Annotated in this window: 47 protein-coding genes and 2 pseudogenes; 13 read left to right on the top strand and 36 right to left on the bottom strand. The window is 70.9% G+C overall.

The annotated features are described in order from the left end of the window. Positions 1 to 124: 124 nt before the first annotated feature. The 3 genes and pseudogenes from D9T14_RS11050 to D9T14_RS11040 form a co-directional block, all read right to left on the bottom strand. Positions 125 to 391: pseudogene (locus D9T14_RS11050) on the bottom strand (transposase family protein); the annotation flags it as partial. Between the two features lie 596 nt (positions 392 to 987). Continuing rightward, a complete protein-coding gene (locus tag D9T14_RS11045) occupies positions 988 to 1,230 on the bottom strand; it encodes a hypothetical protein (protein ID WP_119162579.1) in 243 nt (80 codons plus the stop codon). Positions 1,231 to 1,241: 11 nt separating this feature from the next. Then, positions 1,242 to 1,445: a hypothetical protein gene (locus tag D9T14_RS11040; protein WP_119162578.1), complete on the bottom strand. Its 204-nt coding sequence runs from the start codon at positions 1,443 to 1,445 to the stop codon at positions 1,242 to 1,244. 133 nt (positions 1,446 to 1,578) lie between these two features. Here D9T14_RS11040 and D9T14_RS11035 point away from each other — a divergent pair, with 133 nt between their 5' ends. The 4 genes from D9T14_RS11035 to D9T14_RS11020 all read left to right on the top strand — a co-directional run bounded on the left by D9T14_RS11035 (position 1,579) and on the right by D9T14_RS11020 (position 5,435). Continuing rightward, entirely contained in the window at positions 1,579 to 2,328 is a 750-nt protein-coding gene (locus D9T14_RS11035; protein WP_119162577.1) for a cobalt-precorrin-6A reductase, read from the top strand. Positions 2,329 to 2,534: 206 nt separating this feature from the next. Next, positions 2,535 to 3,131 (top strand): precorrin-6Y C5,15-methyltransferase (decarboxylating) subunit CbiT, encoded by a 597-nt coding sequence (cbiT, locus tag D9T14_RS11030; protein WP_119162576.1) that lies wholly within the window; start codon positions 2,535 to 2,537, stop codon positions 3,129 to 3,131. Positions 3,132 to 3,393: 262 nt separating this feature from the next. Further along, the gene (locus D9T14_RS11025; RefSeq protein WP_119162575.1) at positions 3,394 to 4,044 is read left to right on the top strand and encodes a precorrin-8X methylmutase; all 651 of its coding nucleotides are present in this window, start codon (positions 3,394 to 3,396) and stop codon (positions 4,042 to 4,044) included. Further along, positions 4,044 to 5,435, top strand: coding sequence for a cobalt-precorrin-5B (C(1))-methyltransferase (locus D9T14_RS11020; RefSeq protein ID WP_119162574.1), 1,392 nt, complete (start codon positions 4,044 to 4,046; stop codon positions 5,433 to 5,435). Before D9T14_RS11025 ends, D9T14_RS11020 begins: the two co-directional genes overlap by 1 nt. A gap of 247 nt (positions 5,436 to 5,682) precedes the next feature. Here the strand turns inward: D9T14_RS11020 and D9T14_RS11015 are convergent, their stop codons facing one another. The 14 genes and pseudogenes from D9T14_RS11015 to clpS all read right to left on the bottom strand — a co-directional run bounded on the left by D9T14_RS11015 (position 5,683) and on the right by clpS (position 18,843). Further along, positions 5,683 to 5,997 carry a helix-turn-helix domain-containing protein gene (locus tag D9T14_RS11015; protein ID WP_232012489.1) on the bottom strand — a complete coding sequence of 105 codons (315 nt, stop codon included), beginning with the start codon at positions 5,995 to 5,997 and terminating at the stop codon, positions 5,683 to 5,685. Then, positions 5,994 to 6,356, bottom strand: coding sequence for a type II toxin-antitoxin system RelE/ParE family toxin (locus tag D9T14_RS14495; RefSeq protein WP_374955806.1), 363 nt, complete (start codon positions 6,354 to 6,356; stop codon positions 5,994 to 5,996). The genes D9T14_RS11015 and D9T14_RS14495 overlap by 4 nt, the downstream gene beginning before the upstream one ends. A gap of 152 nt (positions 6,357 to 6,508) precedes the next feature. Beyond that, positions 6,509 to 7,750, bottom strand: coding sequence for a siroheme synthase domain-containing protein (locus D9T14_RS11005; RefSeq protein WP_374955804.1), 1,242 nt, complete (start codon positions 7,748 to 7,750; stop codon positions 6,509 to 6,511). Between the two features lie 2 nt (positions 7,751 to 7,752). Beyond that, positions 7,753 to 10,296 carry a precorrin-3B C(17)-methyltransferase gene (cobJ, locus tag D9T14_RS11000; RefSeq protein ID WP_119162572.1) on the bottom strand — a complete coding sequence of 848 codons (2,544 nt, stop codon included), beginning with the start codon at positions 10,294 to 10,296 and terminating at the stop codon, positions 7,753 to 7,755. Beyond that, on the bottom strand, positions 10,293 to 11,276 hold the full coding sequence (gene cobM / locus D9T14_RS10995) for a precorrin-4 C(11)-methyltransferase (protein WP_119162571.1): 984 nt from the start codon (positions 11,274 to 11,276) through the stop codon (positions 10,293 to 10,295). The genes cobJ and cobM overlap by 4 nt, the downstream gene beginning before the upstream one ends. Then, positions 11,273 to 12,055, bottom strand: a complete 783-nt coding sequence (cobI, locus tag D9T14_RS10990) for a precorrin-2 C(20)-methyltransferase (RefSeq protein WP_119162570.1) — start codon at positions 12,053 to 12,055, stop codon at positions 11,273 to 11,275. Before cobI ends, cobM begins: the two co-directional genes overlap by 4 nt. A gap of 320 nt (positions 12,056 to 12,375) precedes the next feature. Next, a complete protein-coding gene (locus D9T14_RS10985; RefSeq protein WP_119162569.1) occupies positions 12,376 to 13,803 on the bottom strand; it encodes a DNA polymerase IV in 1,428 nt (475 codons plus the stop codon). 2 nt (positions 13,804 to 13,805) lie between these two features. Further along, entirely contained in the window at positions 13,806 to 14,354 is a 549-nt protein-coding gene (locus D9T14_RS10980; protein ID WP_232012488.1) for a dihydrofolate reductase, read from the bottom strand. Continuing rightward, positions 14,351 to 15,163 (bottom strand): thymidylate synthase, encoded by an 813-nt coding sequence (locus D9T14_RS10975; RefSeq protein ID WP_119162568.1) that lies wholly within the window; start codon positions 15,161 to 15,163, stop codon positions 14,351 to 14,353. Before D9T14_RS10975 ends, D9T14_RS10980 begins: the two co-directional genes overlap by 4 nt. A 365-nt stretch (positions 15,164 to 15,528) precedes the next feature. Next, positions 15,529 to 16,149, bottom strand: a pseudogene (locus D9T14_RS10970) (non-canonical purine NTP pyrophosphatase); the annotation flags it as partial. After that, positions 16,146 to 16,904 carry a ribonuclease PH gene (gene rph, locus D9T14_RS10965; protein WP_269471261.1) on the bottom strand — a complete coding sequence of 253 codons (759 nt, stop codon included), beginning with the start codon at positions 16,902 to 16,904 and terminating at the stop codon, positions 16,146 to 16,148. The pseudogene D9T14_RS10970 and the gene rph, both read right to left, overlap by 4 nt. A gap of 118 nt (positions 16,905 to 17,022) precedes the next feature. Further along, positions 17,023 to 17,859, bottom strand: a complete 837-nt coding sequence (gene murI, locus D9T14_RS10960; RefSeq protein WP_374955805.1) for a glutamate racemase — start codon at positions 17,857 to 17,859, stop codon at positions 17,023 to 17,025. 87 nt (positions 17,860 to 17,946) lie between these two features. Then, complete coding sequence (locus tag D9T14_RS10955) at positions 17,947 to 18,534, bottom strand: DUF2017 domain-containing protein (RefSeq protein WP_119162566.1); 588 nt, start codon at positions 18,532 to 18,534, stop codon at positions 17,947 to 17,949. Continuing rightward, a complete protein-coding gene (clpS, locus tag D9T14_RS10950; protein WP_119162565.1) occupies positions 18,535 to 18,843 on the bottom strand; it encodes an ATP-dependent Clp protease adapter ClpS in 309 nt (102 codons plus the stop codon). 363 nt (positions 18,844 to 19,206) lie between these two features. Between clpS and D9T14_RS10945 the strand changes: the two genes are divergently transcribed. The 5 genes from D9T14_RS10945 to D9T14_RS10925 all read left to right on the top strand — a co-directional run bounded on the left by D9T14_RS10945 (position 19,207) and on the right by D9T14_RS10925 (position 24,708). Then, positions 19,207 to 20,562: a nicotinate phosphoribosyltransferase gene (locus tag D9T14_RS10945; RefSeq protein WP_119162564.1), complete on the top strand. Its 1,356-nt coding sequence runs from the start codon at positions 19,207 to 19,209 to the stop codon at positions 20,560 to 20,562. Between the two features lie 35 nt (positions 20,563 to 20,597). Further along, entirely contained in the window at positions 20,598 to 20,834 is a 237-nt protein-coding gene (locus D9T14_RS10940) for a CopG family transcriptional regulator (RefSeq protein ID WP_119162563.1), read from the top strand. A gap of 158 nt (positions 20,835 to 20,992) precedes the next feature. Beyond that, complete coding sequence (locus D9T14_RS10935) at positions 20,993 to 22,000, top strand: 1,4-dihydroxy-2-naphthoyl-CoA synthase (protein ID WP_119162583.1); 1,008 nt, start codon at positions 20,993 to 20,995, stop codon at positions 21,998 to 22,000. Next, positions 22,000 to 23,232: an AMP-binding protein gene (locus tag D9T14_RS10930; RefSeq protein ID WP_119162562.1), complete on the top strand. Its 1,233-nt coding sequence runs from the start codon at positions 22,000 to 22,002 to the stop codon at positions 23,230 to 23,232. Before D9T14_RS10935 ends, D9T14_RS10930 begins: the two co-directional genes overlap by 1 nt. A 240-nt stretch (positions 23,233 to 23,472) precedes the next feature. Beyond that, complete coding sequence (locus D9T14_RS10925; RefSeq protein WP_119162561.1) at positions 23,473 to 24,708, top strand: isochorismate synthase; 1,236 nt, start codon at positions 23,473 to 23,475, stop codon at positions 24,706 to 24,708. A 4-nt stretch (positions 24,709 to 24,712) separates the two neighbouring features. Here the strand turns inward: D9T14_RS10925 and menD are convergent, their stop codons facing one another. The 5 genes from menD to D9T14_RS10900 all read right to left on the bottom strand — a co-directional run bounded on the left by menD (position 24,713) and on the right by D9T14_RS10900 (position 32,159). Continuing rightward, positions 24,713 to 26,305 (bottom strand): 2-succinyl-5-enolpyruvyl-6-hydroxy-3-cyclohexene-1-carboxylic-acid synthase, encoded by a 1,593-nt coding sequence (menD, locus tag D9T14_RS10920; protein ID WP_119162560.1) that lies wholly within the window; start codon positions 26,303 to 26,305, stop codon positions 24,713 to 24,715. Further along, positions 26,302 to 27,300: an o-succinylbenzoate synthase gene (locus D9T14_RS10915; protein WP_232012529.1), complete on the bottom strand. Its 999-nt coding sequence runs from the start codon at positions 27,298 to 27,300 to the stop codon at positions 26,302 to 26,304. The genes menD and D9T14_RS10915 overlap by 4 nt, the downstream gene beginning before the upstream one ends. 17 nt (positions 27,301 to 27,317) lie before the next feature. Further along, on the bottom strand, positions 27,318 to 29,555 hold the full coding sequence (malQ, locus tag D9T14_RS10910) for a 4-alpha-glucanotransferase (protein ID WP_119162559.1): 2,238 nt from the start codon (positions 29,553 to 29,555) through the stop codon (positions 27,318 to 27,320). Positions 29,556 to 29,652: 97 nt separating this feature from the next. Next, positions 29,653 to 30,678 (bottom strand): RDD family protein, encoded by a 1,026-nt coding sequence (locus D9T14_RS10905; protein ID WP_119162558.1) that lies wholly within the window; start codon positions 30,676 to 30,678, stop codon positions 29,653 to 29,655. A gap of 83 nt (positions 30,679 to 30,761) precedes the next feature. Continuing rightward, positions 30,762 to 32,159: an MFS transporter gene (locus tag D9T14_RS10900; RefSeq protein ID WP_119162557.1), complete on the bottom strand. Its 1,398-nt coding sequence runs from the start codon at positions 32,157 to 32,159 to the stop codon at positions 30,762 to 30,764. A 115-nt stretch (positions 32,160 to 32,274) separates the two neighbouring features. Between D9T14_RS10900 and D9T14_RS10895 the strand changes: the two genes are divergently transcribed. Further along, on the top strand, positions 32,275 to 32,538 hold the full coding sequence (locus D9T14_RS10895; protein WP_119162581.1) for a DUF3039 domain-containing protein: 264 nt from the start codon (positions 32,275 to 32,277) through the stop codon (positions 32,536 to 32,538). 84 nt (positions 32,539 to 32,622) lie between these two features. On the opposite strand, the gene D9T14_RS10890 is transcribed toward D9T14_RS10895, so the two are convergent. From D9T14_RS10890 to D9T14_RS10870, 5 genes are all read right to left on the bottom strand, one after another. Further along, positions 32,623 to 33,585: a cation diffusion facilitator family transporter gene (locus tag D9T14_RS10890; RefSeq protein WP_119162556.1), complete on the bottom strand. Its 963-nt coding sequence runs from the start codon at positions 33,583 to 33,585 to the stop codon at positions 32,623 to 32,625. Positions 33,586 to 33,687: 102 nt separating this feature from the next. Continuing rightward, positions 33,688 to 34,701: an SIS domain-containing protein gene (locus tag D9T14_RS10885; protein ID WP_119162555.1), complete on the bottom strand. Its 1,014-nt coding sequence runs from the start codon at positions 34,699 to 34,701 to the stop codon at positions 33,688 to 33,690. 5 nt (positions 34,702 to 34,706) lie between these two features. Then, positions 34,707 to 34,907 carry a Trm112 family protein gene (locus D9T14_RS10880; protein WP_119162554.1) on the bottom strand — a complete coding sequence of 67 codons (201 nt, stop codon included), beginning with the start codon at positions 34,905 to 34,907 and terminating at the stop codon, positions 34,707 to 34,709. Between the two features lie 174 nt (positions 34,908 to 35,081). Further along, positions 35,082 to 35,909 carry an HAD-IIB family hydrolase gene (locus D9T14_RS10875; RefSeq protein WP_119162553.1) on the bottom strand — a complete coding sequence of 276 codons (828 nt, stop codon included), beginning with the start codon at positions 35,907 to 35,909 and terminating at the stop codon, positions 35,082 to 35,084. A 183-nt stretch (positions 35,910 to 36,092) separates the two neighbouring features. Beyond that, complete coding sequence (locus tag D9T14_RS10870; RefSeq protein WP_119162552.1) at positions 36,093 to 36,455, bottom strand: DUF3499 domain-containing protein; 363 nt, start codon at positions 36,453 to 36,455, stop codon at positions 36,093 to 36,095. Positions 36,456 to 36,575: 120 nt separating this feature from the next. Here D9T14_RS10870 and D9T14_RS10865 point away from each other — a divergent pair, with 120 nt between their 5' ends. Together D9T14_RS10865 and D9T14_RS10860 are read left to right on the top strand one after the other, a co-directional pair. Then, on the top strand, positions 36,576 to 37,160 hold the full coding sequence (locus tag D9T14_RS10865) for an isochorismatase family protein (protein ID WP_119162551.1): 585 nt from the start codon (positions 36,576 to 36,578) through the stop codon (positions 37,158 to 37,160). Positions 37,161 to 37,170: 10 nt separating this feature from the next. Then, on the top strand, positions 37,171 to 37,698 hold the full coding sequence (locus D9T14_RS10860) for a hypothetical protein (RefSeq protein ID WP_119162550.1): 528 nt from the start codon (positions 37,171 to 37,173) through the stop codon (positions 37,696 to 37,698). Between the two features lie 162 nt (positions 37,699 to 37,860). Here the strand turns inward: D9T14_RS10860 and D9T14_RS10855 are convergent, their stop codons facing one another. The 9 genes from D9T14_RS10855 to D9T14_RS10815 all read right to left on the bottom strand — a co-directional run bounded on the left by D9T14_RS10855 (position 37,861) and on the right by D9T14_RS10815 (position 46,828). Further along, complete coding sequence (locus D9T14_RS10855; protein WP_126464207.1) at positions 37,861 to 38,790, bottom strand: DUF3152 domain-containing protein; 930 nt, start codon at positions 38,788 to 38,790, stop codon at positions 37,861 to 37,863. A gap of 98 nt (positions 38,791 to 38,888) precedes the next feature. Further along, entirely contained in the window at positions 38,889 to 40,382 is a 1,494-nt protein-coding gene (locus D9T14_RS10850) for a flotillin family protein (RefSeq protein ID WP_119162548.1), read from the bottom strand. A gap of 87 nt (positions 40,383 to 40,469) precedes the next feature. Further along, on the bottom strand, positions 40,470 to 41,000 hold the full coding sequence (locus tag D9T14_RS10845) for an NfeD family protein (RefSeq protein ID WP_119162547.1): 531 nt from the start codon (positions 40,998 to 41,000) through the stop codon (positions 40,470 to 40,472). Positions 41,001 to 41,137: 137 nt separating this feature from the next. Then, positions 41,138 to 42,493 (bottom strand): MFS transporter, encoded by a 1,356-nt coding sequence (locus D9T14_RS10840; RefSeq protein ID WP_119162546.1) that lies wholly within the window; start codon positions 42,491 to 42,493, stop codon positions 41,138 to 41,140. A 71-nt stretch (positions 42,494 to 42,564) separates the two neighbouring features. After that, positions 42,565 to 43,518: a sugar kinase gene (locus D9T14_RS10835; protein ID WP_119162545.1), complete on the bottom strand. Its 954-nt coding sequence runs from the start codon at positions 43,516 to 43,518 to the stop codon at positions 42,565 to 42,567. Continuing rightward, positions 43,515 to 44,183 (bottom strand): L-ribulose-5-phosphate 4-epimerase, encoded by a 669-nt coding sequence (locus tag D9T14_RS10830; RefSeq protein WP_119162544.1) that lies wholly within the window; start codon positions 44,181 to 44,183, stop codon positions 43,515 to 43,517. The genes D9T14_RS10835 and D9T14_RS10830 overlap by 4 nt, the downstream gene beginning before the upstream one ends. 119 nt (positions 44,184 to 44,302) lie before the next feature. Continuing rightward, entirely contained in the window at positions 44,303 to 45,175 is an 873-nt protein-coding gene (locus tag D9T14_RS10825; RefSeq protein WP_119162543.1) for an L-ribulose-5-phosphate 3-epimerase, read from the bottom strand. After that, positions 45,168 to 45,830: a 3-dehydro-L-gulonate-6-phosphate decarboxylase gene (locus D9T14_RS10820; RefSeq protein ID WP_119162542.1), complete on the bottom strand. Its 663-nt coding sequence runs from the start codon at positions 45,828 to 45,830 to the stop codon at positions 45,168 to 45,170. Before D9T14_RS10820 ends, D9T14_RS10825 begins: the two co-directional genes overlap by 8 nt. A gap of 5 nt (positions 45,831 to 45,835) precedes the next feature. Next, on the bottom strand, positions 45,836 to 46,828 hold the full coding sequence (locus D9T14_RS10815) for a phosphotriesterase family protein (protein ID WP_119162541.1): 993 nt from the start codon (positions 46,826 to 46,828) through the stop codon (positions 45,836 to 45,838). Between the two features lie 690 nt (positions 46,829 to 47,518). Here D9T14_RS10815 and D9T14_RS10810 point away from each other — a divergent pair. Beyond that, positions 47,519 to 49,435 (top strand): NAD(P)/FAD-dependent oxidoreductase, encoded by a 1,917-nt coding sequence (locus tag D9T14_RS10810; RefSeq protein WP_119162540.1) that lies wholly within the window; start codon positions 47,519 to 47,521, stop codon positions 49,433 to 49,435. The last annotated feature ends 559 nt before the right edge of the window (positions 49,436 to 49,994 follow it).

Raw genomic sequence — 49,994 nt, 5'->3', positions numbered from 1 at the left:
AGATTGTCGAGTGTTTGGTAACCCAATTATCTCTGTGGCAGGCCCTCACCTTTTATCATGACACGCCCATACTGGTGAAATAGCCTCCAAGATCACCCCTCAAACCAAGAGTTTTGAATAACCCTCATCGTTTCTGCCAGCCTGTGAGCTCGCCGGCTGGTGGTTTGCGTATCGGGGTCGTCATGCCCAGCCCGGTGTAGCCCTTGTCGCCCAGTGGCGGGATGTCCGGGAAGTTCTCAAGAAAACCCGTGGACTGGATGGCTTTCGCGTCATGGGCTGACCCCGGGGCCGGATCGGACACCCACACCAGCCTCCCAGTCAGGGCGCAGGCCAGCTGAAGGTTCAACCCAGTCCGGGGGTGCTTGCCCGAGTACAGACCCGGCTGGTCCTTCCAGTCCGCAGGGCACGAGAGTACCGCCCACGATCAGAGTCTGGTCCTGGTCCAGGTCGCCTACGGTGGGCACGAGGCCTGCGAGGACCTCGACGATGCGAGCCGTCCACCGGGCGATGGCCCGGCAGATCGAGGACTGGCTGGCCCCGAACGACTCGGCCAACTCGACTTGGGCCAGGTTGCGTTGCAGAAAGGCCAGTGTGGCCCTGACCTGTTCTGCCCGGCTCAATATGAGCGGGCACCCCGTGGCCTGTGGGATGCGGGGTAATTGTGAACGAGGGCCTGGTAAAGGACTGCAATTACTTCGGCGGGGCAAGCCTGTTGTATCGTACACGCGATGACCTGTTCTGAGAATACGGATTGTCGACAACCCATTTTCTCAGTGAGCAGGTCCTCATCTTTCATCGTGGCACGCCCATATCAGTGGAACAGCCCTCAAGATCACCCCCTCAGATCAAAGGTTTTGAATAACCCTCATGAACCTCTTACCACACCCACATCTGCCCGGACGTGTTTGATCCCCGGGGACACGGCCCTCACCCGGCCGCTCTTCGGATGAACGATCGCGCGAAATCCAAGCCGGTACCGGCGCCCGCTCAGGCAGCCCGGTACTTGCGTGCGGCGGCCTGCTTCGACACGCCGAGCACCGCACCGATCATCCGCCACGAGGCGCCGGCCTCGCGTGCCTTGAGCACGGCCTCATCGACCCGCTTCAATGCGGCGTCCCGGTCGAGCCTGGCAGCCGTGAGCTCACGCAGAGCAGGACCCTCCAGGGTCTCGAGAGGCTCGGGGCCATCAGCGGCCTCGATTTCCGCGAGCATCTCCTCATTCGTCCGCATACCAGTCCTCCTCAGAGCCATCGTTTTCTCGCCTCCATGGCATGAAAGATCTCACCGTCGAGATTGCAGGCGACCTCGATCAGTCGACCATCGCGCGCAGGACCGACATACATGACATAACCATCCATCCGATGCGCGCGGATCGCCATCCGAATCGCGTGAAGCATGTCGGCCTCGTCGACACCGTGCTTGTGCGCGCTCGGAACAACCTCCACTCGTCAATAATAGTTGACGGCTGACGGCTCTGTCAGTCCCGCCCCGAGCAGGTCCCGTGGATCATCCTGACGTCGGCCCGGGCGCTCCAGGATCTCTTGCCCCGCTCCCCCGCCCGCGCTATCACTTGCCCCCATGGACGTGCTGATCCTCGGGGGCACCACGCTTGCCCGCACGCTGGCCGGGCTGCTCGTGGAGCAGGGCCTCGACGTCACCACCTCGCTGGCCGGACGCACGAAGACGCCGCGCTCCCTGCCCGGGGCGGTGCGGGTCGGTGGTTTCGGCGGGGTCGATGGGCTGGCCGGCTGGCTGGCCGAGAACCGGCCAGGCTGCGTCGTCAACGCAGTCCACCCGTTCGCCGCCGTCATGACCGCCAATGCCGCGGCCGCCTGCCGCCGCACGGGCATGGCGCTGGCCCGTCTCGAACCGCCGAGTTGGCGCAGCCAGCCGGGCTCAGCGGACTGGACCTGGGTGAACAGCAATGAGGAGGCCATCCAGGCCGTCCGGAATCTGCCCGATCCGGTGCTGCTCACCGTCGGCCGGCAGGGAACCGCCCACTACCTGCCGCTCGGCGAGCGCGACGTCACCCATCGCGTCATCAACGCACCCGACGAGGCCCTGCCGGCCGGCTGGACCCTCGTCACCCAGCGCGGGCCCTTCAGCTACGAGAACGAGCGGGCGCTCATGGCCGACCCGGCCCATACGATCGCCACGCTCGTCACGAAGGATTCCGGTGGCGCCGAACTCGACCCGAAACTCGTCGTGGCCACCGAGATCGGCGCGAGCATCGTCATGATCGCCCGGCCGCCTGCCCCCGGCTACGGCGACCAGCTGGACACCCCACAGCAGACACTCGACTGGGCCCTGGCCCAGCTGGGTGACTGACGAGAGGCGCCCAAGGCGCCTGGCGGGTCTGGGTCTGACGGACAAACGCGGAACACGGGAGCCCCGCCCCGCGACCTCGGCCAGCAGCGGCCGACACCAGGGCCGGGCCGTTCACGAGCGCCTCCTGGACGCCGCCGACGCGCTCCTGCCCAGGCCACCCGTAACGCCTCCCCGATCCGTCGCTGCGGCCGGATAATCTTGCGGGCGTGACCATCGACCGCGACGCCAGCCTGCTCGGCCGCACGCCCGGCCTGCCCGAGGAGCACTTCGCCCACGACGGGCTCATCACCAAGCACCCGGTGCGCGCCGTCGCGCTCGCCGGGCTACGGCCCATGCCCGGCGAGCTGCTGTGGGACCTGGGCACCGGCGCCGGGTCGATCGCCGTCGACTGGTGCCGCGCCGACCCGACGTGCCGGGCCATCGGCGTCGAGCAGCGGGCCGACCGCGCCGCCAACGCCCGCGCCAACGCGGCAAACCTCACCCTGCCCGGACAGTTCGAGGTGCGCGAGGGCGCGGTGTCCGAGCTCATTGCGGACCTGCCGGCCCCCGCCGCGGTCTTCATCGGCGGCGGCCTCACCGCGGGGCTCGCAGAGCAGTGCCTCGGCGTGCTGCCGCCCGGCGGGCGGCTCGTCGTGCACGCCGTGACGATGGAGGCAGACGTGGTCATCGCCGCCTTGCACGCCGACCACGACGGCGAGCTGTTCCGCCTCGGCGTGGAGACCGCCGACCGCATCGGCCGGCTGCGCGGCTGGAAACCCGCACGCACCATCACCTGCTGGAACTGGACCAAGCCGCCGGCCTGACCGGGCTGCACGGCCCGGTGAATTCCGGTCCGCACCGGTTCCGGGCCAGACCGCCGGACCGATCACCTGCCGCCCGACCCGGGCCGATTCGACCCATCGACGGTAGGCGGACCTTGATCACCCAGGGCGGAAAACCCCTCTCAGCGGGGCCAACGGCGCACTGAGAAGCAGATTCACCCCGGCGACGTGCTCAGCGCCGAACCTGGGCGGGCCGGCTGTGGCTATGCTGGGCGCCGCACGGCACGACGGGGTCAGGAGAGCGATGAACGACTACCTCAACAACGGTTCGGACATCTACAGCGAGTCCTTCCGCATCATCCGGGCCGAGTCCGACCTGGAACGCTTCCCCGCAGACGTCGAACAAGTCGTCGTCCGCATGATCCACGCCGCCGCCGACCCGGCCATCGCCGGCGATATCGTCTTCACCCCAGGCATCGTCGCCTCCTGCAAGGCAGCCCTTGCGGCCGGAGCGCCGATCCTGTGCGACTCCTCGATGACCGCCTCCGGGGTCATCCGCTCCCGGCTGCCCCGCGACAACGAGATCGTCTGCCACATCAAGGACCCCGCGCTCGCCGACGAGGCGAAGGCCAAGGGCGTCACCAAGACCCACGCCGCCGTCGACCGCTGGGCCGAGCAGGGCCAGCTGGACGGCGCCGTCGTCGCCATCGGCAACGCCCCCACCGCCCTGTACCGCCTGCTCGAACTGTGCCACGCCACGGGCGCCTGCCCGTCCGGCATTGTCGGCATCCCGGTGGGATTCGTCGGCGCGGCCGAGTCGAAGCAGGCGCTCGTGGACGACGACCTCGGCATGGAGTACATCACCCTGCTGGGCCGCCGGGGCGGCTCGGCGATCGCCGTGGCCGCGGTCAACGCCCTCGCCTCCCGCGCCGAGCTCACCAACGAGCACAGCTGATGCCCGACCGCTCCGCGCCCGTGCGCACGGGCCCCGGCGAGCCGCCGCGCGACGTCACCGCGGCGGACGCCCCGGCGGGCCCGGGCAATGACGCGGCGCTGGCCGAGCAGGGACGACACGACCTGACCGACCACGGGTCCGGCCCCGGATCGAGGAGGCGCGGGACGAGCGGCAGCGGGTCAGGGCCTGCGGAGCGCGACACCGCGGACGGGCCGGCTCCGAACGGTCGCGGATCGGCTGGCCGAGGCACGGGCCGCAAGTCGACCAGTCGCGGCTCGGGACGTGAGGCACAGCTCGACCGCTCGGGTCTTCGTCCCGGCTGGACGACCGGGGCCTGCGCGGCTGCCGCCAGCCGTGCCGCCTGGACGGCGCTGCTCACCGGCGTCTTCCCCGATCCCGTCGAGATCGAGCTGCCCCAGGGGCGCCGCCCGGCGTTCGCCCTCACGCAGGAGCGGCTGGGCGACGGCTCGGCGATGGCCGCCGTCACCAAGGACGCCGGCGACGACCCCGACGTCACCCAGGGCGCCGTGATCCGCGCCACGCTGCGCCGCGGCGAGCCGGGTAGCGGCATCACCTTCGCCGCCGGGGAGGGTGTCGGCACCGTCACCCGCCCCGGCCTGCCCCTGGATGTCGGTGAGCCGGCTATCAACCCGGTGCCGCGCAGCTACATCGCCGCCAATATCGCAGAGGCCGACCGTGCTGCCGGTGGCAGCGGCGCGCCCGATGTGCTCGTCACCGTGTCGATCGACAACGGCGAGGCCATCGCCCAGCGCACCTGGAACCCGCGGATCGGCGTCCTCGGCGGGTTGTCGGTGCTGGGCACCACCGGCGTCGTCGTGCCCTACTCGTGCTCGGCGTGGATCGCCAGCATCCACGAGGGCATCGACGTGGCCCGCGCCGGCGGGGTGCGGCATGTGGCCGGCACCACCGGTTCCTCGTCCACCACGACCGTCGAGACCCTCTACCCGGACGTCGAGCTGCTCGACATGGGCGACTTCGCCGGGGCCGTCCTGAAGTACCTGCACCGGCACCCGGTCCCCCGGCTGACCCTGTGCGGCGGTTTTGCGAAGATCTCGAAACTGGCCAACGGCTACCTCGACCTGCACTCGCACCGCACCCAGGTCGACCACGGGCACCTCGCCGCGCTGGCAGCTCGGGCCGGCGCCGGGCCCGAGCTCGTCGAGCTGGTGCGCCAGTCCCCCACCGCCGCCCACGCGCAGTCCCTCTGCGCGGACGCCGGTGTGCCGCTCGGTGACGCGGTGGCCTCCGCGGCCAGGGCCGAGGCGCTGGCGGTCATCGACAATCCGCAGGTCGACGTGCAGGTCATCTGCACCGACCGCACGGGCCGGATCGTGGGCCGTGCCGGATTCACCGGAAGCACCCCGGAATAGCTGGGACGGAGGCGGTGCGGTGACGGCATCGGGCCAGGTGACACATGAGCAGTACACGCCGGGGTACGGGGACACGGTCGCGGGCTTGTATGCGCGGCGCACGGCCGGTGCCGAGGCCGCGTTCTTCATCCCGCATCTGGCCAAGGGCATGAGGCGTTCGACTGCGGCCCGAAACCGGGCCCGCCCACGCTTGTTCGGTATGCCACTCAGACGCCCTGCAGGGCGCGCAGCAGCTCCTCGCGCACCTTCACGCTGCGACATTGATGCTGAGAGTCCCGCCGAGAGCGTGAGCGATGCGTGCGAGCATGATGCCCCCTGGAGCCTGAGCACCGCTCTCAATGGCGGAGATGACCGCCTGACGAGTATGAGCCCTTCGAGCGAGCTCAGTCTGGGACAGCCCGGCTGCTGTGCGTGCGTTGTAGACCAATTCAGCGAGTTGCAGCCGCGCCTCGGCTTCGATGGATGCCGCGTCGTACTCGGCACGCTCTGCATCGGTCATGGCGGCCAGGGATTCCTCCCTGACCTGTTCCCACGGAGTCGTCGCGGCGCTGGTGTTCATCATCGTCCCTCTCCCCTCCTCTTGGTGGCCTCTGCCGCGTGGCGCGCCGCCTGCGCACGCCTGGCCCGCAGAATCTCACCACGCTCGTTCTGACGTTGCTTTCGGAACGCTGTCAAAGTCACTGCCCTCCGATCCAACTCAAAGACGTAAGTGATGCGCTGGTTGACGTTTTCGCAGGCAAACCGCAGCTCGTACAACCCGCCGCCCAATGAGCGCGAGTGTGGCATGCGCAACATATTTCCTTGAGTGGCTAACCTCTCAAGAATGCGGTCTGCCGTTGCTTTCCCCGCGGGGCTCAGCCCCACGTACCAAGAGCGCACCTCGTCGGAGAACTCGACGGTCCACCTCACGCGACGCAGCATACTCTTGAACGGATATCTTGCCAACAAGATATCCGATGCTCTGTTCATCGTCGTGTACTGCTACGCGCTCACTGCGCTGAAGACAACAACTGAACTCGCCAAAATGGGGCGGGCCCGAACCGGACCCGCCCCACCCTGTTCGGCGTTGCCGCTCAGACGCCCTGCAGGGCGCGCAGCAGTTCCTCGCGCACCTTCACGCTGCGGCGGGGATTGCGGTCGCCCACGACGGCGACGGTGATGCCGCCGGCCTGCTCGGTGGCCGGGGTGTAGGCGCTGCCGCCGAGAGCCCGGTCGGAGCGCACGCAGAACACGTGCTGAGCCTCGGCGGTCTCGGCGACCTGCTGGTTCACGGCGGTGTCGTTGGTGGCTGCCACGACGTACCAGGCACCGTCCACGTCGGACGGCCGGAAGGCCCGCTCGATGAGCTCGACCTCGCCGCGGGCGGCCATGCCCGACACCTTGATGCCGGCGCTCGGCGCGACGACCCGCACCTCGGCGCCCGCCTCGAGCAGGGCCGGGATGCGGCGCTCGGCCACCTGCCCGGCCCCCACGACGAGCGCCCGGCGGCCCTGCAGGCGCAGCCCCGACAGGTACACCGGGGCGCCCTGCCCGGCCCCCTCGATGCCCAGCTGCTGGCGGTAGCGGTCGATGAGGACGTCGGCGACCTCGTCGCAGTCGCCGATGACGCCGCCGATGCGCACCTCGACGTCGGGGTGCGAGGCCTGCCAGGCCCCGACCTGCTCGGCCAGCCACTGCGACAGCTTGCCGGTGAACAGGAAGACCGGCGCCACGACCACCTGGGTGGCCCCCGCGGCGGCCGCCGCGGAGAGGGCGTCGGGCACGCTCGGGCGGTTCACCTGGATGAAGGCGGGCAGCACCTGGCGCAGCCCCATCTCGTCCCACACCAGCCGCGAGAGGCGGTAGTGCTCGGCGTTGGCGTCGGGCACCAGCGCGCCGCGGCCCACGAGCACGACGCTCGTGTCCCCGGGCCGCCACTCGGCGCCGCCGTCGGGGGCGAGGGCCTCGCCGATGCGGCGCTGCAGGGCGAAACGCATCCGCGGGTCGGGCATGAGCGGGCCGGCGTAGGCGACGTGCGCGTCCCCGCGGCCCTCCTCGATGGCCTCGGGAATGTCCGAGCGCACGTGACCGCCGGTGTGCAGCAGCAGCGGCGCCACGACGGCGTCCTGCCCCTCGCCGGCCTCGGGCTGCACGGCCTCGAGGGCGTCGGCGACGGCCGTGGCGATGTCGGGCTCGGCGAGCTCGACGAAACCGATGCCCACGTGCACGCCGGGCAGCTTCGCGGCGACGCGGTCGACGAGCGCCCGGCAGCTGGCCAGGCCCTCGGCCTGGCGGGTGCCGTGCGCCGCGACGACGAGCGGGGGTTGACGGGTCATTGTCATCTCTCCTTGGTCTGGCCCCGGTACTCGGCGCGCGACATCTTCGGACGGTCCTGGTGGCGGTAGTTAAGCCGCTTCTCGCCGCTCACGTGTCCCTCCATCCAGTGGTAGTCGCGCGGGGTGACGATCATGCGCCGACCGTCACCGCTAGTGACGAACTTGGTGGTGTCCGAGCCAACGATCACCATCGTGTTCATGTCCACCCACTCAGGCTTGAATTGCGCCAGCGTCGACATCGTCACCTTCTGCTGGCGACGCTCGGCCTGCGCCACGCACGCCACCGGCGTGTCGGGGCCGCGATACTCGGCGATGATCGCCAGCGCGTCGGGCAGGTGATGGATGCGCGTGCGCGAACGCGGGTTGTAGAAGGTGATGACGAAGTCGCCCTCGGCGGCCGAGCGCACCCGCCTGCAGATGAGATCCCAGTCGGTGTGCAGATCGGACAGGCTGATCGTCGCGTGATCGTGCCCCAGCGGGGCGCCGAGGATCGCCGAGACGGCCAACTCCGCGGTGACTCCGGGGATGACGTCGACGTCGATGCCGTCGGTGCCCATTTCGAGGGCGGGACTGGCCATGGCGTAGATCGCCGGGTCGCCGCCGCAGACGAAGGCGACGTCGAGGCCGCGGCGGGCGCCGTCGATGGCGGCGGCGGTGCGCTGCTCCTCGGTACCCATCTTCGTCGCCATGACCTCGGCGTTCGGGCTGATGAGGTCGCGGACCTGCCGCACGTACGGCCCGTAGCCGACCACCATGTTGGCGTTGCGCACCGCCTCGCGGGCGCGCGGGGTGAGCAGGTCCCGGGCGCCGGGCCCCAGGCCCACGATGTGCAGCACGCCGCGGGCGGGCAGGCGCCCGATCGCGCACGTCGCGTTCTGGGTCTTGTGCTTGGGCACGACCAGGTCGGCGCCGGCGGCCAGGACGGCTGCCTCGGACACCGATCCGGTGCCGACCTCTGCCCGGACGAGCTCGGACGTGTTGGGGGCCTCCTGCGCGTCGAGGGTCGCCGCGTCGAACACCCGGTACGGCACCCCGAGCTCGGCGGCCAGCTTGATGAGGCCCTTCTCGCCCACCTTGACGTCGGCGCTGTACAGCGCGGTGACGGACTCGATCGCCAGTCCGGCCTCGGCCAGGGTTGCCTCGAGGAGGTCGCGCAGCTCCTGAGACCCGGTGCCCTTGTTGCAGCCCATGCCCACGACGAGGCTGTCGGGGCGCAGGACGACGGTGGGCAGCTCCGATTCGGGCACCTCGATCTCATCGGTGACGACGACACGAGCGACCGCCGGGACTGCCTCGTCAGGTTCGCCGGTCGGCTGCTCGCAGGGGCCGGTGACGCGCACGTGGGCGGGCATGGGCGGCACCCGCCACAGCCGCTGGCGCACCCAGTCGACGGGCTGGCCCTCGATGATGGCGGCTGTGACGGGGGCGACATCGCCGCTGAACGCCCAGCCGAGCTGGTCGAGGGCGGGCAGGCCGATAGCGTCGGTGGCGGTGGAGACGACGGCGGTGGCTCCGGTCGCCTCCGCGATCCGGCGGGCCAGTTCGTTGGCGCCGCCGATGTGGCCGCCGGAGAGCGGGATGGCGAAGCGGGCGGCCTCGTCGACCACGACGACACCCGGGTCGGTCTTCTTGTTGGCGAGCATCGGGGCGATCATGCGGGCCGTGGCGCCCAGGGCGACGTGGGAGACGATGAGATCGCACTCGCCCCAGGCCGCGGCCAGGCCAGCAGCGACCTTTCCGCCGTAGCGTTTCGAACTGACGCCCAAGAACTCGTCGATGCGGTCGGCGGTGGCACGGGCCCGGGTCGTGGCGTACACATGGCCGATGATCGGTTCGCGATCCGAGCCGTCGGCGGCCGCCGAGTCGCCGGGGCGGGGGTCACCGTCCGCGGGCATCTCGGCGTCGCCGGCTATCTCCGGGGCCACGCCGATCACCCGCGGATCGTCAGGCCTGTAATCGAGCACGAGGACGACGTGCAGGCCGGGCACCTCATCGGCGTCCAACGCCAGGGCCTGTTCCTCGGTCAGGACGTCGACCCGCTGGTCGGCCTCTCCCATGCGGGCGGCGAGGACGTAGGTCTTGCCGGCCCCGCGCAGGGCCTCGGCCAGCTCCCGCACTCCGCGGCCGGGAGCGGTCAGGACGGCGACCTTCGGGTGGTTGCGGGCCACGCGCACGGCCGCGCCGAGGCCGTGGGAGTGGGCGCTGACGATCTGGGCGTCGTCCCAGGGCACGGCGACGGCGGCGAAGGCCGCCTGGACGCTCGTGACCTCGGGGACGACCTCGACGTCCAGGCCGCTCTGGCGCAGGCGCCGGACGATACCGAAGAAGAGCGGGTCGCCCGAGGCAATGACGACGACCCGGGCGTCGGCGGGCAGGGCGCGGATACGGTCGACCGCTGGGTCGGCCAGGCCCAGTACCTGACGCCGGGCCTCCGGCACCGCGAGGGCGTCGAGATGCCGGCGACCGCCGACCACCAGGTCGGCTTCGTCGGCCTCCTGGCGCAGCTGCTCGCTGATCGTGCCGAGATATCCGTGGACGCGGATCATGTGTTCTCCTCAGAAATATCGTCGCCCTGGGCGGGCGTGATGGCGGCGGAGCCGAGGGCGCGGGCGCCGTGGGCGCGCAGCTCCTGCTGGGCCTGGGCGTCGGCGTCGCGGTACTCGTGGCGGAAGCCGGGGTGGTACAGGTGGCTGCGGGCGGCGATGGGGCCCTCGGCGAGGGCCGGGCCGACGAGCACGATGGTGTGCTTCCACAGCTTGTGGGACCGCATCGTCTCGGACAGCCGGGCCAGCTCGCAGCGGAACATCATCTCCTGCGGCCAGGTGACGCTGTAGCCGATGATGCAGGGCGTGTCGGGCGGGTAGCCGCCGTCGAGCAGCGCCTCCTGCAGGGCGTGGTGGCGGGCCGCCGACAGGTAGACGGCCATGGTGGCACCGTGGGCGGCGAACGAGGCGATGGTCTCGCCGGGCGGCATCGGCGTGCGGCCGCCCTCCAGCCGGGTGATGACGAGGGACTGGCTGACCTCGGGCACGGTGACCTCGACGTCCATGCGGGCTGCGGTGGCGCTGAACGCCGAGATGCCGGGCACGGTCTCGTAGTCGATGCCGATGCTCCGGCACAGATCGCGCTGCTCGGCGGTGGCGCCGTAGATCGACGGGTCGCCGGTGTGCACGCGGGCCACGAGCAGGTGCTCGTCACGGGCGCGGGTGTACAGCGGGATGAGGTCCTCCAGCGGGATCGACGCGGAGTCGATGAGCTCGGCGCCCGGCTTGTGTCCGGCGACCATGTCGGGGTGGACGAGGCTGGAGGCCCAGATGATGATGTCGGCCTCGGCGATGACACGGGCGCCGCGCACACTCACCAGGTCGGGGGCGCCGGGGCCGGCGCCGACGAAGACGACCCGGCCGCGCGAGCCGTCGCGGGCGGGCGCCGGGATCGGCGGCGGGTCGATTCGGGTGTGGTCGATCGCGTCGATGTCGACGTGCGCGTCGTCGACGGGTGCCGCGGGTTCGGGTCGCTCGCTCATATCCGGCCTCCTGTGATGGTGCGTTCGGGTGTCGTGAGGACGGCCGAGAAGTAGGGCAGCGTCTCGTCGGCGCCGATCTCGTCGAGCGCCGCGAGCTGCTGCCCGGGCAGGGAGACGTCGGTGCCGATGACGGCCTGGCGGCCGCGTTCGCGCAGGGCCTGCAGCACCTCGGGAAGTGTGCGTCCGCCCTTGTAGATGGCGACCGAGTCGGCGACGTCGAGCACCTCGGCGATCCGGTCCGGCCCGACGGTGGCCGGCACGAGGGCGAGGATCTCGCGGCCCTCGGCCAGCGGGGTGGTGCTCGCGGCGGCCAGCGCCTGCATGGCGGTGATGCCGGGCACGAGTTCGAAGCCGACGCCTGGCATGCGCTCGGCGAGGGTGGCGCGCAGATAGCTGAAGGTGGAGAAGACGGCAGGGTCGCCCACGGTGGTGAAGGCGACGGTGCGGCTGCCGGACTCGAAGGCCTCGACGGCGGCGTCGGCGCTGGCCCGCCAGCTCTCGGCCCGCCGCGCCCCGACGCCGCGGCGCTGGGCCATCGAGAACGGGATCCGCCGGATGCGCGCGGCGCCGTCGGGAACCACCTGGGTGATGATCTGCTCGGCGCGGCCGGGCCCGTCCGCGGAGGCCTCGGTGGAGGGGACGAGGATGACATCGGCCGTCTCGAGGATCCTCACCGCCTTGAGCGTGACCAGTTCGGGATCACCGGGGCCGACCCCGACCCCGACGAAATGTCGCTCGTCGCCGGACCCGCTGTCGTGGTGCGCACGGTGTTCGCTCACATGGCCTCCTCAGGTGCCTCGCCCAATGGTCTGGTGCCGGCAGTCCGCGAGTGTCTGGCTCACCGGCCGGGGCCGGCTCACAGTGGCGGGACCGCTCCGGACTACCGGCCGGGGGCCGGGCACCGGGATTCCTCGGAAGAACTGCAGGGATCAGTCTGTCACACGCCCGAAACGAACCGGGCCGGCACCACACAGGCTCTGCCACGGGGAAGGCATGCTTTTTCTGACAGGATTCGGCCGTTTTCTGGCAAAAAGGGTCGAAAACGGCCGAGTTTCGTCAGTTTCGGCATTCCACCCAGCCGGCATCAGGCCTGACCGTCTCACTGCTGAGCGGCCGCCTCGGGCAGGGTCGAGCCCAGATCGTGCACCTGACGGGCCCAGCCCGGTCCGTGCGCGGCCTCGTCGTCCTCGGGCACGGCCAGCGCCAGCGGCAGGGGGTCGGCGCGACGCAGCTGGGGGTCGTCCGCCTTCAGGGAACGGACCGGGCCGATGGGCCCGCCGCGCTGCTCGAACCGCACGGTGACGACGCCGTGACCCGAGCCCCACACCCAGCCGCGGCCCCACTGCTCGTGCTCGACGTCCATGCCGGGCAGATATCCGGCATCGGCGCGGCGCACCGTGACCGGCGGGGCGGGCTCGTCGTAGCGGACGACCGCCTCCGTGGCGGGTTCGGCGTCGTCGAGCTCGAAGAGCTCCTCCTGGGCCGCCTGGGTGAAGTTCGAGACGCCGACGCCGATCAGCCGCACGCCGGCACGCGGGTTGAGGGCGCCCGCCAGGCCCTGGGCGACGGCCGCGATGCGTTCGGGGTGGTCGGTGGCGCCCAGCAGGGTGCGGGACCTGCTCACCGTGCTGAAGTCGGCCATGCGGGCCTTGAGGGTGATGGTGCGAGCGAACAGGCCGGCCCTGGTGAGCCGCGAGGCGACGAGCCGGGCGTCCTTGGCGATGACCTCGGCGATGACGCCCGCCTGGGTGATGTCCTCCTCGAAGGTGTCCTCGACCGAGATGGACTTGGCCTCGCCCCGCGGGGCGACGGGGCGGTCGTCGCGGGCGAAGGCGATGTCGTGCACCTGCTGACCGACGGCCTGGCCGAGTTCACGGACGAGTTCGTGCCGGCTCGCCTCGCGCAGCTGCGCGACCGTGCGGATGCCGAGACGGTTGAGCTTCTCGGTGGTCGCCGGGCCGATGCCGGGGATGGCCCGCACGGTGAGCGGCGCGATGAAGTCGAGTTCCCGGCCTGGCTCGATGATGCGGCTGCCGTCGGGTTTGGCGGCCTCCGAGGCGAGCTTGGCGATGAACTTGCTGGAGCCGACACCGACCGAGGCGTGCAGCCCCTCGGTGCGCACCGTGATCTCGTGGCGCAGGTTCTCGACGAGGTCTGCGAGCGCGGACGGTGAGGTGTCCTGCCCGCCCACCGCGAGGTCGGCGTAGGCCTCGTCGATGCTGAGGGGTTCGATGAGGGGGCTGAGTTCGCCGAGCAGGGCCATGACGATGCGGCTGGACTCGCGGTAGGCGCCGAAGCGGCCGACCAGGTAGGCGGCGTGCGGGGCCAGGTGCCGGGCCTGGCTGGTGCTCATGGCGGAGTGAACGCCCAGCGCCCGGGCCTCATAGCTGGCGGTCGCGACGACGCCGCGGCCCCCGACTCCCCCGACGATGACCGGCTTGCCGGCCAGCGATGGCTTGTCGCGCTGCTCGACGGACGCGAAGAAGGCGTCGAGATCCAGGTGCAGCACGCTGGCCGTCTGGCGCATGGTCAGCCCCCGGGACCGGGCTCTGGCACCGGGCGCGGCGCGCCGACGCGCTCGTAGCGGACGAAGTCGAACTGCTCCCCGTCGACGCGCTCGATCTCACGCCAGGTGGCGGCGTCGATTCGGGGGAAGGTGACCTGGCCGTCGGCGTCGGCGTGCACATGGGTGATGTCGAGTTCTGCGACCCAGTCCATGGCATCGCGGTAGACCTGGCCGCCGCCGCAGACGAAGATCTTCTCCCGGTCGAGCCCGGCGGCGACCCGCAGGGCCTCCTCGAGGCCGGCCACGGCGATGCCGCGCGCGCCGGGGGGCGGGACATCGGGGAACCGCACCGAGGCCGGGTCGTGGCTGATGACGATGCTGGTGCGTCCCGTGAGCAGGCCCATGGCCCGGTGCGTGGCGTGACCGACGATGAGCGGGTGGCCGAGCGTGGTGGCCTTGAAGCGGGCCCAGTCCTCTCCGAACGTGAAGGGCTGGGTCTTTCCGTCGCCGATCACCCCGTTGGCAGCGACCATCGCGATGGCGATGACCCTCGGGCCGGGCGTTGCGCTCACACCGCCACCGGGGCCTTGATCGTCGGGTGCGGGTCGTAGCCGGACAGTTCGATGTCGCTCAGCTCGAAGGCGTCGATGCTGCGCACCGCGGGGTTGAGGCTGAGCATCGGCAGCGGGCGGGGCTCGCGCGACAGCTGCTCGCGCACCTGGTCGACGTGGTTGTGGTAGATGTGCGCGTCGCCCAGTGTGTGGACGAAGTCGCCGACGCCCAGGCCGCAGACCTGCGCCACCATGTGGGTGAGCAGGGAGTAGGAGGCGATGTTGAAGGGCACCCCGAGGAACAGGTCGGCCGAGCGCTGGTAGAGGCTGCAGCTCAGGGCGCCGGGCCCGCCGTCGGCGCCGGGCGCCACGTAGAACTGGAAGAGCAGGTGGCACGGCGGCAGGGCCATGCTGGCCACCTCGGCGACGTTCCAGGCCGAGACGACCAGGCGGCGTGAACTCGGGTCGTCCTTGATCTGGCCGATCACCTGGGCGAGCTGGTCGATGGTGCCGCCGTCGTAGTCGGGCCAGCTGCGCCACTGGTGTCCGTAGATGGGGCCGAGGTCGCCGTTCTCGTCGGCCCACTCGTCCCAGATGTGGACGTTGTTCTCGTGCAGCCAGCCGATGTTCGTGTCGCCGCGCAGGAACCACAGCAGCTCACCGAAGACGCCCCGCGTGTAGACCTTCTTGGTGGTGACGAGCGGGAAGCCGTCGTCGAGGTGGAAGCGCATCTGGTGACCGAAGACGCTGCGCGTGCCGGTGCCGGTGCGGTCGGGCCGGTCGACGCCCTCGGTCATCACGCGGTTGAGCAGATCGAGGTATTGCTGCATGACGTCTCCTTCTCTCGCGTCCCGTCGTGCACGGACGGCCCCGGCCACCGCCTGACCCCCCTTGCCCGCCAGGCGGGCTGTGGGGCGGCTCCGCCCTTGCCCACAAGACTATGCGTGGGTACCGACATGTCCGATGTCTCACCCGCCGCAGCGCCGGACCGTCCTGCTCAGGGTTCCAGCGGGGTCACGCCGCTGGCCGGGTGGCCGGGAGAGGCCGGTTTCGCGGTGCTCTCCTGCTCGGTGCGGCCGACGACGGGGATCTGGGCGGTCCATTCGCTGGCGGGCAGTGTCGGGGCCGGTCCTTCTCGGTCGGCGCCGGGGAGCGCTCCGGGCTCCACGCTCAGGTCCTCGGGCACGGGCAGTCCGAGCTCGCGGGCGAGGATCGGCAGAATGGCGCGCACGGCCCGGCCGCGGTGACTGATCGCGTCCTTCTCGCCGGCGGTCATCTCGGCGGTGGTGCGCAGCCGGCCGTCGGCGTCGGGCACCTGCTCGTCGGGAACGAAGATCGGGTCGTAGCCGAAGCCGCGCGAGCCCTTGGACCTGGTGGTCAGGTGCCCGGCCATCTCGCCGCGGGTGGTGAACTCGCGCCCATCGGGCATGACGAGGGCCATGACGGCGACGAACTGGGCCTGCCGACGGCCGCGCGGCACGTCCTCGATCTGGCGCAGGACGAGTTCGAGATTGGCGATGTCCTCCTGCTCTGGGCCGTTCCAGCGGGAGCTGCGCACACCGGGCATGCCGCCCAGAGCGTCGACGCACAGCCCGGAGTCGTCGGCCAGCGACGGCAGGCCGGAGTGGATCATGCCCTCCCGGGCCTTGATGAGGGCGTTGCCCTCGAAGGTCCACTCGGACTCGGCGGGGTCCGGGTACGGGTCGATGTCGCGCAGCCCGACGACCTCGAGGTCGAGACCGTGGTCGGCGATGATGCGGCGCAGCTCGGTGAGCTTCTTCGTGTTGCCGGTGGCCAGGAGCACTCGCTGGGTCACAGTTCCGCCCTCCCGTCGGGATCGGCCAGCGCCCTGGCCTGGAGCTCGGCCAGCTGGGCGCAGCCGGCCTGGCCGAGGTCGAGCAGGCGCCCGAGCACGTCGCGGCCGAAGGCGGCGCCCTCGCCGGTGCCTTGCACCTCGACGAAGTCGCCGGCGCCGGTGCACACGATGTTCATGTCGACGTCGGCGCGCGAGTCCTCGGCATAGGCCAGGTCGGTCATCGGGACGCCGTCGACGACGCCGACGCTGATCGCCGACACCGAGCCGGTCAGCGGCTCACCGACCAGCGCATCCCGGGCCCGCAGCCACTCGACGGCGTCGTGCAGGGCGACGTAGGCGCCGGTGATCGAGGCCGTGCGGGTGCCGCCGTCGGCCTGGAGCACGTCGCAGTCGATGACGATCGTGTTCTCGCCGAGGGCCCGGTAGTCGATGATGCCGCGCAGGCTGCGGCCGATGAGGCGGCTGATCTCGTGGGTGCGTCCGCCGATCCTGCCGCGCCGCGACTCTCGGTCGGAGCGGGTGTTGGTGGCCCGCGGGAGCATCTCGTACTCGCTGGTCACCCAGCCGAGCCCGGAGTCCCTGCGCCACCGGGGGACGCCCTCGGTGACGGATGCGGCGACGAGTACGCGGGTCCTGCCGAACTCGACGAGGCAGGAGCCCTCGGCGTGGTCGAGCCAGCCGCGGGTGATTCTCACGGGACGCAGTTGATCGAGGGCGCGACCGTCGGCGCGCACCGTCTTCGCAGGATCAGACACGCTTGACGAGCTTACCCGCCACCCCGGTCGCCGTGAACACCGAGGCCGGACCGTCCGGGCCGGCATGATCCTGCGGTCCTGGCGTGTCATTCCACGAGAACCGCGGGACGAGCTGCCGTCAGCCGATGCTGGTCGACTGCACCTGGTCGACGAAGCTGCCCATGAGGCGCCGTCCCAGGCCCTGGAAGCGCTCCGCGTCGCCGGTGGTGATGAACTGGCGGACCGGTTCGTGGCCGAGGTCGTCGCGCAGCAGCCCCAGCCGGGTCAGCTCGGCGAAGACGGTGCGGGCGCACTCGTCGGAGCTGGAGACGAGGGCGACCTGCTCGCCCATGACGTAGCTGATGACGCCCGACAGCAGCGGGTAGTGGGTGCAGCCGAGGATGAGCGTGTCGATCCGGGCGCGCTGCAGCGGGGCGAGGTAGTCCCGGACGGTGGCGAGGATCTCGGGCCCGGTGGTGATGCCCTGCTCGACGTACTCGACGAGCTTCGGGCAGACCTGGGTGACCAGCTGCACCGGTGAGGCCCCCAGGGCGTCGTCGTAGGCGAGCGAGCTCGCCGTGGCCTGCGTGCAGATGACGCCGACGCGGTTGGTGCGGGTGATGCCGGCCGCCTTGCGGGCCGCCGGGACGACCACCTCGATGACGGGCACGTCGTAGCGCTCCCGGGCGTCGCGCAGCGCCGCGGCGGACCCGGTGTTGCACGCGATGACGAGGGCCTTCACGCCGCGCGAGACCAGATCGTCGAGGGCCTCCAGGACGAAACCGCGCACCTGGGCGATCGGGCGCGGCCCGTAGGGGGCGCGCGCGGTGTCCCCCAGGTAGACGATGTCCTCGTGCGGCAGCAGGTCGCCGACGGCCCGGGCCACCGTCAGCCCGCCGAAACCGGAGTCGAAGATGCCGATCGGCGCGTTCGCCGCTGCCACGTCGGACGGGGCGTCGGATGGTGGCGGAGTCACCGCATCGAGTTCCGGGTCGAGCACGTCCTCGATCTTAGCCAGTGCGGTCAGGGCCACGGCGGGGTGCAGGCGGAGTGATGGGGCGCCTCAGTGCAGACAGTCGAGCAGGGACTCCTGCACCCAGCCCAGCCACTCGTAGACCGAGAAGACCGCGGCCTGCGGCTCGTTCTCCGGCAGCTCGGCGAGACGGTCGACATCGTCGGCGGTCAGGATGTCCAGGCGCACGGACAGCGCGAGCCGCACGGAGGTGAGGGTCTTGAGCCAGGCGTCGATGTGCTCCTCGGGCACGACGCAGCGCATGTCGTCACCGACCTGGTTGAGATCGGCGAGCATCTCGACGGCGGCGTCGAACTTGGCGTCACGCTGCTCGACCTGGCTGAAGCGGCGGAACTCGGCCGAGGCGCGCGGATCGTTCTGGTAGGCGTCGGGGAAGAGCCGGCGCAGAGCCGGATCGACGTCGGGGTTCTGGCAGAAGTCGACGGCCGGGGCACCGTTGAGTTCGCGTTCGAGCTCTGCGAACAGATCCTGCTCCCCCAGCCCGTTCGAGCTCTGCTGGGGCATGTCGTCGCCGGTGAGCAGTTCCATGAGCTGGCTGACCAGGCTGATCATGACGCCGAGCTCGGCTGCCTCGAAGGTGCAGGTGAGCTGGCCACGGCGACGACGGAAGGAGTGCACTTACTCGCCCCTGCCCACGGTGGCCCACAACCCGAAGCCGTGCATGGCGTTGACGTCGCGTTCCATGCGTTCCCTGCTGCCCGCGCTGACGACGGCCTTGCCCTCCATGTGCACCTGCATCATGAGACGCTCCGCACGATCGCGGGAGTAGTGGAAGTAGGTGCAGAACACGTGGGTGACGTAGCTCATGAGGTTGACCGGGTCGTCCCAGACGATCGTCACCCAGTTCTGCTGGCCAACGGCCTCCTGAGCAGGCCGCTCGACGACGGCAGTGCCGCCGGAGGGCACCTGTGAAGGGGTTTCCGTCATGGCTCCCATTCTGTCGCACGACTCAACAAAAACCACGGTTCGGGCGGTGTGCCGCACCGCGGCCAGGTGTCCGGGGCAGAGCCCCGTGAGACGCCCCAGGGAGCACGCCGCGCCCGGGCCGGCCGGGCCTGCTGACAGGCCCGCCCCGCCCCTCGCCGTCCCCCATGCGGCCCTGTGTATCGCACGCCGACCGGGACGATGGGTCCGAGCCCGGCACGATCGGGCGGGCCCCGGTGCGAGGGGAATGCGGTGCGCCAGGCCCGCCCGATCGCGATCTGGGTGGCGGACCCCGGCGAGGGAATGCAGCGGGCAGGTTTTCGACCATGAGTCGAATCTTGGCCCGGTTGCCCGTATGGTGGGTCCATGACTACCACGTCACTGCTCACCGACATGTACGAGCTCACGATGGTCAAGGCCGCGCTCCACGCCGGCCGGGCGAACCGTCACGTACTCTTCGAGCTGTTCCCCCGCCGCCTGCCGACCGGACGGTCCTACGGTGTCGTCGCGGGCACCGGTCGGGTACTCGAGGCCCTCGCGGACTTCCGCTTCGGCGAGGAGGAGATCGACTACCTGCTCAGGGTCGGCGTCGCCGACGACACCCTCGCCGAGTACCTGTCCCGCTACCGCTTCCACGGGGACATCATCGGCTACCCCGAGGGCGAGCTCTACTTCGGCGGTTCCCCGCTGCTGCAGGTCGACGGCTCGTTCGCCGACGCGGTGCTGCTCGAGACGCTGCTGCTGTCGATCTACAACCACGACTGCGCGATCGCCTCGGCCGCCTCCCGCATGACGATGGCCGCCCAGGGCCGCCCGATCGCCGAGTTCGGCGCCCGCCGCACCCACGAGGCATCGGCCGTCGCGGCCGCCCGCGCGGCCTGGATCGCCGGCTTCAGCTCCACCTCCGATCTGGAGGCCGGCCGCACCTGGGGCATCCCCGTGTCGGGCACCGCGGCCCACGCGTTCACGATGCTCTTCGACTCCGAGGAGGAGGCCTTCACCGCCCAGCTCGAGTGGCTCGGTGAGGACACGACGCTGCTGGTCGACACCTACGACATCGACGCCGCGATCGTGAAGGCCGTCGAGCTGACCGGCGGCAAACTCGGCGGTGTGCGCATCGACTCCGGCGACCTGTTCACCGAGGTCAAGCACGTCCGCGAACTGCTCGACCGGCTCGGCGCCACGGGCACGAAGATCATCGTCACCAACGACTTGGACGAGTACCAGATCGCCGCCCTGCGCGGCGCACCCGTCGACGGCTTCGGCGTCGGCACGAGCCTGGTCACCGGTTCGGGGCATCCCACCTGCGGTTTCGTCTACAAGCTCGTCGCCCGCGCCTCCGCGGACTCCCCCGATGCGCCGATGATCGACGTGGCGAAGCAGTCGGCGAACAAGAAGACGATCGGCGGCCGCAAGTTCGCGCTGCGTTCCATCGACGACAACGGCTTGGCACAGGCCGAGGTGATCGGCGTCAATGCCGCCCCGCGCGCGGGCTCGGCCGACCGCACGCTGCTCGTCGACCTGGTGCGCAACGGCGAGGTCGTCGGCGCCGAACCACTCGCCGCCGCCCGGGACCGTCACGAGGCGGCCCGCGCCGAGCTGCCGATCGACGCGCAGCGCATCTCGAACGCCGAACCGGCGGTCCCGACGATCATCCTCGACGAGCTGGGCCGTGAGCTCGACAACGTCTACGCCGCGGGCCAGCCGGCGAAGAACATCTGACCGCGGCCGGGGAGCATCCGGTCCACGGTGCCGCCGTGAGCGACGAGCAGATCCGGGCCTGGGCGGACGAGACCGGGACCGGACACGACGCGGCGGAGCTGCCTCGCCCGAGGCCTGGTCGCCCGCCGGTGGGAGGACTCGGTGTGGTCGTGCCGGTCCGGTTGGACACCGACACCATCGGAGCGCTCATGACGCGGGCCGAGGCCGATGGCCTGGCCACCTGCCCGGACGCAATCCGCGCCGCCGTACGTGAATGGCTGCGCGGTGGCTGAGTCCCACGCTTGCGCCCGTCGACACTTTCGGCGTGACCATCTCGACGGACGTGCATGATCCGCCGGCTGAGCGCACCATGCACGTCGACTATGGCATCGGCCGGTTCGCAACGGCGGGCTGCGCCGGGGCGGTGAGGGGGCGATGGTACCTTCACCCCATGAGCAGTCTTCCCGGCGTTTCCGACACCTTCGACGCATCGCGCTGGCGCGAGGCGACCCCCGACGACGTCCCGCTCCGCGAGACCACCTACCACCGTCTCGTCTCCCGCGGCGACGTCGACGGCGCCCCGGCGGGCCACGATCTGCCGGTGGTGCGCATCGCCATCGACCGCCCGGAGCTGCGCAACGCCTTCGGCCCGCAGACCGTCGACGAGCTGTATCGCTGCATCGACGACGCCCGCTCCACGCCCGACGTCGCGGCGATCGTCCTCACCGGCAACGGCCCCTCCCCCAAGGACGGCGGCTACGCCTTCTCCTCGGGCGGCAACCAGCTGCAGCGCGGCGCCGACGGCTACCAGTACCAGTCGGACGAGACCCCGCACGGGGCCGGGCACGAGGGCTTGGAGCAGGGGATGACGCCCGAGCGCGCCGCACGCATCGACCGGGGCCGGCGGGCCCGCATGCACATCCTCGAGGTGCAGCGCCTCATGCGGTCCACCCCGAAACCGATCATCGCGGCGATCCCGGGCTGGACGACCGGCGGCGGGCACTCGCTCATGGTCGTCTGCGATCTGGCGATCGCCAGCGCCGAGCACGCCGTCTTCAAGCAGGTGGACGCGAACGTCGGCTCCTTCGACGCCGGCTACGGCGCGGGCCTGCTGGCCCGCCAGATCGGCGACAAGCGCGCCCGCCAGATCTTCTACTTGGCCGAGCCCTACACGCCGGCGGAGGCCGAGGCCTGGGGCGTCATCAACAAGGTCGTCCCGCACGCCGAGCTCGAGGACGCCGCCATCGAGTGGGGCCTGACGGTCGCCACGAAGTCCCCGCAGTCGATCCGCATGCTCAAGTACGCGTTCAACATGATCGACGACGGCATCGCGGGCCAGCAGGCCTTCGCCGGCGAGGCCACCCGGCTGGCCTACATGACCGAGGAGGCCCAGGAGGGCCGTGACGCCTTCCTACAGCGCCGCGCGCCCGACTGGTCGCGGTACCCGTACTACTTCTGATGCCAGGCCCCACCGCACCCGCCGTCCTCGTCGCGGCACGCACCGGAGCCTCGGCCGGGGCATTGGCGCGTGCGCTGGAACCGGTCCTGGCGGGCCGCGACGGCCCGCTGCTCATGCCCGCCGGACCGGGCGAGGACATCGGCGCCCTGGCCGGTGACGCCGCCGCACGCATCGTGCGGCAGCCGCCCGGGGCCCGTCTGGTGCTGCGCACCTCGGGGTCGACGACCGGGCGGGGGCGGCTCGTCGGCCTGTCGGGGGCGCAGCTGAGGTCCTCGGTCGAGGCCACCCACGCCAGACTCGGCGGCGCTGGCACCTGGGTGCTGGCGCTGCCGCCGCACCACATCGCCGGCCTCCAGGTGCTCGCGCGCTCGCTCGTGACCGGCCGCTCCCCCCTCGTCGTCGAGGGGCGGGCCACGCCCGCACTCATCGGCGCGGCCGTCCGGCGGGCGGCCCGGCAGGACCCCGACGGGCGCGCCTACATCTCGCTCGTGCCCACTCAGCTGTCCGATGCACTCGCCGACGCCGAGGCGACGAGGGCGCTCGGCGAGGCCGCGGCCGTCCTGGTCGGCGGCGCCGTCACCCCGGCCCCGCTCGTCGCGGCGGCCCGGGACGCCGGGCTCGCGCTGCGCCTGAGCTACGGCATGAGCGAGACCTGCGGCGGCTGCGTCTACGACGGGCGACCACTGGCCGGGGTCCGGGTCGGGTTCGGCGCGCCGGGCGTGCAGGACCGGCCCGGGGACCGCGACGAGGGGCGGGTCTGGTTGAGCGGGCCGATGGTGATGAGCGACTACCTCGACGGCGCGCCGGGCGTGCAGGTGATCGACGGTGCACGGTGGCTGGCCACGAGCGACCTCGGCTCGATGACCGCCGGGGTCCTGACGGTCAGCGGGCGCACCGATGACGTCATCGTCAGCGGCGGCCTGAAGATCAGCGCACAGGACGTGGCCGCGGCGGTCCTGGGCACCGGCCTAGTGGACGACTGCGTCGTCGTCGGGCTGGACGATGCACGCTGGGGCCAGGTCGTCGCCGCGGCCGTCGCCGCCCCCCTGGGCCTCGACGCGGGCCGGCTGCGCGAGGAGACCGGGCGGGCCATCGGCCGCGAACGGGCGCCGCGGGTCATCCTGCGCCTGGACGGGCTGCCCGCCCTGGCCTCTGGCAAACCCGACCGTGCGGCGGTCAGGGCACTGCTGGCGCGGGCACGGGCCGACGGGGAGGCCTGGAACCGCTGCTGAGCCGCCCCGCACCGTCCACGAGTCGGGCCGCGGGGCACGGTGGCGACTGGCCTCGGGGCGTGGGTCACCCGAACCGGGGCGCGCACCGGACATCGCCAGGAGCAGACCGGCCCCCGGCGCGCTGGTCCGCCGTGGCAACCGTGAACGAGTCCCCTGCGGCAGCCGGGACCGATCCCCCAGCACGCGGATTCGCCCGGCGGCGGGGCCGTGTCGAGCACTCCACTAGACTCGGCGGATGTGATGGACGTGGCCGATGTCAGTGCACTGAGTCGCCGGCGTGTCGCCGCGTCCGGCGCGCTGGCCGGGCTGGACAGCGCGCAGTGGCTGAGTGCCGCGCTGCGGCGCGTGCCCGCCGACGTCGAACAACCCTGGGTGTGGGTCGCCCCGGACGGCGGCCCGGCCCTGGTCGGCTGGGGCGAGATCGCCCGGTTCGAGGCCGGCGGGCCCGGGCCGGTCGCCTCCGCGTGGCGGCGCTTCCGCGACTGGGCCGCGGGGCACCGGGCCGGTCCTCTCGCCTTCGGTTCGTTCCCGTTCGACCCGGCCGAGAACGGTTTCCTCGTGGTGCCGCGGTTCACGCTCGCCCGGATGGGGGCCGGGGAGCCGACCTGGCTCATCGCCCCGGCCGGCGAACCGGAGCCGCGGCCCTGCGATCAGGGGCGCCGTGCGGCGCCCCGCCTCGAGTTCACGACCGCGCCCGACGCGGAGCAGGCCTGGGTGCGGGCCATCGACGCGAGCCGCGCCGTCCTCGCCGATCCGGACCGGGTCGAGGAGAAGGTCGTCCTGGCCCGCTGCGTCGACGCCGTGGCCGACCGCCCGCTCAGCCAGGTGAGCGTGCTCGACTGGCTCGCAGCCCGCTTCCCCGACTGCTGGGTCTACGCCGACGACGGCCTGGTGGGTGCGACCCCCGAGCTGCTCGTCGACGTGCACGACCAGGTGTTCCGCTGCCGGATCCTGGCCGGCACCCGCAAGCCGGGATGGGTGCAGGAACTGCTCACCGACCCGAAGGAGCAGCACGAGCACGCGCTGGCCGTCGCCTCGGTGACGGCCCACCTGGAGCAGGCCGGGCTCAGCACGCCGCGGCTGCACGGCCCGTATCTGCTCGAGCTGCCCAATGTGACGCACCTGGCGACCGACATCACGGCGCGCGTGGCGCCGGGACGCAGCGCGGCTGACGTGGCGGACGTGCTCTACCCCACCGCGGCGATCTGCGGCACGCCACGGGCCGAGGCCTTCGCCCAGATCAAGACGGTCGAGCACCTCGACCGGGGGCGCTTCTCGGGCCCGGTGGGATGGATGGGCGCCGATGGTTCGGGCCAGTGGGGTCTTGCCCTGCGCTGCGCCCAGTTCGAGCCCGGCTCGCGCCGGGCGCGGCTCTTCGCCGGGGCGGGCATCCTGCCCGATTCGCGGGCCGAGCTGGAGTGGGACGAGACGGGTTCCAAGATGGCGCCGATGCGCCAGGGGTTGGCCCAGGGCTGAGAGTCTACGAGCCCAGTCGGAGCTCGACGAGGGAGCAGCCGCGGACCGGTTCGGCGAGCAGCGCCCGCAGCTCGGCAGGGTCCCCGACCAGCCGGTGGGCGGCCCCGGCCGCCGCCGCAAGGGCAGCGAAGTCGACGCCCTGGGGGGTGGCGAAGTAGCGGGCGAACAGGCCGGGCGGGGCGGCCTCGGCGTGCTCGAGCCGGGTGAAGATCGTCCCGCCACCGTCGTTGAGCACGACGACCTGCACGTCGGGCTGGGTCTCAAGCGTGCCGTGCAGCAGGCCGAGCCCGTCGTGGGCCGCGGTGAGGTCACCGACGACGGCGCGCACCGGGCGCCCCAGGCCCAGGCCGAGGCCGACGGCCGTGGCGATCGTGCCGTCGATGCCGGCCAGTCCCCGGTTCGAGACGACCAGCGGGGCGCGCTCGGCAGGAGCGGCGCAGCGGTCGAAGGCGCGGATGACGTCGGAGGCCCCGATCACCAGGGCGGGGGCGCCGGGAGCGCAGTGGGCGGCCCAGATCGCGGCGGCCGCCGTGTCCTTCGGCGGGGCGCCTGGGCTCGGGGTGTCGGCGTCGAGCCAGGCCCGCAGCCAGTCGCCGGCCGGTCTCCGGTTCGTCGTGACCGGGCCGGGCACCACCTCGGCGAGGCCGGCGACATCGGTCCAGCGTGAGCCGTCGGTGGCGGCGATGATCCGCACGTCCCGGCGGGCCAGCAGCCCGGAGACGGGCCGGGACAGGGTCGGGCGGCCCAGCACCAGGACGGCCTCGGCGGGCTCGGCGAGCCCCGCGGCCAGCAGCCGCTGGTAGTCGCGAATGGCGTGCGGGCCGAAGCGGGCGCCCGAGGAGGGCTCGGCCAGCAGGGGCCACCCGCCGGCCCTGGCGAGCGACTCGGCCTGCGGGCCGGCTGTGTCGCCGGCGACGACGAGGGTGCGTTCGGGCAGGTCCAGGGCGGTGGCCGGGCGGGGCGGGGGCGCCGGCGGGCCGCCTTCGGCTGCGGGCGGCCGGACAGGGGCCCAGTCCGAGGCGGGCACCAGGGGTTCGCGCAGTCCGACGTTGAACTGCACCGGCCCGGGGTCGCCGGTCAGCGTGCCGCGGGCCAGGGCGAGGGTGCGGCCGATCGCCGCGTCGAGACGCCCGTCGGGCGGGTAGCCCGCCGGCAGGTCGACGGCGGCGCGCACCATGGGCCCGAAGAGGCCGCTCTGCCTGGTCACCTGGTTGGCGCCGGTGCCCCACATCTCGTGCGGGCGGTCGGCGGTGACGGCGACCAGGGGCGTGCCGGAGGCGTCGGCCTCGGCGACGGCCGGGTGCAGATTCGTCGCCGCGGTGCCCGAGGTGGTGACCACGGCGACGGGTTCGTGGCGTCCGGCGAGGCGGGCGGCCTTGGCGACGCCGAGCGCGATGAAGGCGGCGTCGCGCTCGTCGAGGTGGACGCGCACCCGGAGCCATCCGGCCCGCTCGGCGGCGTCGAGTGCGTAGGCGAAGGGGGCGTCGCGTGAGCCGGGACAGTAGACGACGTGCCGGACGCCACAGGCGGCCAGCGCCGTGACCATGCGCCGGGCGAGCCGGGTGGACTCGCTCTCGGCTGGCGCGCCCGGGGTCATCGCAGTTCCCCGCACAGCGCGTCGAGGCGTTCGGCCCACCGGTCGGCGAGGCCGCCGGGCAGCGCGGCGGCGTCGCCGACCGGTGCCTCGACCGTGGCCCTGGTGACCGGGATCGCCCCGCAGGTCGGCAGGATCGGGTGGTCGGTGACGTCGCCGTCGAACAGTTCGACGGTCGCCAGGCCGCAGGCGTGGTCGAGCGTCGGCAGGCTCGCGGCGAGGTGGGCCGCCACCGAGATGCCGACGGAGGTGTCCAGGGCCGAGGAGACGACGGCGTCCAGCCCGGACCGGGCGACCACGTCGAGGGCGCGCCGCACGCCGCCGAGCGGCTGGGCCTTGATGACGAGGACATCGGCGGCGCCTGCGCGGGCGACGGCCAGCGGGTCCTCGGCGCGGCGCACGGACTCGTCCGCGGCGATCGGCACGTCGACCCGGGCACGTACCCGGGCCAGTTCCTCGACCGAGCGGCAGGGCTGCTCGGCGTACTCGAGGCCGCCGGCCGCGTCGTCGAGCTCGGTGAGGGCGGCCACCGCCTCGTCGACGGTCCAGGCTGCGTTGGCGTCCACCCGGATCCGGCCGCCGGGGCCCAGCGCCTGGCGGACGGCCTCGACGCGGGCGCAGTCGTCGGCGAGTGTGCTGCGCGGGTCGGCGACCTTCACCTTCGCGGTCGTGCAGCCGCCGGAGGCGGCGACGAGCCGTGCCGCGTCCTGGGGACCGACGACGGGGATCGTCACGTTCACCGGGATCGTCTCACGAAGCGGCGCGGGGAGCGGCATGGTGGCGGCCTCGAGACCGGCGCGCAGCCAGGCCGCGGACTCGGCGCTGTCGTAGTCCCAGAAGGGCGAGCACTCCCCCCAGCCGTGCGGGCCGTGCAGGAGCAGGCCGTCGCGCACGTCGATACGCCGGAAGCGGTGCCGCAGTGGGACCCGGAAGACGAGAACCTCGTCGATGCCCGCGCGCGCTAGCCTGCCGGGAACGCGCAGACGCCCCAGCTGCATCCGTCCGATCGCGGGGCTCATGCCGACGGTGCCCGCCGCTGGCCGTGATGTCCTGGCGCGGCACGGCGCCGGGGACGCTGGTCGACGGGCCGTGACTCGACCTCGCCGGAGCGCTCCCACGGCGCCGGCACCTGGGTGAACCCGTCGAGCACGGCGGCCAGCCGCATGGGGCGCTCCATGGCGTAGATGTCCTCGAGCAGCAGCGGGGCCTCGTCGGGGCCGCCCAGCGGCACCCGCCAGTTCGGGTACTCGTCGATCGTGCCGGGCTGGTTCTGGATGCGCTTCTCCCCCACCGCGTCGACGAGCGTGGCGCACAGCACACGGCTCGGGGTGCGGGTGAGCATGCGGTACAGGCCGAGCACCTTGGCCTCGGTGGTGTCCTCCATCGACTCGTCGAGGGCTTCGACGGCGCGCAGATAGGCCATCCAGCGTTCCTGCTCCTCGTCGGCCAGGCGCTCCTCCTCCACGAGCGACTCGGTGAGCAGCCCCAGCCCGTGGCGCAGCCGCACGTGCGACTTGTCGAGGTAGCCGGCCGTCGGGGGCAGGTCGTGGGTGTTGACCGAGGCCATCGCGTACTCGCGCCAGGACTCCATGGCCCGGGGATGGCCGTTCTTCTCCTCGAACCACAGCACGGAGGTGCCGAGGATCCCGCGGCCGGCGAGGTAGTCGCGCACCCACGGCTCCACCGTGCCCAGGTCCTCGCCGATGACCATCGCCTGGGCGCGGTAGGCCTCGAGGGCGATGATGCCGATGAGGGCCTCGTGGTCGTAGCGCACGTAGGTGCCCTCGCGCGGGCCGCAGCCGGCCGGTACCCACCACAGGCGGAACATGCCGATGATGTGATCCATCCGCATGCCGCCGGCGTGCCGCAGGGCGTTGCGCACCATCGTGCGGAAGGGCGCGTAGGCGAGGTCCTCGAGCCGGTCGGGGCGCCACGGCGGCTGGCCCCAGTCCTGGCCGAGCTGGTTGTAGGCGTCCGGCGGCGCCCCCACCGTCATGCCCTCGGCGTAGACGTCGCTCATCATCCAGGTGTCGGCCCCTGCCGCGCTGACCCCCACTGCCAGGTCGGTGACGACGCCCACCGGCATGCCGGCGTCGAGTGCCGTCTGCTGGGCCCTGCCGGCCTGCACGGAGGCGATCCACTGCAGCCAGCACTGGAAGTCGATCTCGTCGGCGTGCCCGGCCCGGAAGGCGTCCACCTCGGGGGACGTCGGGCGCTGGTACTGCGGCGGCCACAGTCGCCAGTCGCGGCCCAGCTCCTGGGTGAGCGCCGCCCACGTGGCGTAGTCGCGCAGCATGCGGCCCTCGCGGCGCCGGTACGCCTCGAACATCATCTGCCGGTGGTCGTCGCGGCCGGCAGCCCAGATGATGCGCAGGGCGCGTCGCTTGAGCGACCAGCAGATGTCGCGTTCGATGCGGCCCGAACCGGCCAGCCGCCCGGCGAGCTCGGCCTTCGCCGCCTGGACACGCGCGCGGTCGGTCTCGTCCAGGAAGGCGTACTCGGTGATGGCCTCGGGACGGATGTACATCGGGTTGACGAACAGCCTGCTCGTCGGCAGGTACGGGCTGGGTTCCAGCGGCTCGACCGGCTCGGCGGCGTGCACCGGGTTGATGAGGACGTAGCCGGCGTACTGCTGCGAGGCGGACCAGCCGGCGAGCGCGCCGAGATCGTAGAAGTCCCCGGTCCCCCACGAGTCGGCCGAGCGCACCGAGTAGAGCTGGACTGCATAACCCCAGATGCGGTGGTCCGCCATGGAGCGGGGGAAACCGAGGAAGTCGGGTGAGACGATGAGTGTCGTCTCTGCCTGCAGGTCGTCGGAGACCAGCTGGATGCGGTGGTAGCCCAGTGGCAGGTCCGCCGGCAGCGCGAAACTGGCCTCGCCCACCATGCGCCCGTCGATGAGGCGCGCCGGCTCCCAGTTGTCGATCTGCTGCAGGGGCAGGAAACGACCGTCCTCGAGCCGCAGCTGCACCTGGGCGGGGTGACCGTCCTCGACATGCACGTTGATCGCCGAGGCGTTCCCGGCGCGCATGACGACGACCGGTGGCAGCACGCGGCGCCACGGCTTGTCGAGCTGCGCCAGAACGGCCTCGTCCGCGGCCTCGGGCGTGGAGGCGTCGACACCGAGCGCGGCGAGCACCTTGACGACCGTCTCGTCCGTCACGTCGACGCGGCGACCCTTCCAGTCCCAGAACTGAGTGGCGATGCCGAAGAGTTCGGCGAGACGGTTCAGCGCGGGGTCACTCAGGGCCATGGCCCCACCCTAGCGAGTACCCCCTGCTGTCCCCGACCGGACTCGGCGGACGACCACAAGGTGGCCCCGCTTCCCCCGCGCGGGCGCCCCGCGGGGATCACGGGCGGGTCGAGATGACCTGGGTGCCGGAGAACTTGCAGTGCAGCGTCTGACGTTTCTTGTTGGCGAGGCCGTAGATGACGTCGGCGAGCTGCACCAGGCCCCCCACGAGGCTGATGACGGGGAGTAGGCCGATCAGTCTGCCGGCCCACAGCACACCGATGCGGATGAGGCTGGGCGCCCAGCCAAGGCCGGCGGGCACGCGGCCCCGGTCGACCGGCACGACGCGCAGGCCCATGGCCTGCTGGCCGAGGGTGGCGCCCCTGAAGTGGGTCAGGAGCAGGAAGTAGACGAAGCCGAGGACGAGCACGACGACCTGGTAGACGTACCACTGGGTCGTCACCCCGTAGACGGGGTCGGTGGGGCTGAGCGGGTAGTCGGTGGAGCCGCTGCGGAGGGCTGAGACGATGTCCTGCTGCCACTGCGTCATGGCGGTGACGATGTCGCGGAAGAAGAGCTGCAGGACGACGGCCTGGATGACGACCAGCAGGATGCTGTCGATGAGCCACGAGACGAATCGGGCGCCCCAGCTGCCGAGCCGCACGCCGTCGGCGGTGGCTGGGCCGCTCGGGTAGGCGAAACCGGCCTCGGTGCGCCAGGGCTGCTGGTAGCCGCCGGCGTAGGGGTAGCCGCCCTGGCCGTAGCCGGGCTGCGGCTGCCCCTGCTGGATGGGAGGATAACCGGGCTGGGCCGGCGAGTAGCCGGGCTGAGCCCGGGAGTGGTCGGACTGCGGCCGGCCCTGATCCGGTTGGGCGGGCTGCGGCTGGGCCGGGGTGACGGGAGCAGTCCCGGCCCGGCCCGAGGCGGTGGCTGCCGGATCGGGGCGGGTGCTGTGCGTCCACTGGGCGCCGTCCCAGTAGCGCTGGCCGCCGCCCTGCGGGTGCGGGTCGGGGTACCACCCGGCCGGGGGCAGCTGCTGGGCGGCCTGGCCGCCCTCGTCCTGCCGGCCGATCCGGTCGTCGGCCTGCTGACCGTAACCGTACCCTGAGCCCTGGTTCTGGTCGGTGCTGGGATCTTCGCTCACGCCTCAAGGATGCCATGGGCAAGGCGGGCCGCCCCAGTTGTGCACAGGCAGACCGGGGAATCTGGAGCCCCGACGGCCGAGGGTCAGGCCGGGTCGTGCACCGGACCGATGCGTGAGGCGGCGACGAGGCCGATGGCAGCGGCGGTCGTCGTCACGGCAAGCACCGAGCCGAAGACGACCGGCCAGGCGGCGCTGCCCGCTCCCATCGCGTAGGCCGAGCCGGCGACCCCGGTGATGAGCGAGTTGAGCAGGCCCTCGGAGACCTGCAGAGACGACGTGGAGCGCCCGAGCACGGCCGGGTCGGACAGGGCCATGACGGCCAGCGAGGTGCTGGAGGCGATGAGGCCCATGCCGAAGCCGCCCGTGGCGTAGCCGACGATGAGCACGGGCACCGGCAGGGCCTCGGCGAGGGCGCAGACGAGCATGGCCGCGACACCGAGCGTGCACAGCCAGGCTCCCAGCACGATGATGCGGTCGCGGCGCATCCGCCCGCGCATCCACCGCTGGGACTGCGCCCACGCGCTGATGGCCCAGGCGATCGATCCGGTGCACAGCAGGATGCTCGCGCGGCCCAGGTCCATGCCGTGCTCCTGGGTGAGGATGAGCAGCAGATAGGTCTCGGAGGCGATGAAGGCACCGTTCTCCAGCCCGCGGGCGGCCATGACCGAGGGCAGGCCCCTGCCCAGCCGGAGGAAACCGGCCGGCATGAGCGCCGGGATCGCCAGGCGCAGCAGCACGACGAGTCCCGCCACCGCGACGAGCGCGCCCACCAGGTCGAGCCGGTGCCCCGCGTACTGGATCATCGCGGCGCCCAGCGCGGCGCAGACGGCCGCCCACAGCGGGACCGGCGTGTTGGCCGGATCGGGGCCCTCCTCGTCGATGGCGGCCAGGTCGCGGCCGCGCACCCGCATGAGCGGCGCCCAGCTGATCCCCAGGGCGAAACCGACGACGGGGATCAGGCCCCAGAAGACCCAGTGCCAGCCGAAGTGCTCGGTGACGAAGGCCGCCACCGGCGGCCCGGCGAAGCTCGGCAGGACCCAGCAGAACGAGAAGGCCGACATCATCGCCGGTTTCCGCTCGTCGGCGAAGACCCGGCCGATGAGCACCATGAGGGCGACGTTGCTCATACCGGCGCCGAAGCCCTGCACGGCGCGCGTGGCGAGCAGCATGTGCATCGACACCGAGGCGCCGGCCGCGACGAGGCCGACCGTGAAGATACTCATGCCGCCGGCCAGGGGGATGACCGAGCCGATCCGGTCGCACAGGCGTCCCCCGATGACGATGGCCACCACCTGGAAGATCATGAACGCCGTGAATGCCCAGTCGTACAGGTCCATGCGCCCGAACTGCGCGGCGGCCGACGGCATGGCCGTCAGCGTGCCGTAGCTCTCGAACGCCGTCGTCAGGACCGCGGCGAGGATGCCGACGACGAGCAGCGGGCTCGTCCTCGGCCCGCTGGATCTGGAGATTGCGCCGGTCACAGCGACCCATCAAAGCACGCCCGCCCATGTCTTGGTCGAGGCGGGCTCTTGTCCTGGTCGAAGCGGGCTCTCGCCGCAGGACGCCACGGCTTCGCCGATGTGGGACGATGACCACATGAGTCAGTTGGCACCGGGTTCTGAAACCATCGTCAAGGAACGCACCCAGCCCACCTACGAGGAGGGCGACGAGGAGCGTTTCAGCCACTACGTCCCGAAGGCGAAACTCACCGAGGCGCTCGTGACCGGCACGCCCGTCGTGGCCCTGTGCGGCAAGGTCTGGGTGCCCACCCGCAACCCCGACCGGTTCCCCGTCTGCCCCACCTGCAAGGAGATCTGGGAGCAGATGAAGCCGGGCAAGGACAAGGGGCCCGATCGCTGATCGTCCCTCACCGACGACAGAGGGCGCCGGGCCCGCAGGAGCGGTCCGGGCCCTCTGTCGTCCACGTCCCGGGTCTGCGTGGGCTCAGAACTTGCGTCGGGTCGGGCGGTAGCCCGAACGCCTGATGTCGGGTTCCAGGTAGATGTACTCGCACCGCGGCTCGTTCCACCGCACATTGCGTTCGGCGACGTCGATGACGGCGGCGATGTACTCGGCGCTCTCGGTACGGGTGACGGCGATCTTCGCGGCGACCAGGATCTGCTCGGGCCCGGTGTGCACCGTCTTCATGTGGATGACGCTCTCCACGCCGGGCGTGCTCGTCAGGGCCGCCACGATCTGGGCCTCGGTCTCGGGGCTGGCGGACTCGCCGAGCAGCAGGGACTGCATCTCGTGGCCGAGCAGGACGGCGACCGCGATGAGCAGCAGGCCGATGAGCCCGGATCCGATGCAGTCGTAGATGCCGTTGCCGGTGACCAGGGTGAGGACGATGCCGACGAGGGCCAGGATGAGGCCGGCCAGGGCCGCGAGGTCCTCGAGGAGGACGGCCGGCAGCTCGGGCGACTTGGTGGCCCGGACGAAACCGATGACTCCCCTGCCCCTGCGCTGCTCGCGGGTCTCGGCGAGTGCGGTGCGCAGGCTGAGGGATTCGGCCACCGCGCTGACGAGCAGCACGGCGATGGGCACCCACCACCAGCGGGAGGTCATCATCTCGTCCCCGGCCCCGGCGAGCACCTCGCCGGCCTTGTGGGCGGCCTCGTAGATGGCGAACAGCCCGCCGACGCTGAACAGGATGACCGAGACGAGGAAGGCGTTGATGTAGCGCTGGCGTCCGTGGCCGAACGGGTGCGTCTCGCTGGGGCCCCTGGAGCCCTGCTTGCCCCCGATGAGCAGCAGCACCTGGTTTCCGGTGTCGGCCAGTGAGTGGATGGCCTCGGACAGCATCGAGCTGGCTCCGGTGAGCAGCCAGGCGATGAACTTGGTGAGGGCGATCGCCAGATTTGCGGCGAGCGCTGCGATGGTGGCCTTGGTGCCGCCTTCTTCACTCATGCGGGGTCGCGCCTTCGGTCGTGGTTCCATGCAGGGTACGGGGATGTGCCGTGCAGCGGGCTCCCATTGTTCCTCACTCGCGGATGGATCGTGACGGCCCGATCAATTCTGGCCGGACAGCCCCAACTCGAGGTAGGCGGCGCCGTAGAGACCCTTCTGGCGGAGCGTGACGTAGCGGTCGAGAGTCCCCCCGGTGGTGGCGCTGATGGTGCACACGCGCACGTCGTGCAGGCCGGCCGATGCGACCAGCCGGTCCCGCTGCTCGTCAATGGCCGGGTTGTGCTCGTCGTCGTCGAAGACCACGAGCACCGGACGCAGCTCGGCGGGGCCGTCCTCGGGGTCCGCGAACGGGTCGCGCACCGGCGCGCCCTCGATGACCGGCAGCAGTTCGCCGCTGACGGCGGACAGGGCCGGCCGGCTGCTGGCCCTGCGCAGTGCCTCGGCGACACGCCGGGCGGCGCGGGCGGCGAGCACCGAACCGCCCCAGGTCAGCGGCATGGCGTCGGCAAGCGCCAGGGCGAGGTCCTTGGCCGGGTTGCCGGACAGGTCGTGGAAGGGGCTGGACTCCTCGGCGACCATGTCGGCCGTCTCGGCGACGTCTGCGGGCCTCACCGGTGGGCACAACCCGAGTTCGTGCAGGACGCTCATCGCGGCGACGGCGCTGCCGAGCGCGTCGGCGCTGCGGGTACGGATGTGCACCGTCGAGGACGATCCGGCGGCCCTGGCGACCTGCGAGTCGTCGGGAGCCGCGGCGAGCACCGCCGCACCGCGGCGCACCGCCTCGGAGGCGCTGGAGACCTCGTCCTGCCCCACCTCGGCGGCGCCGGCGAGGACGACGACGAGGTCGAGCGGGCCGGTCCATGCGGGCAGCCCGGCGAACGGCCAGGCCACCACGGGCACCGGGCAGCAGGGTTCGAGCAGGGCACGCACGAGACGCGCCTCGGGGCCGACGATGACGATGCCCCGGGGACGGTAATCGGGACCGAAGTCTGGGTGGCAGAGCTCGGCGGCGTCCATGCGGATGCGCGCACCGGTACCGGCCAGGGCGCGCAGCTGCTCGTCGATACGGCTCAGCGCGTCCTGATCGTCGAGGAGGGAGTCGTCGAAGTCGCTCATCTGCCTCACCTGGGCAGGGTGGGACGGGCCTCGTCGATCAGCAGGACGGGAATGCCGTCGATGATCGGATAGGCCAGGCCGCAGTCGGTGCTGGTGCACACGAGCTCACCGTGGTCGTAGTCGACGGCGAGCTTGGCATGGCAGCTCGGGCAGGCCGCGATCTGCAGGAAGTCTGGGGAGAGGATCACTTCGGCCTCAGTGGGCATCGTGTTGGCTCCTTTGTTGGGTTCGAGATCAATGATGCCCCGTCCCGGGCGATCTCACCGATCCGCCCGGCGCGGGCCAACCGAAAAATACGCCCGGAAGAGGTGACGTGGAAGACACCGAGCCGCCCGGCGCGGGCCGGCCCATCCCGCGGGGAAGGCGGCCTGTGCAGCGGCTCAGGACAGGGGCTCGAGCAGGTCCAGCAGCTCCGCGGCGGGCCGTTCGCCGGAGGCGAGCACCGGGATCAGGCGACGTAGGTAGGCGAGCGTCTCCTCGTGACCGGTGACCTCGTGGCAGGGCACGTGGAGAGTACGCACCGGGTAGTCGTTGCCGCCGGGGGCGAGCCGGTCCCCGACGAAGAGCATGTCGGCCAGCGCGACACCGGTCTGCTCGGACAACTGCTCGATGCCGTAGGCCTTGTCGATGCCGTGGCGCGTGATGTCGATGGACGTCGAGCCACCGGCCCGCACCTCGAGGGTGGGCAGGTCGTCGGCGATCGCCGAACGCAGGGCGTTGCGCTTCGAGCCGTCGGGATCCCACGCCTTCTTGTCGTCGACGGCGGCCTCCTGTCCGAGCGCGGAGTAGGTGATCTGGCTGCCCCGGTCCTCGATGCGCTCGCCGGCGACGAACTCGTCCGGCTCCCACAGACCGAGCTCGACGGCGCGCCGCTCGATCGATTCGATGGCTGCCCTGCGCTGGGCGGGTTCGAGGTCGTGGGCGTACAACTCCCGCCAGCTGCCGTCGACGAACCGCATGTACCGGGTGCCGCAGGTGGGCATGAGGTGAAGTCCGCTCAGGTCGGTGTCGGCCGGCAGGCGATCGAGCACCTGGGTCTTGAACTGGCCGAACTGGCCGCCCGAGATGATGCACACGGGCCGCACGGCCAGCAGGTCACGCATCGTGGCGCCCATGGCGTCGGGCAGGGGCGATTTGCTGGGGGCCAGGGTGTCATCCAGGTCGAAGGCGATGAGGGCCGGGAAGCCTTCGGCGAACTCGTTAACCATGGGGACAACCCTAGACCAGTGCGGGGGACGTCACGTCGGATCGACGGCCGGGCGCCGGCCGCTCCGGGACGAGTGGAGGCTGCCAGGGTCCCCTGCCATGGGGGCACGCGGGGTCCGGGCTGCTGCCCGATGGCGGCTGCCGATCCCTCGGGGCGGCCCGTCGCACCGACGACCGGGCGGCGCTCAGCGCCGGCGGTCCGCGATGACGCGCAGATGGCCGCGGTGGGCCAGCTCGACGACGCCGTCCTCGTCCGGCGTCACCGGTTCGGGTTCGGCGGCCAGCCCGACCTCCCGGACGGCGTTGGCCAGGGCGAGCAGGTCGTCCTCATCGGGCTCGGGGGGTCGCCCATCGGGCGCCTCCACCCGGATGACGTCCCAGCCCCTCGGCACGCTCATGGACCCGGCGTGCCGTGCGCACAGGTCGTAGCTGCCGGGCTCGGCCGCCGCGGCGAGCGGACCGAGGACAGCCGTGGAATCGGCATAGGCGAACGTGAGGGTGGCGACTGCACGCTCATTGCAGCCGTTGCGCGAGCACCGACGATCCATCACCCGTCCAACGGTAGTCCGTCGGTGCCCCTGCGCAGCCGACCGACCCGCGCCGTCGGGCGGACAACCGCCCGGACGCTCCTGGTTCCCGACCGGTGCGCACCGGCGTAGGCTCCGAGCATGAACCCACCGCAGACCCGCCGCGCCCTCCTCGTCGTCGATGTGCAGCCGACCTTCTGCGAGGGCGGTTCGCTGGCCGTCACCGGGGGCAACGCCGTCGCCCACCGCATCGCCGACCACGTCGCAGCCCATCGGGACGACTACACCTTGGTGGTCACCACCCAGGACTGGCACATCGATCCCGGTGAGCACTTCTCCGAGAACCCCGACTTCGTCGACAGCTGGCCTCCCCACGGGATCGCGGGCAGCGACGAGGCCCGGCTCCACCCGGCCCTGGCCGGTCTCCGCCCCGACTCCCAGGTGAGGAAGGGGCAGTACGCGGCCGCCTACTCCGGTTTCGAGGGCGTCGACGACGAGGGCGATGGGCTGCACGAGATCCTCACCCGCCACGGGGTCACCGCGGTGGACGTCGTCGGCCTGGCCGAGTCGCACTGCGTCAAGGACACCGCGCTCGACGCACTCGGCCGGGGCTACCAGGTGCGCGTGCTGACCGATCTCACCGAGCCGGTCAGCCCCGAACTCGGCCTGGCCGCACGCAAGGCGATGGCCGAGGCCGGCGTCGAGCTGGCCGAGTCGTCCACCTGAGCTCACCTGCATGATCGTGGGACGAGCCTCAGGAGCCCCCGTCCTGGACCCCTCGCGCCCGGTCGTCGGCCGTGGCTGGCTGAGCCGGGGCGAGGGGCCGACCGCGGCCCTGGTGACCACCCCCGGTGAGCTGCCGGTCGCGAGCGTCCGGCTCGACCGGCCGCTCATGCCGCTGAACCCGGCCCTGCGCTGGCAGATCAGCGGGATGCTGCACGACGGGGTGCTGCGGGTCAATGCCTGCCGGCCGGCCGACCGACAGACGCGCCCCGACGAGCCCTGGCTGCTCCCGGTCGGACCCACCGCGCCCCTAGCCGAGATGAGCAGGGCCATCCCCCTGCTGGAGGGCTCGACCCTGGACGAGATGGCAGGCTGCGGCTGGTCCGTCAGCACGCTCGGCGACGAGCACTTCCAGGTGGTCACGATGATGTGGTGGATCACCGCGGAGTTGGTGGAATGGCTCGGGCTGCACCCCGAGGCGGCCATCGGGCACCGCATCGTGCCCATCATCGCCAACGACCCCGCCGACCTCATCGACTGATGTGCGGGGTTTCCTGTCACGTGGCAGGGTCAGGCACCCCCGTGCTGGTTGCGCGGGGGCAGGGATGCCAAATCCAACAGGATCTGGCCGTTTCCTCGCTTTTTCGGCCTGAAACGGCCAGATCCTGTTGGAAACAGCATGCCTCCCGATGGATCGTTCGTCTCAGGTGTAGCCGACCTCGGCCGGCCACCAGGCCGGTACGCAGCCCTGCAGGTCGATGGTCTGCTGCACCATGATCGGGGAGGGCCGGCCCTCGCCGGGACAGGGCACATGGCCGAAACCGATGTAGTGGCCGACCTCGTGGTTGACCAGATAGGTGCGGTAGGCGTCGACGGTCTGGCCCTCGTACGGTGGCGCCGCGAACAGCCAGCGGTCGATGTTGAGCGCGATCCGGTCGCCATTGCGGCAGTCCACCAGGCCTTCGGTGTCATCGGGCCAGCACAGCTCGTCGACCGTGCCGGCGCTGCCCACGTAGATCGTGAAATCCGCCCGGGCGGGATCGGAGACCAGCTGGAAACTGTTCTCCTGGAACCCGGTCCAGCCCCGCTCGTCGTTGAGGATCGAGGAGATCTGGGTGGCCGTGGCGTCGACGTCGAGTGGAAGACCCTCCTCGACCTGCACCGCGTAGGTGTGTACGGTGGCGGTCTGCTTGGCGGGCTCGACGTCCAGGCCCGCGATCCGCCACTGGCCGGTCGAGGCGATGTTCGAGTGCCAGTAGCCCCGGTCGTCCCGGGTGGCCTTGAGGGTCACGCCGTTGATGATGACGGTCGCCGTCGTCGGGTTGCCCGTCACGGCGGCGGGCAGCGGGGCCTCGCTGGAGCCCACTGAGATGCTGGGGACCGCACTGGGGTTGCGGCCGGCGCTGTTCGACCCGGTCGCGTCCGGCGCATGCGGATCGGCGGCCCGGCCTGCGCAGCGGACCAGGACGAGCACGACGACCAGGACGAGCGCCACCGCGAGGAGCACGGCACGGTACCAGGGTCTTCGTGACCACTGGGCACGGAGCGACCCGACGAGACCTGTGGCGCGTCCGGGAGCAGACCGCTCGGGTCTGCCCTCGTCGCGCCGTCGGGGCTCGGAGGGGGAAGTCACGGAACCATCTTACGGAGACGGGCCCGCACCGTGAGATGCCCCACGGTGCGGGCCCGAACAACCGCGACCGGCTGCCCTCAGCCCGTCACGACGGCGAATCACTGGGCCATCTGATCGCCCTCGACACGTCTCCTGGCGTAGTTCGAGGCGAGTTCCTGCAGATCGACGCCGGTGGCGTTCTTGATCATCTCCATGGTCTCGACGACGGTGCCGGTGACCTGCTTGGGGCCGGAGCCGGCGCCGTCGGCGCTGATGACCGTGTACTTGTCGATGTTGCTCATCGGCGCGGCGATCTTCTCTGCCACCTGGGGCAGGGCGTTGACGAGCATCTCGACGATGGCGGCGTCGTTGTAGCGGGCGTAGGCGTCGGCCTTCTTGTTCATGGCCTCGGCCTCGGCCTGGCCGGTGGCCAGGATGGCGGCGGCCTGGGCCTCGCCCTCGGCGCGGAGCGCCTCGGCCTCGGCGAGACGGCGGGACTTCTCGGCCTCGCCCTGCTTGGCGCCCTCGATGGCGGCGGCCTCGGCGAGGGCGGTCCGGCGGGACTTGTCGCCGACACCGATCAGACGCGACTTCTCGGCGTCGGCCTCGGCGGAGGCGATGGCGGCGGCCTTGGCGGCCTCGGCCTCGAAGATCTCGGCGTTCTTGCGGCCCTCGGCCTCGGTCTCCATGCGGTAGCGCTCGGCGTCGGCGGGCTTGCGGATCTCGGTGTCGAGCTGGCGGTCCTTCAGTGCGGCCTGGCGCACGGCCACCTTCTCCTGCTCGGCGAGGATGGCCTGGTCCCGGTCGGCCTGGGCCAGCGGTCCGGCCGCCGCCGCCTGCGCCGCTGCCGCGTCGGTCTCGGCCTTGATCTCGGCCTGCTTCAGCATGAGCGCACGCTCGGAGATCGCGATCTCCTGCTGGGCGATGATGCGGGCCTGCTCGGCCTCCTGCCGCGAGGCGGCCTCGGCGACGGCGGCCAGCTGCTGCACCTTCGCGGCCTCGGGGCGGCCGAGATCGCTGAGGTAGGTGCCGTCGTCGGTGATGTCCTGGATCTGGAAGGTGTCCAGTACCAGCCCCTGGCCGGTGAGGGAGGTCTCGGACTCGTCGGCGACGCGCTGGGCGAAGGCCGCGCGGTCACGGATGATCTGCTCGACGGTCAGGCCGCCGACGATGGAACGCAGCGAGCCGGCGAGGGTCTCCTGGGTGAAGGACTCGACCTGCTCCTGCTGGGTGAGGAAGCGCTGGGCGGCGGCCCGGATGGAGTCCTCGTTGCCGCCCACCTTCACGATGGCGACACCGTCCAGGTTCAGTTTGATGCCCTGCCCCGAGACGGCGCCGCGGATCTGGACCATGATGCGCCGGCTGGACAGGTCCATGACGTACAGCCGCTGGATGAACGGGATGACGAAGACGCCCCCGCCCATGACGACCTTCTGGCCGGACAGGTCGGTGGACACGATGCCGGTCTCGGGGTTGATGACCTCCTTGCCGCGGCGCCCGGTGACGATGAACGCCTCGTTCGGGCCTGCCACGCGGTAACGGCTCGCGATGAGCAGGCCGATGAGCACGAGGAGGACGATCACCCCGATGATTGCTGTGACGATACCTTGCACTGTTCTCCTTCGGTGGTGAGTGGTGGACCGGGCAACGGTAGTGGACGCCGGGCCCGGCACGCCAGAGGGCGATACCTGGAAGCTTCCCTACTGCCCCGCATCGCCGGCGGGCAGGGCGTCGATCGGGTGCACGCCGACGGCCGTCGGCGTGATGACCTCGCTGATCCACACCCGCGAGCCCGCCTCGATGGCGATGGCGGAACGCGCGGAGATGGTGACCAGATGACCGTTGTGGGACAGCCGCACCTGACCGTAGCCGTCGGCTGGGATGGCGGTGATGACGCTCGCCTCGGAGCCGACGAGCGAGTCCGTGCGGACCGTGTTGGAGCTGCCCTGGTGGCGCAGCACCCGGGTGAGTTTCGTGGCCCCGTATGCCAGCGTGACGCCGAGCACCAGCCCGCACAGGACACCGATCAGATTGCTGCCGCTGACGCCCAGGCCGATGGCGCCGCCGAAGCCGAAGCCGCCGACCAGGCCGGCGAGCCCGGCGGTTGAGAAGACGTCCGAGTCGAGGAGGCCCTCGGTGGAGCCGAGGACGCCGTCGAGGACGTCGCCGACGATGAGCGCGAGCAGGAGCAGGGCCACGCCCGCACCGCCGATGATGAGAAATGTCGTCACGTCAGATCGCCCTCCTGTCCCCCCACCAGCCTAAGGGGCCCCTTGCCGGCTCGGCCAGCCGCACCAGAGCCCGGACGGGCCGGGGCCGGGCACGGCCCTGACGGCCCTGCCCGGTCCCGGTGTGTGGTGGCGGAGTCTCAGATCTCCTCCAGCGCGACCCCCTTCGTCTCCTTGGCGAACAGGTAGATGATGCCGCCGAGCAGGAGCAGCACGGCGAACAGCACGAAGGCGGGGAACACCGCGTCGAGCGTGACGTTCTGCTGCACGGCGTTGCCGCCGATCATCGCGCCCATGAGGGCCGGGCCGAAGACCTTGGCGCTCGAGCCGATGCCGTAGCCCAGGCCCAGGCCGGTGGACCGCACGTCGTTGGGGAACTGCTCGCCGCCGAAGGCGTTGAGGATGCCGAAGGCGCCGTCGCCGAAGCCCATCGTCACCAGGATCCCGATGAAGAAGATCACCCAGCTCGCCTGCATGTGCGCCGCGAAGGCCACGATGAGCGAGCCGGCGGCGCCGATGACACCGAAGAGGAACATCGTCCAACGGCGCCCGATGCGGTCGGCGAGCCAGGCCGAGCCGAGCCGGCCGAGCAGATCGGCGAGCGAGACGAACATGAACAACGTGCCCACCGTGCTGGCGCTCTTGGCGTAGCCGGTCTGGAGCAGTGTCTGCCCCCAGGACTGCACGGTGAAGGAGCCGAGGATGAAGCAGAAGGAGCCGAGCATCACGATGATGAGCGGTTTCAGGTGCTTGCGCAGCAGCGTCGCGTACGAGGCCGAGGCCTCCTGCTTGACCTCGGGCAGAGAGCCCAGCTCCTCGGCGGGGATCTCCAGAGCCCAGGCCAGCGAGGCACGCGCCTCGTCGAGACGGCCCTTCGTCTGCAGGAAGCGCGGTGACTCGGGCACGGCACGGATCCAGAAGAGCAGGAAGACCGGGAGTGCGCCCAGACCGATGAGCAGGCGCCAGTTCTCGTGGAAGGCCTTCTGCGCCAGCGAGCCGAGGAACAGGCCGAGCGGGATGAACACCGAGGCCAGACCGGACAGCAGGCCGCGCTGCTTGGCGGGCACGAACTCCTGGACGTACGGGATCGAGGTGATGTTCAGGCCGCCGACGCCGATGCCGACGCCGACGCGCAGCACGGCGAGCATGGCCCAGCCGCGGTCGGGGGTGAACACCGAGATGACGGTGAAGGTGACGAACAGCAGGACGCACCAGAAGAAGGTGCGCCTGCGGCCGATCTTGTCGGCCAGGCGGCCCCACATGATGGCGCCGGCGACCGTGCCCAGGCCGGAGCAGGCGAGGATGATGCCGGTCTCGGTGCCCGTCAGGTTCCAGGGCTTGGTGAGCAGGGACACGACGAATCCGATGAGGAACATGTCGAAGAACTCCGAGATGTTCCCGACGATGGCGAGCCCGATGAGGCTCTTCTGGTGGCCGGTCAACGGCCTCGAGTCGATCTGTTGCAGAGCGGTCTGCTCCGCATTCACAGTACTCATTGATCAGTTCTTTCTGTACGGGGACAGCCCGCCCCGGGGGCGGTCCCGGGGCGGGCGCTGGGCCCGCTGGTTCAGCGGACGATGTCCGTGGTGGTGGGAATGTCGAGTTCACTGGGCGACAGCCGTGTCAGGTCGCCGTAGTGGGTCAGGGCGAACGCGCTGGTGCGCTGCCCGTACTTGATGCCCTGTTCGACGTCGCCGGCGAGGAAGCCGTGCAGGGTTCCCGCAACGAACGCGTCACCGGCGCCTGGGCGATCGAGGACCGGCACGCGGGTGACCTCGAAGGTCTTGTCGCCGCGTGCCTCGTCGGACAGGTAGACGCCGTCGACCTGGTCGGTGGAGACGACGGTGGGTGCACCGAACAGTTCGCGCAGCGCACGGCAGGCGCTCTGCCCCGGCTCCTGCACGCCGAAGACGGCCTCGCCGTCGCGGCGGGAGCAGAACACGATGCTCGACTTGCGGGCGATCGGCTCCAGCACCCGGCGGGCCCGGGCGGTGTCCCACAGCAGCGAGCGGTAGTTCACGTCGAGGGCGATCTTGACGCCCCGGTCGGCGGCGCGGTCGACGAACTCGGTGATGACGGCGGCGGTGTTCTCGGTGAGGGCCGCGGTGATGCCGGTGACGAACACCAGCTCGGTGTCGAGCATGTCGTCCCAGTCGAGGTCGGCACTGGTCACCGAGCGGAAGGGCGTGTGCTCGCGGTCGTAGACCACCTTCGCGGGCATCGGGTACTCGCCGGGCTCCATGAAGTAGAGGGCGACCCGGCCCTCGGGCTTGATGACGACGTTGGACACGTCCACGCCCACGCCCCGGAACTCGTTGACGACCCGGTCGGCGAGTTCACCGCGCGGCATCACCGAGGCCCACGAGGCCCTGCGGCCGAGCTGGCTGAGCAGGCCGGCGACGTTCGCCTCGGAGCAGGCCGCGGTCATGCGCAGCTGGTGGGCGCTCATGAGGCGCTCGCCCTTGAAACAGGTCAGGCGGATCTGTCCCTCACCGATGGTGGAGATCTCGTACTTGCTCATTCGCTCACCCCCGTGGACGCGGCAGCGGTGCCGTAGCGGTTCATGTAGCGGTCGTGGTTGGCGTCGATGGCCTCCTGAGGGAGGTCCTCGATCTGGCCGACGATCTTGGCGTAGGTGATGGTGCGGGCCACATCCTCGACCATGACGGCGGCCTTCACCGCCTTCTCGATAGTGGCCCCGATGGTGAACACGCCGTGCTGCTTGAGCAGGATGGCCGGCGAGTCGCCGATGTGGGCCATGATCTGCTCGCCGATCTCCTCGGTGCCGATGTTCGCGTAACCGCCGCACGGGACGGGACCGCCGAACTCGTCGGCGACCGCGGTGAGACAGCACGGGATGGGCTGCCCGGTGGCCGCCCACGCGGTGGCGAAGGTCGAGTGCGTGTGGATCACCGACTGCACGTCCTCGCGGCGCCGGTAGACGTACAGGTGGGAGGCCGTGTCCGAGGACGGACCGTGGCTGCCCTCGACGACCTTGCCATCGAGGTCGACGACGACCATGTCGTCGGGTGTCATGTGGTCGTACAGTACGCCCGAGGGCTTGATGACGACCAGACCGGTCCGCGGGTCGCGGGCCGACAGATTGCCTCCGGTCCAGATGACCAGACCGTGGCGCGGAAGGGCCATGTTGCCCTCGCACACTTCTTCTTTCAGTGCTTCCAGCATGGGAACGTTCCTCCTCGAACGTCGAAGCGATGGGGATTGTGTCGTTGGGGGACGCACCCGCCTGCCGGGTTCTCGTCGAGCGGCCGGCTGGTGCAGGGGGACGGGCGCGGTGCGCGCCCTTACAGGACCGGTATGCCGGCCTTGGTGAGGTGCTCTGCGATGAACTGCCGGGCCCGACTGGAGCGCTCGTTGGAGTCAGGAGCGTCGTCGTTCCACATCTCGATCATCATGCGGCCGGCCCAGCCCTGGGCCTTGAGCAGATCGAAGCTGTGGTCCCAGTCGACGATGCCGGTGCCCATGTCGACGCGCCGGGGCTCCCCGACCCGCACGTCCTTGGCGTGCAGGGCCACCATGTGGCCGCGCCCGGCCTCCAGTTCGGTGACGGGGTCCATGCCCTGCTCGGCGATGTTGCCGAGGTCGGGGTACACCTGCAGATACGGGGAGTCGACCTCCCGGACGAACTGCATCGCCTTACGCACGGAGGTCACGTCGGTGCCGTCGACGTTCTCGATGCCCATGACGACACCCAGTCGGGCGGCCATCGGGACGGCGTCGGCCAGCAGCTGACCGTAGTACCGCTCCGCGTCGGGGTTGGGCTCCTCGTAGTAGCAGTAGTAGCCGGCCACCTGCAGGACGCTGATGCCCAGGTCGTGGCAGAGCTGGAGTCCCTGGGCCATGATCCGCCGTGCGTGGGCGCGCACTGCCGGATCAGCCGAGCCGGGGCCGATCCTGCGGTGCAGTGACAGGCACAGGCCGCCGATCATCGTGCCGGCCGACTCGGCGGCTGCCCTGACCATGCGGCGCATGTCCTGGCTCCACTCGAGCCTGGCCTCACGCTCGGGGCTCTCGTCGATCGAGATGTCCAGGAAGCTGAAGCCGGCTGCCGGCACCTGGTCGAGGAAGCGGCGCCACTCGTCACTGGTCTGCAGCGGATTCCCGATGAGCGCCTTCTCGTAGATGCCCAGCGTGATGCCGTCGGTCAGTTCACTCATGCCACACCTGCTCGATGGTGCTCTTGAGCTCGTGCGCGGCCGCGGCGGGGTCGTCTGCCTCGACGATGGAGCGTCCGGCGATGACGATGCCCACCGGGTGCCCGGCGAAGACAGGCAGGTCCTTCGGCGAGATGCCGCCGGTGATGGTGACCGTGAACCCGAGCGCGGCGAGCTCGTCGATCCGGGCGATGTCGTCGGGCTTCCAGCTCAGGTCGCCGGCGGCCTCCCGGTCGCGGGAGCGTTTGACGATGACGTGCTGCACGCCCGCCTGGCGCCAGGCCCTGGCGCGTTCGACGTCGTACCACTCGTCGGCCAGCTCCACCTGCACCTCGCCCCCGAACTCGGCGGCGACCTTGCAGACCTGCTGGATCGTCGTCAGCGAGGCACCGGCCACGCAGGAGACCATGTCGGCGCCGGCCTCGAAGGCCAGCCGGGAGATCTTGGCGCCCGCCTCGGCGATGCGCACATCGGCGAGGATCTTCTTGTCGGGGAACAGGGCGCGGATGGCCCGCACCGCGTGGTAGCCCTCGCACAGCACCAGGATGGTGCCGCACTCGATGACGTCGATGTCCCCGGCCGCCTTCTGCAGCGGGCCGAGGGCGGACGGCAGGTCGAAGGTGTCCAGGGCGATCTGAAGACGTGGACTGCTCGCCATGTCGTTCAGCCCCTCAGCGGATCGAACGCGAAGAAGGTCTTGGCGTTGTTGATGAGCAGGTCCTCGACGTAGGACTCCTCGAAACCCTCATCGGCCAGCAGACGCGGCGCGAAGACCGCGGGATCGTAGTCGAGGCCCGAGACCGAGCCGTAGACCTTCTGGTAGGAGGCCTTGCCGGAGTCGGTGCCGAGCAGGATCTGCTTGCCGTAGCCCTTCTCACCGAGCACCCGCACCAGATTGACGCGGGCGTTGTCGGGCACGTACTTGATGCGGTTGGTGCCGTCGAACTCCACGTAGCAGCCGAGCTTGGTGATCTGCTCGCTCACCCACGGGTCCCAGTTGCGCTGGATGTGTCCGATGGCGATCTTGGCAGGGTCGACGCCCTCGTCGATGAGGAAACGGGCCTGCTCGGGGCCGCAGGTGCCCGCGGTGACGTGGGTGTTGATCGGCGCCCCGGTCTCCTTGGAGGCGATGGCGACGGCCTTGCCGGACTTGCGCTCCCAGTCGGTGATCTTCCCGTAGGCGGTGGCCCACTTGATGACACCGGCCTTGACGGTGGTGCGCTCGACGATCGGGCCCATGTAGTCGAAACGGTCGATGCCCTCGACGATGTCCGCGATGAGCAGGTCGGCGATCTGGTTGACGGTGTACTGGTTGACCCAGCTCTGGCGCCACTCGAGGTAGACCTTCTGCTGGTGGAAACCGGTCGCCTGCACCACGTGCAGGCCGGGGACCTTCTCGACGACCTCGAGGGTCTTGAGGACGCCGCGACCACTCGAGGCCGGGCACATGTCGATGACGGTCGCATTGGGCGACCAGCGCTTGGCCGCCTCGACGAAGTAACGGGCCTCCTCGGCCGCCTTGTCGACGTCGTCGAGCAGGTGATCGGGATCGATGTAGACCTCACCGGCACCGACGCGGATGAGGTGGTCATGGGCATTGACGACACCGAGGCTCTCGGGCGCCACGTCGCCGGTGATCGTACGGACGATGGCCATGGTTGTGTGTTCCTTCCTCACAGGACGATTTGGTGCGACTCCCGCCACGTCGCGGGGCGCGTGCCGCATTACCTTTATCCCCCGCCAGGACCATCCCCGGCAACATCTATTGTTCACATATGTGAACGCGACTTCCTTGAAAAATTAACATGGTCAGGAAAAATACGCCTCCACCCAAGGGGTCAATCCAGTCCACACTCATGAAAACATGCACATATGTGAACAGTCACGCTCCTTCGCGGACCGGGACGTCCGGGCGTCGATCACGATCGGGGTCCTGGGGCCCGCGCACACGGGCTCCGGTTCGGCGGCCGGGCCCGGCCCCGGCTGGCGACGGGGATGCCCTCGCGCGGTCGACGGACCGCGTGCGACGGCACGACGGCACCGGGTCAGCGCCCGGGAGCGGGCCGGAGCACCGGCGCAACTACCGGGAGAGACCCCGGTCGCAACGGAACCGGTTGTCAGAGGGCATGACGAAACAGCCCTGAAAGGAGCGCGCCGGAGCGAATTCCTCACATTAAAAGGAGAGGCTCTGCTCAGCCCGTGACGGGGACAAAAATAGGCGGTGCCCGGTGTTATAAAGAATCAGCAGAACTGGCGAGAATTCTCCTCCAATTGTGTGGGCGACGGAAACACCCGCGTCTTACCATGCCCCCATGAATGGCTCATTGCCAGAGAGAGGGGAGAGCCATGAGAACCCTTTTCGACCGTACGCAGATCGGCGCCATGAAACTCAAGAACCGGATCTTCATGTCGCCCATGGGCACGACCGGTGAGGCCGACGGCGCCTACTGCAACGAGGGCATCGACTACTTCGAGGAGCGCGCGAAGGGCGGCGCCGGTCTCATCGTCACCGGCGCCAACGTGGTCTCCACCCGGTACGAGCCGCGCCCGTGCACCGAGCTCTCGGACTTCCACCACGTGGAGCGCCTCAACATGCTCATCGACCGCTGCCACCACTGGGGGGCGAAGGTTTGTGTGCAGATCTCCCCCGGCCTCGGCCGCCAGCAGTTCACCGATCCCTTCACCCCGCCCTACTCGGCCGGCTCGGTGAGTTCCTTCTGGTTCCCCGAGCTCATCTGCAAGCCGTTCGCCGTCGAGGACATCCACTATCTCGTCGAGCGGGTCGGCTACTCCGCGAGCCTCGCCGTCAACGCCGACGCCGACGCCGTGATGCTGCACGCCTACGGCGGTTATCTGCTCGACCAGTTCCACTCCACCCAGTGGAACAACCGTACCGACGAGTACGGCGGCAGCCTCGAGAACCGGATGCGTTTCACGCTCGAGTGCATCGAGGCCATGCGCTCGAACATCCCAGCGGGCATGCCCATCATCGTCAAGTTCACCCCGCACCAGCGGGTGGAGGGCTTCCGCACCCTCGACGAGGGGGTCGAGATGGCGAAGATCCTGGAGCGGGCCGGGGTCGACGCCCTGCTCGTCGACACCGGCTGCTACGAGGAGTGGTTCCAGGCCATCACGACCGTCTACTCGGCGCCCGGTCACAAGCTCGACGTCCAGCGGGCCATCAGGGAGGTCGTGTCCGTCCCGTTGCTGGGCGACGGCAAGCTCATCGAACCGGGTCTCGCCAAGCAGGTCGTCGAGGAGGGCACCCTCGACTACGTCGGGCTCGCCCACCAGCTGCTTGCCGACCCGTACTGGCCCAGGAAGGTCCAGGAGGGCCGGGACGAGGACATCCGCCCCTGCGTCGGCTGCAACGAGTGCCTGCTCGCCGGTTTCTCGGGCAAGCACTACTACTGCGCCGTCAACCCCCAGTGCTACGCCGAGAAGGCGTACGCCCTGCCCAAGCCCGACGGCACCAGGCGTTCCGTGCTCGTGATCGGCGGCGGCCCCGGTGGCATGGAGGCGGCCATCACCGCTCGGCAGCGTGGCTTCGACGTCGAGCTGCTGGAGAAGTCCGGGAGGCTGGGCGGCACCCTGTGGCCAGCCGGCGGCCCCGAGTTCAAGCACGACATCATCCGCCTCATCGAGTCCATGGAGACCCAGTGCCGGAAGCTGGGCGTGACCATCACATTGGACACGGAGGCGACGGCCGAGACCCTGGCTGACGTGGACGTCGACAAGATCATCCTGGCGACGGGTTCGGTCCCGGCGGTGCCGCCGATCCCCGGCATCGAGAACGCCATCCCGGTCACGGACTATCTCACGCACCAGGTGGAGGTCGGCCGGAACGTCGTGATCATCGGCGGCGGGCTGGCCGGCACCGAGGCCGCGTGCGACATCGCGCCCGACGCCAACAGCGTGACCATCGTGGAGATGCTCCCCGACATCCTCGCGGCCGCGGCGCACTGCCTCAACAACGACCAGCACCTGCGCGCGATGGTGGCCGAGCGCGGCGTGTCCGTCGTCGCGGGCGCCAGGGTGACCGACATCTCGGCCGGCTCGCTCAGCTACGAGAAGGACGGTGAGACCGTGACGATCCCGGCCGACACCGTCCTGAACGCCGCCGGTTTCACGGCGTCGAACGAGTTGGAGGAGGCCTGCCTGGCGGTCTGCGATGACGTCGCCGTCATCGGGGACGCGGTCGGTCCGCGCAAGATCCTCGACGCGGTCCACGAGGGCTACCACGCCATTCGCATCATGGAGTGAACCCGACCACGGCCCCAGCGGCTGGATCCCGGCCCACCGCGCGCCCGCGTGCGCGGGGCGGACCGGCAGCCGACCCCGAGGCGACCGCCTACCGGCCCGGCGCAGTGCTCTAGCGGCCGGGCGCGCCAGACGACCCGAACCCGGTGTACCTGGAAGGACGTGCCAAAACTGACAGGATGTGGCCGCTCTGGGCCTGTTTGGGTCAAGAACGGCCACATCCTGTGAGAAAAAGCATGCCTGCGTGTCGCCACCCCGGTTCAGGATCATATTGGTCGGTCCAGGGGCTGGTCGCGGCGCACTCGCGTCGTCCCTCAAAACTCCCCGCCGCGTTCGTCGGCCAGGCGGGCGCCCGCGTGCGTGGGGCGGGCCGGTTCTTCGCGCACGTGTGTCGCGGCGGGACGAGCATACCCGCCCGACCAGGTGACCGCCCTAGAGGGTTATGCAAAACTGTTTTTGTAGAATTCTAGTGCGATGACTGTTGTGATGGTTTGTGGGAAGGTGTGGATGGGTCTGCGGTAGCCGGTGTGGAGTATTCGCCAGGTTTTGAGGTTGGCGATTG

This window comes from Propionibacterium australiense (assembly GCF_003666605.1).
Taxonomy (GTDB): Bacteria; Actinomycetota; Actinomycetes; order Propionibacteriales; family Propionibacteriaceae; genus Propionibacterium; species Propionibacterium australiense.
Note: the sequence above shows the minus strand (reverse complement) of the source record. Positions and strands in the feature narration are given on the sequence as shown.

Coding starts and splice junctions, on each gene's coding strand:
- D9T14_RS10880 (WP_119162554.1), bottom strand. CDS start 34,907: ATGCCCACTGAGGCCGAAGTGATCCTCTCCCCAGACTTCCTGCAGATC.
- D9T14_RS10915 (WP_232012529.1), bottom strand. CDS start 27,300: ATGCAGCTGGGGCGTCTGCGCGTTCCCGGCAGGCTAGCGCGCGCGGGC.
- D9T14_RS10945 (WP_119162564.1), top strand. CDS start 19,207: ATGACTACCACGTCACTGCTCACCGACATGTACGAGCTCACGATGGTC.
- D9T14_RS10825 (WP_119162543.1), bottom strand. CDS start 45,175: ATGAGTGAACTGACCGACGGCATCACGCTGGGCATCTACGAGAAGGCG.
- D9T14_RS11025 (WP_119162575.1), top strand. CDS start 3,394: ATGAACGACTACCTCAACAACGGTTCGGACATCTACAGCGAGTCCTTC.
- D9T14_RS10810 (WP_119162540.1), top strand. CDS start 47,519: ATGAGAACCCTTTTCGACCGTACGCAGATCGGCGCCATGAAACTCAAG.
- clpS (WP_119162565.1), bottom strand. CDS start 18,843: ATGACGGAAACCCCTTCACAGGTGCCCTCCGGCGGCACTGCCGTCGTC.
- D9T14_RS11045 (WP_119162579.1), bottom strand. CDS start 1,230: ATGCGGACGAATGAGGAGATGCTCGCGGAAATCGAGGCCGCTGATGGC.
- D9T14_RS10865 (WP_119162551.1), top strand. CDS start 36,576: ATGAACCCACCGCAGACCCGCCGCGCCCTCCTCGTCGTCGATGTGCAG.
- D9T14_RS11005 (WP_374955804.1), bottom strand. CDS start 7,750: ATGACCCGTCAACCCCCGCTCGTCGTCGCGGCGCACGGCACCCGCCAG.
- cobJ (WP_119162572.1), bottom strand. CDS start 10,296: ATGATCCGCGTCCACGGATATCTCGGCACGATCAGCGAGCAGCTGCGC.
- D9T14_RS11035 (WP_119162577.1), top strand. CDS start 1,579: ATGGACGTGCTGATCCTCGGGGGCACCACGCTTGCCCGCACGCTGGCC.
- malQ (WP_119162559.1), bottom strand. CDS start 29,555: ATGGCCCTGAGTGACCCCGCGCTGAACCGTCTCGCCGAACTCTTCGGC.
- D9T14_RS14495 (WP_374955806.1), bottom strand. CDS start 6,356: ATGCTGCGTCGCGTGAGGTGGACCGTCGAGTTCTCCGACGAGGTGCGC.
- D9T14_RS10815 (WP_119162541.1), bottom strand. CDS start 46,828: ATGGCCATCGTCCGTACGATCACCGGCGACGTGGCGCCCGAGAGCCTC.
- cobM (WP_119162571.1), bottom strand. CDS start 11,276: ATGAGCGAGCGACCCGAACCCGCGGCACCCGTCGACGACGCGCACGTC.
- D9T14_RS10840 (WP_119162546.1), bottom strand. CDS start 42,493: ATGAGTACTGTGAATGCGGAGCAGACCGCTCTGCAACAGATCGACTCG.
- D9T14_RS10935 (WP_119162583.1), top strand. CDS start 20,993: ATGAGCAGTCTTCCCGGCGTTTCCGACACCTTCGACGCATCGCGCTGG.
- D9T14_RS10930 (WP_119162562.1), top strand. CDS start 22,000: ATGCCAGGCCCCACCGCACCCGCCGTCCTCGTCGCGGCACGCACCGGA.
- D9T14_RS10895 (WP_119162581.1), top strand. CDS start 32,275: ATGAGTCAGTTGGCACCGGGTTCTGAAACCATCGTCAAGGAACGCACC.
- D9T14_RS10820 (WP_119162542.1), bottom strand. CDS start 45,830: ATGGCGAGCAGTCCACGTCTTCAGATCGCCCTGGACACCTTCGACCTG.
- D9T14_RS11020 (WP_119162574.1), top strand. CDS start 4,044: ATGCCCGACCGCTCCGCGCCCGTGCGCACGGGCCCCGGCGAGCCGCCG.
- D9T14_RS11015 (WP_232012489.1), bottom strand. CDS start 5,997: ATGATGAACACCAGCGCCGCGACGACTCCGTGGGAACAGGTCAGGGAG.
- D9T14_RS10975 (WP_119162568.1), bottom strand. CDS start 15,163: ATGCAGCAATACCTCGATCTGCTCAACCGCGTGATGACCGAGGGCGTC.
- D9T14_RS10985 (WP_119162569.1), bottom strand. CDS start 13,803: ATGCGCCAGACGGCCAGCGTGCTGCACCTGGATCTCGACGCCTTCTTC.
- D9T14_RS10875 (WP_119162553.1), bottom strand. CDS start 35,909: ATGGTTAACGAGTTCGCCGAAGGCTTCCCGGCCCTCATCGCCTTCGAC.
- D9T14_RS10890 (WP_119162556.1), bottom strand. CDS start 33,585: ATGAGTGAAGAAGGCGGCACCAAGGCCACCATCGCAGCGCTCGCCGCA.
- D9T14_RS10830 (WP_119162544.1), bottom strand. CDS start 44,183: ATGCTGGAAGCACTGAAAGAAGAAGTGTGCGAGGGCAACATGGCCCTT.
- D9T14_RS10835 (WP_119162545.1), bottom strand. CDS start 43,518: ATGAGCAAGTACGAGATCTCCACCATCGGTGAGGGACAGATCCGCCTG.
- menD (WP_119162560.1), bottom strand. CDS start 26,305: ATGACCCCGGGCGCGCCAGCCGAGAGCGAGTCCACCCGGCTCGCCCGG.
- D9T14_RS10885 (WP_119162555.1), bottom strand. CDS start 34,701: ATGAGCGACTTCGACGACTCCCTCCTCGACGATCAGGACGCGCTGAGC.
- D9T14_RS10860 (WP_119162550.1), top strand. CDS start 37,171: ATGATCGTGGGACGAGCCTCAGGAGCCCCCGTCCTGGACCCCTCGCGC.
- D9T14_RS10870 (WP_119162552.1), bottom strand. CDS start 36,455: ATGGATCGTCGGTGCTCGCGCAACGGCTGCAATGAGCGTGCAGTCGCC.
- D9T14_RS10925 (WP_119162561.1), top strand. CDS start 23,473: ATGGACGTGGCCGATGTCAGTGCACTGAGTCGCCGGCGTGTCGCCGCG.